This is a genomic window from Cupriavidus sp. H19C3, from assembly GCF_049393815.1.
Classification (GTDB): Bacteria; Pseudomonadota; Gammaproteobacteria; order Burkholderiales; family Burkholderiaceae; genus Cupriavidus.
The window spans coordinates 2,041,148-2,097,439 of record NZ_CP184986.1 but is presented as its reverse complement, the minus strand read 5'-3'; the positions used below and the strand labels follow the sequence as shown (position 1 = coordinate 2,097,439).

The window sequence follows — 56,292 nt, the reverse complement described above, 5'->3', positions numbered from 1 at the left end:
CCTTGCCCCAGAAAACGCGGTAAGCATACAGCGTATAGCCGAGGATGGTGGGCAGCACGATGACCGCCCCGATCAGGATTACCAGCAGCGATTCCGGCGCGCTCGCGGCCTGCCAGATATCGATCTGGTCCACCACGAGATACGGAAACAGGCTGTAGGCAAGACCGTTGAACGCCATCAGGAAGATCACCGCGGTCCCCGCGAACGGCACCCAGCACCAGCGATCGCTGCCTGCCGCCTGCGACTTGGCCAGGCGACGCAGCACGCGGTCGAGGATGATGAATACCGCTACCGTCGCCAGGGGAATCGGCGCGAGCAGGATGATGTTCGGCAGCGAGAACCACTTGTCGAAGATACGCGTGCTGACCAGCGGCGTCACCACCGAGATCGCGGTCACGCCCAGCCCCGTCAGCCACAGGCTGCGTCGCGCCCAGTAGATGGCCCGCGCCTGCAGGTTGCCGGTGGTCTTCATGATCAGCCAGCCGGCGCCCAGCGAGCAATAGCCGGCCACCAGGCAGAGCCCGACCACCACCGCGAACAGCAGGTGCGCCCAGTCGTAGCGGAAACCCGTGATATAGAGCCCCAGCATCAACCCCTGCGAGAACCCGGCCAGGAGCGAACCCGCATAAAAGGCGCGGTTCCACCACGGCTTGTGCGGATCGCGCGCCTTCACACGGAAGTCGAAGGCCACGCCACGCAGGATCAGTCCCGCCAGCATCAACGCCACCGGCAGGTACAGGTGCGTCAGGATCGCGCCGTGGGCAATTGGAAAGGCCGTCAGCAGCAGGCCCACGCCGAGTACGAGCCAGGTCTCGTTGGCATCCCAGAACGGACCGATGGAGGCGATCATGGTGTCCTTGTCGGCCTCGTCGGCGCGACGCAGCAGCACGCCGACGCCAAGGTCGTAACCGTCGAGAATCACGTAGATCAGCATCGAGAGCCCCATCAGGGCCAGGAAAACCAGCGGCATCCAGCCGGCGGGCTGGGTCAGATCGGGGGTGGCGGGGGTCATTGCGCGCTCCTGGCGGAAGACGTCAGCACGGGTTGCGGTGTTTCAATATCGGGTTCGGTGGTGCCGCCACCGGCCTTGCGGGCGAGGTGGAATACCACCGAGATATAGGCGGCCAGCAGGACCACGTAGAGGCTCAGGTACATCGCGAGAGTGGTGCCGATCATCGGCGCGGGCACCTTGGAGGCTGCCTCCGCGGTGGTCAGCACGCCGTAGACCAGGTACGGCTGGCGGCCAATCTCGGTCACATACCAGCCGGATACCAGTGCGATCCAGCCGGAGAACGTCATCGCCACCAGGACCCGCGCCATCCAGGGCGCGGGCGCGCCACGCCTGCGCAATTGCCACGTCGCGAGCCACGACACCGCCAGCATCAGCAGGCCGATGCCGACCATGATGCGGAAGGCGAAGAACAGCGGCGCCACGGGGGGGTGCTTGTCGCCGAAGGCATCGATGCCCTTGATCTCGCCGTCGACCTTGTGAGTCAGGTAGACCGAAGCCAGCTTGGGAATCGCAATCTCGAAGTCATTGGTGCGCGTGGTGGCATTGGGCAGACCGAACAACACGGCAGGCGCGCCCTTTTCGGTCTTCCAGATGCCTTCCATTGCCGCGATCTTGGCCGGCTGATGATGCAGCGTGTTGAGGCCATGCAGGTCGCCCGCGACGATCTGCAGCGGGATCAGGATGGCCGCCAGTACCACGCCGGTCCGCAGCGCCGCCAGCGTGTCGCGGCCACGATCGCCACGCAGCCACCGATAGGCCGAGAGCCCGGCCAGCAGGAATGCCACCGTCAGGCCCGAGGCCAGCAGCATATGCACCAGGCGATAGGGGAACGATGGATTGAAGATGATCTCGAACCAGCTGGTCGCGTGCGCCTTGCCATCGATCATGACGAAGCCGGCCGGGGTTTGCATCCACGAGTTCAGCGCGAGAATCCAGAACGCCGACAACGTGGTGCCGCCCGCCACCAGCAGGGTGGCGATGGTGTGCATGCGATTGCTGACGCGGCGCATGCCGAACAGCATCACGCCTAGGAAGGTGGCCTCCAGGAAGAATGCCGTCAGCACCTCGTACGCCAGCAGCGGACCGGCGATGTTGCCGACGGTCTCCATATAGCCAGGCCAGTTGGTGCCGAACTGGAAGCTCATGGTGATGCCGCTGACCACGCCCAGGGCAAAGGTCAGCGCAAACACCTTTACCCACAGGCGATAGGCGTCCATCCAGCTTTCGTCGCCGGTCTTGCCGTAGCGCAGCTTGAAGAACAGCAGCACCCAGCCCAGCGAGATGCTGATGGTGGGAAACAGGATGTGGAACGTGATATTGGCGGCAAACTGGATGCGCGCCAGCACCACGGGATCGAGGTCGGCAAACATGGCCATCATTCCTTCTTGGTACGCGTGGACTTGGGGGAGGCCTTCTTCGCTTCGGCCTTGGCGGTCTTGTCGCCGCCGCCAATGGCGGAAGCGAGGCGGTCCTTCACCTCGAGCAGCTTGGTCACGCGCGAACCAAGCCGCATCAGCTTTTCCAGGGTGGCCACGTCGAGCTTCTGCATGTCACCGAACCACGTGGTGACCAGCACGATCAGGCCGTACATTTCCTTCATGCGCGCCTGCGCATGCCGGTCTTCGGGAGACGACGGCGTTTCCAGCTGCACCTCGCGCAACATGGACAGCGTAGGATCAATTTCGCGCCGCCGCCGCTCTTCCGCCAGCGTGCGAAAAATTGCCCACACGTCGTCGGGCGCCGAGTAGTACTCCCGGCGGTCGCCTGGCTGGTGCGACAAACGCACGAGGTTCCATGACTCGAGCTCTTTCAGTCCGATGCTGACGTTGGAGCGTGAAAAGGAAAGTGCCTCGGCAATCTCATCCGCATTGAGCGGCCGCGAGGCGGTAAAGAGGAGGGCGTAGATCTGTCCGACGGTACGGTTGATGCCCCACCGGCTACCCATCTCGCCGAAATGAAGGACAAACCGTTGGACCAGGGGCGACAGCTGCATGGGGGCGTTCCGTTCTCAATTTTCAGTAATTTCTGAAAGTTTAGTACGAAACGGCAGGGCGCGGGTAGGGTTTTTACGGGTGCGGCGCTGTGTCGCGGCCGCTATGTTGTCACGTCTCCTACATAGTTCTTGGCTTCCGTCTCACAGTCAGTGGGCCGGATTCTCAAAGCTAATGGAGAAAAATAACAGGAGCGACGTCCGGCGCGCACTCCTTGGTGACGTAGCGACACGCGCATAGAGGGGCTACTACGGGTCGGGTTGGGCGTCGAGGTCTCCGCTGAACCAGGGTTGCGCCCTACGCGACGCTGGCGAAAGCAATCTCATGGGTAGGGTGAGTCCAACCAGCTTCGGGATCTAGATCGAGCGGGGCGTCGCGCGAAGTAAACCCTGGCTCACCAGAGGTGCGGTGGCATACGCAGGGTCGGAGTTTGGGAGGTGACAGTCTCGGAACGACCCTTCACGGCCGCTCGGCGTTGCATTGCTGACGACCGCTATTGGCCGCAGAACAGTCATTCGGAATCGCAACAACTACCACTGGTCATGCCAAACACCCATCGAGAGGGAAATCAGCGTTCCGCGATGAACGACGTGCCACTCCGTCAGGCGCTGCGCTCGCTGCGAAATTCACCCCCAGTGTCCGATTAGTTCAACAGCCTTACGCGCCTGAAAGCCGCCAGGATGGTCAAGTCATAGCCGATCTTCAGTACACCGCAGGCCACTAATGGGGCTCCAGCCCAACCCGATGCCATCAGCCCGCCGGCAAGCACCGGACTGATGGCGGCGGCGAGACTACGTGGCACGGCAGTCAGCCCTGCCGCGGCAGTTCGTTCGGCGGGGGTGACCACCGCCATCACGAATGCCGTCCGCGTTGGCACGTCCATTTGGGACAGAGCACTCCGCGCCAGCAGCAAAAGCAACGTCAGCGTCAACGACGGCGAAAATGCAGCGGCAATCAGGAACACGCTGGATGGGATGTGCGTGAACACCATTGTGTTCACTAGCCCGATCTTCCGGGCCAGCGGAACGGCGGCAAACTGGGACGCCGTAGTGAGTAGTCCGGCCCAGAAAAAGAATTGGCCCGCCGTGCCCGGAGACATCCCGAAACGCTGCATTAGCCAGAGCGACAGCAAGGCATTGACGACCAGCCCGCCGGCAAACGCATCCACACTGAAGAGCATCGCGAGGCGAATCACGATTCGGCGTGATGGGCCCAGCGGCGCGGCCGTCGATGTCGACTGCGGATGTGGTTCGGGCAACCTTGCGTAGAGCGCCCAGAGGGCAATGCCCGTCAATGCGTAGACGACGAACATCAAGCGCACGGCATCGAGAAAGGGCAAGCCCGTATGCTTGGCAAGCGAAGCCGGTACTGCTGCGGCCAGCGCCCCAAATGCCGCAGATAGCGAGCCCGCTATTCCGTAGCGTGCGAATAAAGCCGTGCGCGCGTTGGGTGTCGCGGCCTCGGCAAGTCGTGCCTGCTCCAGCGGCAGGAATACGCTGACATCTCCCGAGCTCGGGTTTAGCGTGCCGACAAAGGCAACGATCAACAGCGGCCAAAGCGATGATAGACCCGCAAAGGCTACTCCGGTCGCGCACATCAGGGCCGCCGCCAACATCAGCAGGCGACGTTGGGGAAAGCGGCTCCCGACAAGTCCGACCAGAATGGTTGCAACTGCGGTGCCGATCAGCGTGAGGCTGCTGATCAGTCCCACGGCGAGCTGGTCGAAGCCGAGTGCCAGCAGGTACGCGGGCAAAAGTACAGCCACGAATCCATCGCAGAAGCCCCGCAGTGCCCGCCCGGCGAGCAGCGTCATCGCGCTGGCTTCGATGCCGGACGGCAGCATGATGCCGGCAAGCATTGGGCGGATTACTGGTTGAGGCGCATCACGGCCGCGGGCTTGCTAGCCGAGGCCTCAAAACGGGCCGCCACCTGTTGCCAACGGATATTCTGCATGAATGCGTCGACATATGCGGCAGCTTTGGCGCCGAAGTCCATGTGGTACGAATGCTCGTACATATCGAGCGCAAGTATGGGAGTGCCGCATGCGAGCGTGTGCGCGTGATCAGGCGCCCATTGATTGATCAGTCGCTGATCACGCGCCGAATAGGAGAGTAATACCCAACCGGACCCTCCACCGAGCGCTTTCCCCATCGCACGGAACTCTGCCTGCCAACGCGCAACTGAGCCGAAATCGCGCTCGATGGCGGTCTTGATACTCTCGTCGGGCGGCCCACTATAGCCGAGGCTATCGAAGTAAACTTCGTGCAGACTCATGGAGTTCGTTGCAATCAATTCCTCGCGCTTCAGCCCATTGAGTACAAACACGGGGGCGCTCTCCACGTCCAATGTGGCGAGCTCGGCGGCAATAGCGTTGAGGCGTTTGACCGCGCCGCCATAGTTGTTCTCGTAGTGGCTAACGATTAGCGCCTCCGAAAAACCCGGCAAGCGCGCAGGGTCGCAAGCAAGGGGTCTCATTTGGTAGATCATGACGATCTCCTGTGGCATCACTGATGCAGCAATGGGTAGGCCGCGAGGCCGATCAGGGCCGCGCCCGCGACGATCATCGGTTCGGACAGCTTCTTGAACTTCAGGAGCAGCACTACGGTGACGAGTGCCAGCAGCGCGGTCGGAACATCGACGATCGAACGCTTGGCCAAAACGATCACCGCCCCGGTGATGGCGCCGATGGCGGCCGCGGTGACGCCATCGACGAACGCGAGGATGGCGGGCAGCTTGCCGTACTTCTTGAAGTACGGCGCCGGCAGGACGGTAAACAGGTAACAGGGCAGGAATGTCGCGGCTGCGGCCACACAGGCGCCGGGCAGCCCCGCCACAAGATAGCCAATGAAGCCGACGGTGATGACGACCGGGCCGGGCGTAATCATGGCGACCGCCACGGCATCGACAAACTGCTTGTCGTTCAGCCAGTGGTGTTCGGTCACTACCCCGCCGTACAGGAACGGCACGATGGCCAGCCCGGAGCCGAAGACAAAGGCCCCCGCCTTCGCAAAGAACACACCGATTTGCGAAAGCAGTGGCCAGTCCAAGGTACTCAGCATGCCACTCGCCGCCGGCAACGGAGCCGCTGCAATGGCGTTCAGCTTGCCTTGCCGAAACCATTTGGGCGGTGCACGCCAGAACCAGACCAGCACACCGGACGCAAGGAACAGCCAGGCCACCTCCGATTCGGTGATCACGGTGACCGCGACAAGCACCAGATAGATAAACCACAGCAGCCTATCCTTGCCGACACTCTTCCTGGTCAGCTTGTAGGCGCTGATCGTGATGATCCCAATCACCGCCGCGCCCACGCCGTAAAACACCGACTGCATCCAGGTCAATCCTCCGAAACGCACGTAGGCCCAGCCGAGTGCCAGCACCATCAGGAACGACGGCAGCACGAACGCGATGCCAACGAGCGTTGCACCGAGGATGCGGTAATGCACGTAACCGAGGTAGATCGCAAGTTGCGCGGCAAGCGGACCCGGCGCGAGCTGTGCGAGCGCGAGCCCTTCCTTGTAATCGGCATCGGTGATCCATTGCCGCGCATCGACCAGATCCCGGTGCATATAGCCGGCGAGCGCAACGGGTCCGCCGAAACCCAGCGTTCCAAGATGCAGGAAGTACATCACCAGTTGCCGCAACGTATAGCTGGGCGGTTGATGCGTCGGGGCGCTGAGAGCGGGTGGCTGGGGCGCGTTCATCTTGTCTTGAGTGGGGCGAAGGCCGGCATGCTCGAAACCACCGGCGACCTAGCGCTTGCGGGAGTTGGAGAAGTGCGTGTAGAGCGAGTCAAGCACATGCCCGACCTCGCCGAGTAGTGCGTCATCGTCGGGGAGGCGCTCGCGTGCGCCCGCCAGTACCGCTTCGAAGCCACTAGCTTCGGAGACCGGCGCGCCGCCGACGTCCAGTACGTGAATCATCTGGCCCAGGCGAGTCAGTCCCTTGTTTTCGTCCAGCCCGAAGCTGGCGAGCAACACCTCGAAGGAAACCCGGTCACCGATATGCGTGAACGTTGCACCATCGAAGTCGAAGCCCAGCGCGTCGTCCGGGCACTGACGTATGTCTTCCAGCCAGAGGAAGGTGGCGTGGGGATCGATGAAGCGCCGGATCAACCAGGCGCAGGCAACGCGGTCCACCCAAAGGTGGCGTCGTGTTGCCCAGTGTCGCCCCTGGTACTGCGTCGGGTCTCGCCGCGGAATGCTTCCCGCCATGCCTTGCGGCTCGTCGGGCGACAGCATTATGTCGATAGCCGCGTTGAAGTCGCGCCACTGTGCTTCCGCGCGGGACGAGGCCTCGTTGGGGAAGAAATCGATCTTGCGGATCGTCTCGTATCCGCGGCCGTACCGGCGCGCCATGCGCAGTAGTTCTGCTTCGTCCGAATTGGCCAACGTTGCACGCGCGCTGGAGATGTCCGCCAGCCACTCCGCATACTCGGAGGTCCGATCGAACAACGCGCGATATTCGCCATCCTGCCGTGCATCGGCGGCCTGGACGGACAGCGTCCAGACCTTGCCATCCTCATCTATGGCATCTGCGACGAGCGCCTGTAATGGCTCGCGCAAGGTGCTCAGATCTGGCAGCAAATAGACCCCGTCGCGCAGTGCGGTCGCACCGAGCGCCTTGATGCCGCGCCAGAATCGCATGCGGGCCGTGGCGGCCGAGGTGGGCAAGCTGACAACCACCAGCACCCATGCCGAAGATTGAAGAGAAGTCATGCGCCCAGCATAGTTGGTCGTAGGCTTCGCTTCAATCTTGTAGCGATCTCTACATCGTCATTTGATGGCGAATCGCACCGTGACGGTCTTGCCGTCGGCAAATTTGACGGTGGCGACCGCCTTTGCACCGGCGGGGAGCGCTAGACTGTCCGTGGCTACCAGCACATTTCCTGCGCCGGGCGTCAGGTCGGTCTCCTTCTTGTCCGAGCCGGAAAGTACGGTGAGCTTGCCCTGGGCCCCTGCGACGGACTTTTTCGAGTCATGGTCGTCGATGTAGAGGTTCGGCTTGCCGTCCTTGCTGACCAGTTCGAATTGCAGGTCGCTGGCCGTCTGCACCACGCCACCGTACTGTGCCGGCTTGACGCCGTGCGCATGGGCAAGGCCGGCGGTGCCGAGGCTGATTGCCGTCAGGGCAATGGCTAGCAGTGTCTTCATGTGTTTCTCCTCAGAAAGCGTTGCAGGGGCGACTTGAAGGGCGTCGCCAGAATGCCCGTTGATCAATACGCTTCGCGCCCGGTCTCCCGCACCATGCGTTCAATGGGTTCGCGCCCGAACAGCCAGACCACAACTGGCGTCAGCACCGCATCGAGCAGCGTGGAACTGAGCAGCCCGCCGAAGATCACCACGGCGACGGGATGGAGGATCTCCTTGCCCGGCGCGTCGGCGGCGATCAGCAACGGTACCAGTGCGAACGCCGCGACCAACGCGGTCATCAGTACCGGTGTCAAACGCTCCAGCGACCCGCGTACCAGCATCGGGATGCCGAACGGCTCGCCTTCCAGCCGGCACAGATTGATGTAGTGGCTGACCTTGAGAATGCCGTTGCGCGTGGCGATGCCCGTCAGCGTGATGAACCCCACCATCGACGCGACCGACAACGTCAGGCCGCCGGTCCACATGGCAATGACGCTGCCAATCAGGGCGAAAGGAATATTTGCCATGATGGCAAGCGTGAGCCGGTGCGAGCGATACCGCGAGAACAGCACCAGATAGATCATGGCGAGCGATCCCAGTGCCAGCAGCGAGATCAGTTGGGTCGCCTGCTCCTGCGCCTGGAATTGGCCTTCGATACTGGCAAAGTAGCCGCCCGGCAATCCGGTACGAGCGATGGCGTCGCGTACCCCGGCAATGATGCGCGACATGTCCGAGCCATCGGTATTCGCGTAGACCACAATCCGGCGCCGGCTGTTTTCGCGGCCGACCTGGTTAGGGCCGTCCGCCTCCTCCACCGTGGCGATTGCCGATAGCGGAACCGGTCCCCGTGGCGACTGAACCATGATGCGCGCCAGACCCTGTGGCGTACGGTTCGCATCCGGAAGCCGTACGAGCAGATCGAATCGCTTCACGCCATCGATAATCTGCGAGACACGTGAGCCTTCGGACAGCGTTTGCAATGCGGACAACGCATCGCCGGGCGTGATGCCGTATTGCGCGGCCTTCCGATAATCGAGCCTGACGTTGACCTGCGGGATCAACACCTGCTTCTCCACCGAGATATCGACGAGACCCGGCACGGCGGACAGTCTGCCGCGCAGACCTTCCGCCAGCCCGCGCAGCGTATCGAGATCGTCGCCATAGATCTTGAGTGCGATTTGCGCGCGCACGCCAGACAGCAGGTGATCGAGGCGGTGCGAGACCGGCTGCCCGATCGCCACGGAGGCCGGCAGCGTGGCAAGCTGCGCGCGGATGGCGGCCATGATCGCTTCCCGGCTACGCCCGTCACGGCGCAGATCGACGTCGATCTCGGAGGAATGCACGCCTTCCGCATGCTCGTCCAGCTCGGCGCGACCGGTACGGCGCCCCACCTGAACGACTTCGGGCACTTGCCGGATGAGGGTCTCGGCCAATGCCCCCATTCGATTGGCTTCCGCAAGCGAGGTGCCCGGATTGAACAACAGCGACATGACCAGCGAGCCTTCGTTGAACGCGGGCAGAAACGCGCGCGGCAGGAACGGCACGGTGGCGGCAGCGAGCACCACCAGCGCCACGGCGCCGGTCAGCACGTGGCGCGCGCGCGGGAAGGCCCAGTCGAGTACCCGCGTTTCCATCCGCTTGAGCCATGTGACTAGCGGGCTGTCCGGATGATCGAGACGCTTCATTCCCGGTAGCAGGTAATACGACAGCGCTGGCGTCACCGTCATCGAGACCAGCATCGAGGCAAGGATCGATACGATGTATGCAATGCCCAATGGCGCGAACAACCGCCCTTCGATACCCGGCAATGCGAACAACGGCACGAAGACCAGCACCACGATCAACGTGGCATAGACGATTCCGGAGCGCACTTCGACGGACGCGCGCCAGATGACCTCGAGCACCGATGGCGGGTCGGCCATACCTTGCCGCTGCTTGAGTCGGCGAAGGATATTCTCGACGTCCACGACCGCGTCGTCGACCAGCTCTCCGATGGCGATCGCCAGTCCTCCCAGCGTCATGACGTTGATGGACTGGCCGAGCAGATGAAAGGCCAGCGCGGTGACAGCCAGCGAGAGCGGAATCGCGATCAGCGAAATCGCCGTGGTGCGCGCGCTCAGCAGAAAGGCGAACAGAATGATCGTCACCATGATGGCGCCGTCTCGCAGTGCCTCGCTGACGTTGCCGATGGATGCCTCGATAAAGTCCGCCTGCCGGAACAGGATCTGCGGTGCAGCCAGGCCGGTCGGCAGGCCCCGCTTGAGTTCGCCTAACGCCTGTTCGAGGTCGCGCGTCAGCTTCACCGTATCGGCATCGGGTTGCTTCTGCACGCTGACGATCACCGCCGGCTGGCCATTGAAGCCAGCGTCACCGCGTTTCACGGCTGGCGCATAGCGCACGGCAGCCACCTGTTCGAGCAGCACCGGCGCGTTGTCGCGATAAGCGACCGCCAGGCCACGCAGGTCCTCCAGCTGGCGAGTACGGCCGAGGTTGCGGATCAGGTATTCGCGCCCATTCAAGTCGATGAAGCCGCCGCTCGTGTTGGCGGCAAAGTCGCGCAGCGCATCGGTGACGTTTGCCAGCGTGACGCCGAACTGCGCCATGCGGGCGGTGTCGGGTTCCACCCGCAATTGCCGTACTTCGCCGCCAATCGGGATGACCTGCGACACGCCGGGTACCGACAACAGCCGGGGCCGAAGGACGAAGTCCGCATACTCGCGGGCAATCATGGGACTGACTCTGGCGGGGTCGATCGGCAACGCCACCAGCATGATTTCGCCCATGATCGACGACACGGGGCCGAGGATGGGCGTCAATCCGCCAGGCAACTGCTCCTTGACCAGCGCCAGCCGCTCCGAGACCAGTTGGCGATTGCGATAGATATCGCTGCCCCAGTCGAACTCCGCATAAACGATCGACAGGCCGACGCCGGACACCGAGCGCACGCGTGTCACGCCTGGCATGCCATTGAGCGAGGTCTCGATGGGGAACGAGACCAGCAGTTCCACCTCCTGCGGTGCCATGCCGCCGGCTTCCGTGATCACCGTGACCAACGGCTTGTTGAGATCCGGGAACACATCGATGGGTGTACGCCACGCCGTATAGGCACCACAGACCATCAGGACGGCGGCCACGGCCAGCACCAGCAGCCGGTTGCCCAGGCTCGCGCGAACAATCCAGTTGAACATGGCGCGCCTCTATCGAATCTGGTTGATCAAGGCCGCCCCCGCGACGACCACGCGGTTCTCCGGTGACAGCCCCTTGGTGACAATCACGGTGTGTGCATCGAGCGTGCTGACTTCCACAGGTAGTGCGATAAAGCGCTGCGTGCCGGACTTGATCCAGACGATGGGCTCGTTGTTGGGATTGCGCACTACAGCCTCGCTTGGCAAGGCAATCCCTTGGGTCGTGTCGGAAAGCCGGGCCAGCACGGTCAACGGTTGACCGACCGCCAGCGGCGTGGCATGGTCGGTCACGCGGAACGTCAGCGGTACCGCACCGTTCTTGAGGCTTCTGCCCGCTCCGACGAACTGCAGCTTGTTGCTGGACTTGCCGTGGTCGACCAGTACACCATCGCGGATGCGGGCGACCAGCGTTGTGTCGGCGGTTTGCGCTTCGATCATGAGTCGCTGCGGGTCGACGATCTCGAACAGTACGTCCTGCGGCGCGACGACCTGACCTGCGATCGCGTTGGCGGACGCCACCAGACCGCTGGCGGGGGCGCGTAGCAGGTCCGTCGGATGAAGGCTGGTAGCCACCGCCTCGCGTTGTCCGCTCAGGCTCGCGACTTCGGCACGAGCGGCCTCGATATCCTTGCGCGGGATGCTGTCCTGCAGCGACTCCAGCCGCTCGAGCCGCTGTCGGGCGAGTTTGAGGTTGGCGGTCAGTGTTGCCAGCTGGGCCTGCTGATTACCGATATCGAACGGCTCGTTCTTGTGACGAAGTACAGCGAGGACTTGCCCCTTGGTCACGCGTTGCCCCAGCACCGGAAAGCCAGTGCCGGGGGCTTCGAGCCAGCCGGGGTGGCCAGACTGCACGCGCCCGCCGGCATTGGGATCCATCACCACCGTTGCGTTGAGGGGCACGGACTGTGGATGCTCACCAGTCGTCGGCATCAGCGTACGGATGCCCATGCGCCGCTGCGCAAGCTTGGGCACCTGCACGCTGCCATCTGGCAGCCGTGCAAGGCCACTGCCTGTACTCGCAGTGGAGGTGTCGAGGTGTTCTCCGCCGGGGCCGTGCGCGCCGGGTGCGGCAGCCGCGTGCATGGTGTGGCCTGCAATCAGCACGGAGACGGTAATCGCGATCGTAATGGTTTTCATGGCATCGAGGCTTTCAGCGTAGGGAGCGGCGACGGCGAATACGCCATGTGATGACAGCCAGCAGCATCGATGCGAGCACGCCCGCGCCGATCCATGCTGCACGGGGCAGGTGCCAGTGTCCCTGACCTTGGGCGCCGGAAGGGATCGTGAGCTTGCCCTCGATCAGATCGGCGTCGTTACCCGTTATCAGCGTGAAGACAAGCGCGTGATCGCCCGGCTGGCGCAACGCGGCAAGCAGCTTTGCGTCGGTGAACGAGAAGTCCCCGATGTCCTGATGGAGTGTGGATTGCGCCTTGATGGCACCCAGCTCGGCCTCGAGCGTGCCTGTGGTGACAGGCGCGTTGGTGTCGTAGCGGTCCACCAGCACCGACAACTCGTCATCGTGCAGCGTACCGACAAGTTCGAAGCCCTCGGTATTGGCCTCGATCGTGGGGCGCGTGGCAGCGCGGCCGGCATCGCTGGCGGGCGCATCGAGGTGTTCACCGCTGGGGCCGTGTGCCCCCGGTGCGGCATGTACAGTCAGCGCCGCGCATAGCAGCAGCGCCGTCGAGAGTTCTCGGATCATGGCAGGACTCCCATGGCCTGGTTCAGGTTTGCAATGGCAAGGCCGCGGCGCGCGCGCACGCGCGCGAGGTCCGTCTCGGCCTCCAATGCCTGGTTTTGGGCGCGTAGCACTTCTGGCAAGCCGATCTCTCCCGCGTTGAAGGTCTTGCGCAGTAACGCCGCGCGCTCCGCAAGCGTTTGGCTGCGCTGGCCAACGAGCGCGAGCTGCTGTTCGGCGAGCCCAAGCGACTGCCGTGCGGCGTCGATGTCGGACTGCACCACGCGCTCGGTCCGATCCCGTTGCGCGCGTGCCGTCATCAACTCGGTCTGTGCTGCGGTCTCGCGCGGTAGGTTGCGTGCATCGGTGGCGAATGGGATGCGTATGAAGACGCCGATCGTCTGGTCGCTCTGAAAGCCACCCCCAGCGGCATCGCGTCGGTAGGTGACGCCCACCTCGGGCGGGTCGCGCCTCGAAGCCTGCAGGTAGCCGACCTGCCGCTCGTTACGTTCCACGGCGCGCTGCGCGGCATCGAGCTGCGGATGCGGGGTGCCGGTGTTGCCGGAGACCGGCACTTCCTCATAGCGCGCGGGCAGGGCATCGGAGCCTGTTGTCTGCAGGAGGCGGGCACGTGCCTCGACCAGCCGCGCATCGCTTTCCGCCAGCAGCGTCTGGCTGGCGAGCAGGTCCTGCTCCGCGAACAGCAAATCTGTTCGCGCGAGGTCGCCAGCCGCAAGACGCCGCCTGACGTCATCGCGCAGCGACTGCGCAACGCCCACGCGGCGCTGCAGGACCTCGCGTTCCGATGTGGCGGCGGCAAGCTGCCACACGCGCTCGCGTACCTCGGCCGCCACCGCAAGCTGGCCCAGCGTGACCGCGGACTCCGCCTCGGCGGCCTGCGCATCGGCCAGTGCGCCACGCGCGCTGCGCTGGCCGGGCATCCAGATCGGGACGCCGACGGCAATTTCGCTCTCCCGCACGCCGCGGCGCTGCGTCAACTGATCACCACGATGCCGCAGATCGAGCGAGGGCGGGCCCGCAATCAATGAATCGGCCTGGACGCGACTCGCGGCCGCCTCCTGCCGTCGCCCGTTCGTTGCCTGCAGCGCGACCGAGCGGTCCCAGGCGGCATCGAACAGTGCACGCAGCTCGGTAGGCGGTGTTTGCGCGCAGACGCTGGCCAGCATCGCAAACGATGCTGCCATGCATAGCAGTGACTTCTGCATGAAATCCCCAAACGCAAAAAAGCTCGATCAAGCGTCGCGACGGGGCACCGTGTCATGAATGAACACGGCGAGCAGAAAAGGACAACGCCCCGCCGTCAGGCGGGCACGTGAGGAGGTCGTAAAGGGGGAGTGCAGGCAGGCGTGGGCATCGTACTGCCTGCGAAGGAAGGCGCAACCTGGCTGGTATTCAGCAGCAGGGGGACTGCCACCGACGTCAGCGTGCCGGGAAGATTCGACATCAGGTCGAAGTCGAGCTGGTGCGTCGCGGAGGCAAGCGAATCGTCTTCCTCCATCGCGCCATCATCATCATGGTGGTGCGGCACATGCTCCGCATGCGCGACCACATGGTCCATCTCGTCGCCCGACAAATGGGCGAGCTGCCGCTCCGCTGCGGCAAAGGCCTGCAGCGGGAGAATCAGTAGCATGAGAATGGCAACGATTCGCGACATGGGGCGAATTCTACATGAGTGACGCGACGCTCGACAGGTTCATGACAAGACTGTCATCGGGGTACACAATGGCGGCATCAGCACTCGGTCTCATCTCGCCATGTCGCTTCGCACCGCATCTCCCGCATTGTTCGCGGCCCTGCTATTTGGCGCCAGCACGCCGCTCGCTAAGCAATTGACCGGTGCCGTGTCGCCGCTGCTTCTCGCCGGTCTCCTGTACCTCGGCAGCGGACTGGGACTGGCGCTGGTGCTCGTATTGCGAAGATTCATGCGGACCGAGGCGACATCGCGCGACGCATCCAGCATACCGAGGGCCGAATGGCCATGGCTGCTGGGCGCGATCCTGGCCGGCGGTGTGGCGGGCCCCGCATTGCTGATGACTGGCCTGGTATCGACGAATGCCGCCTCGGCATCGCTGCTGCTGAACGTGGAAGCCGTGTTCACGGCACTGATCGCATGGATCGTGTTCAAGGAGAATGCCGACCATCAGATCGTGCTCGGCATGGTTGCCATTGTGGCTGGCGGATTGCTGCTGGCGTGGCAGCCTGGCAGTCTGCAGATGTCCGCCGGGGGCGTGTTGATCGTCGGCGCATGTCTCTGCTGGGCGATCGACAACAACCTCACGCGCAAGGTCTCGAGTAACGACGCGCTCCTCGTGGCCTGTCTCAAAGGCGTTGTCGCAGGCGTGTGCAACACGACGCTCGCGTTGGGGCAGGGCATCGCCATGCCACCACCGTCGGTCGCTGGCGGCGCGATGTTGGTTGGCTTCGCGGGCTACGGCGTTAGCCTTGCGCTGTTTGTCGTAGCGCTGCGTACGCTAGGCACTGCTCGCACGGGCGCGTATTTCTCCGTGGCGCCGCTATTTGGCGTGCTGATCTCGTTTGCAATCTGGCCGGAGATCCCTGGCGTGGCGTTCTGGTTAGCCGCGGCACTGATGGCTCTTGGCGTCTGGCTGCATTTGCGAGAGCGCCACGAACATGCGCATACGCACGACCCGCTGGATCATAGCCATACACACCGGCATGACGAGCACCATCAGCACGCTCACGATTTCCCGTGGGATGGCCGTGAACCACATAGACATTGGCACCATCACGACGTCCTCATGCACAAGCATCCTCATTACCCAGACGTGCACCATCGACACGCCCACTGCTACCTCTCGCAGTGACCGCTTTAAGATGGTCTTCAGCCCGTTGGAGGCGAAGGTATCAATGGCTGCAAATGGCCGAGAAGAGCCCTTCGATTCACCGCCCCGCGCCGCCCGGGGGCTTCCAATCGGAACCTGGCGTTCGACTTCGACGATAAGCCCAAACCACGTCCGCAGCTGGAGCTGACATCCGGCCCGCCCTCCGCTAGCCATTCTTTGTACCCACACACTGGGAGACGGGCGGCGCCTTTCACCCAGCCAACTGTGAGATTCCGGCACAGATAGTTGCGACGGCGCTCGGCAACGCCTCGACTGTCAAGGTCAACCTTCCCAGACTTTGAGATAGGACATCTCCCGCCGATTGTTGGCGGATTTCGAATGCTGTTACCAGCGTACGGGATTTATCGCGCGCATGGCTTCATCAATACTCCTGCCAACAACGTTGCAGCCAGACAGGAGCATTGCTATGCCATTTGCCAACTTCAAATTCCCGGAAGGGATCCTCGACCATGCCCGTAAGGAGGAAATCATCCACCGCACCACGGCGATGTTCGTCGAATACTTCGGCGAGGGCGTCCGCCCTTATTCGATGGTGCTTGTCGAGGAAGTCGCGGATGGCGGTTGGGGGCGCGCCGACGAGACGCTGACGCTGGAGAAGATGGGCCTTGGACGTCTGGCCGGCAAGGAAGGCGCGTAGGTCCAGTGATCGCCGTCGCCGGCGCGTGTGAGATGCCGGCAGACGTCTCCCGGAAATGTACGGCGAAGATCGTGGGCTCCAGGATGGGCGGTGTGGCCGACTTTGCTTGCCGGTTGACATGGCGTCACGCAAACGGACGGAACGTCATCTCCAGGCCAAGCAGAACCAGCAGGATGAGAAAGCAGCGGCGGAACGTGACCGGGCTGATTCTGTGGCGCACGATCGAGCCCAGCCACATCCCCGCGAGCGCGGGCAGCACGGCCACCAGCGACAGGCCGAGCTGGTCGAGCCGGTATGCGCCGTGGCTGACGAGACCGCCGGCGAGTGCGAAAGTGGAAACCGTGAATGAAAGGCCAAGGGCCTGTACGAGTTCGTCCTTCTGCAGGCCCAGCGATTGCACATACGGCACGGCAGGCAGCGTAAAGACGCCGGTGACGCCGGTTATCAATCCGGTCGCCGTGCCGACGACAGGCGAAAGCCACGCTTCGAGCCGTTGCGGCACCGAGAATGTCGGCGCGACCAGCGCGTAGACCGCATAGGCAATCAGAGCAAGACCCAGCGTACGTCCCGACCAGACCGGGTCCACCATCACCAGCAGTCTGGTTCCGAGCAGCGTGCCGATCACGATGCCGAGCATCATGGCCCATAGCCTGCGCATGAGGCGAAGCTTGTGCGGACCGGCCAGCAATTGCCAGACATTTGTCACGGCCGAGGGGACGATCAGGATCGCTGCCGCCGCTACCGGCGACATGACCGTGCCGAGCACGCCCATGGCAACCGTGGGCAGGCCCATTCCGGTTACCCCTTTGACAAGACCGGCTCCAAGAAAGGTGGCAAGGAGCAGGGAGATCAGTTCGATAGTTGACGGGTTCATGGCGCGTATTACGCCTGCAGTCGCCGACTTGCACAATGCGGAATTTCCGATCTATCCTTCGGCTGAACCGAAGGATACTTCACCGTGTTGATTGCATGAGATTCGATCTCGCAGATTTGCGCCTGTTTCTTTGTGTGGTCGATGCGGGCAGCATTACGGCCGGCGCCAGGCAGGCCAGTCTCGCCCTGGCATCGGCGAGCGAGCGCATCGCCAACCTCGAAGCGGATGCAGGGGTCGCGCTACTCGAACGGAGCCGCCGGGGCGTGGTGACTACCGAGGCCGGCGAGGCCCTCGCGCACCATGCGCGGGTTATCCTCAGGCAGCACAGCCTGCTGCAGGGCGAGCTGCGCGACTTCGGTGCCGGCGCGCGCGGCACGCTGCAGCTGTATGCGAACACCGCGGCATTGACCGGCTTTCTGCCACAGCGGCTCGCACCGTGGCTGGCGCAACGCCCACGCGTCAACCTCGACCTGCGAGAGCGCACGAGCACGGAGATCGTGAAGATGATCGGCGCAGGGCTGGCCGAGGCCGGTGTGGTTTCGGACGCGATCGACCCCGCTGGCCTCGTCATCCAGCCCGTGACGAGCGACCACCTCGTCCTGATCGTGCCGGTTGCGCACCGGCTTGCCGATGCGAGGACGGTTCGCTTTGCCGACGTGACCGGCGAGCCGTTCGTCGGGCTGGAAGCCGGCAGCGCGCTGCAGGACCATATCGACCAACACGCGCGCGATCTACGCCGTGCCCTGGCATTCCGCATCCGCATGAAGAGTTTCGAGGGGTGCTGCCAGATGGTGTCCGAAGGCGTGGGCGCGGCCATCATCCCGCAGGCCGCGGCACGGCGCTTCAGGAGCCGGTACCCGTTCCGGACGCTCGCGCTCGGCGATGACTGGGCGCGCCGGCAGCTATGCCTGTGTTTCCAGCATTGGCACACGCTGTCGGCGCCGATGCAAAGCCTGCTGACGCATCTCGGTGGCGTGCCCCCAGCCTCCTAGCCAGGCGGCAAGCGGCGACGCGTAGCGATAACGATTATCGCTACGCGAGACGATGCGTGAGGCGGTCGGGGCCGCGCTTCCTTTGTCCGCGCCAACCATGACAACTCTGTAATCGTTTTGACCGCGATGGGCACGGGGGGTGGTCCCTAGAATCCGCTGCATTCCTGTCGATGCGTCCCCCGGACGCGCGGAGCCATGCATGTGGATTGTCAGGCTCGCCCTGCGGCGCCCTTATACCTTCGTCGTCCTTGCCATCCTGCTGTTGCTCGGTGGGCCGGTGGCCATCCTGCGCATGCCCACCGATATCTTTCCGAAGATCGACATTCCGGTCGTCAGCGTGGTGTGGACCTACAACGGCCTGTCCGCGCAGGACATGGCGCAGCGGATCGTCACCGGCTATGAGCGTTCGCTGACGACCAACGTCGACAATATCGAGCACATCGAATCGCAGTCATTGGCCGGCGTCGCGGTCATCAAGGTGTTTTTCCACCCCGGCGCCGATATCAATCGCGCGATCGCCCAGGCCACGGCCGGCGCGCAGTCGCTGCTCAAGTCGATGCCACCCGGTGCCACGCCGCCGCTGGTGCTGAGCTACAACGCCTCGACCGTGCCGATCCTGCGCCTCGCACTGGGCAGCGACAAGCTGCCGGAGCAGGAGCTGTACGACCTCGGCAACAGCTTTATCCGCACGCAGCTGGCCACGGTGCAGGGCGCCTCGGTCCCGCTGCCCTACGGCGGCAAGGTGCGCCAGGTGTCGGTGGACCTCAACGTCCCCGCGCTGCAGGCGCGCGGCCTGGCGCCGCTCGATGTGGTTAATGCCATCAATGCGCAGAACCTCGTGCTGCCCGGCGGCACGGCCAAGATCGGCGCGCTCGAATATCGCGTGGACCTCAACGGCAGCACCGAGACCGTCGGCGCGCTCAACGACCTGCCCGTGCGCAGCGGTCCGGGCGGTACCGTCTACGTGCGCGATGTGGCGCAGGTGCGCGACGGCTATGCCCCGCAGACCAACGTGGTGCGGCACGATGGCAAACGGGCCGCCCTGCTTGAAATCGAAAAGACGGGCAGTGCGTCGACCCTGGCGGTGGTGTCGCACATCCGGGCCTTGCTGCCGCAAGTCACCGCCGGTCTGCCCAAGTCGCTCCAGGTGCAGCCGCTGTCCGACCAGTCGGTGTTCGTTACCTCCGCCATCGAGGGTGTCCTGCATGAGGCGCTGGTGGCGGCATGCCTCACCGCCACCATGATCCTGCTGTTTCTGGGCAGCTGGCGGGCCACGTTGATCATCGCGATCACGATTCCGCTGTCGGTGCTGGCGGCCCTGATCGCCCTCGCGGCCCTCGGCGAAACGCTGAACATCATGACGCTGGGCGGCCTCGCGCTGGCGGTCGGCGTGCTCGTGGACGATGCCACCGTGGCGATCGAGAACATCGCCCATCATCGCGAGATGGGCAAGTCGCTGGAGGATGCCATCCTCGACGGCTCGGCCCAGATTGCGCTGCCCACGCTGGTCTCCACCATGTGCATCTGCATCGTGTTCCTGCCGATGTTCCTGCTGAGCGGCGTGGCGCGCTATCTGTTCGTGCCGCTCGCGGAGGCGGTGGTGTTTGCGATGATGGCCTCTTACTTCCTGTCGCGTACGCTGATTCCCACGCTGGCCCACTACCTGTTGCGCGGCGAGCGCGGCGAGCGCGGCGCGGCGGGCGGTTACCCAGTCGCGCGGGGACATGCGGCACGCTGGTTCGGCGCCGCGCATGCACGCTTCGAGACCGCCTTCGAGCGGGTGCGGGCCGGATACGGTCGACTGCTGACCGACGCGCTGGCCATGCCGCGCCGCACCGTGCTGATCTTCGCGCTGGGCTGCGCCCTCTCGATGGGACTGGTGCCATTTCTCGGTCAGGACTTCTTCCCGGCCGTCGACGGCAGCGAAATTCGCCTGCATATGCGCGTGCGTACCGGTACGCGTATCGAGGAGACGGCGCGCATTGCCGATCAGGTGGAACAGGAGATTCGCCGCGTGGTGGGTGCCGACCATGTGGCCGGCATCGTCGACAACATCGGCCTGCCGGTCAGCGGCATCAACCTGACCTATGATTCGTCGTTGCCGATCGGTACCGGCGATGCCGAGATCCTGGTATCGCTGCGGCCCGATGCCGGGCGCTCCGGCATGCTGATCGACCAACTCGATACGGCCCTGCAACAGGCCTTTCCGGGCGTGAGCTTCTCGTTCCTGCCGGCCGATATGGTGAGCCAGATTCTCAACCTGGGCCTGCCGGCGCCGATCGATATCCAGATCGTCGGCAAGGACCTGCAAGGCAACCGTCGTGTCGCCGACCAGCTGTTGCGCAAGCTGGCCGGCATTCCGGGTCTGGCCGACCTGCACCTGCAGCAGCCCGCGGACCAGCCGGCGCTGACGGTCAAGGTGGATCGCACGCGTGCCCTGCAGGCGGGCCTGTCGCAACGCGAGGTCGCGCAGAACCTGCTGATCTCGCTGTCGGGCAGCGGCCAGACCGCACCCAACTTCTGGCTCAATCCGAAGAATGGCGTCAGCTATCCTTTGACGGTCTCGGTGCCGCAGTATGCGATGGATTCGCTGCAGACCGTCTCCAACATTCCGCTCGGCCTCGGTCTCGATACGGCAAGGCAGGGTGGGGCGGGCCAGCTCGGGCAGTTTGGCACGATCGTGCGCGGCAGCCAGGAAGGCGTGGTGTCGCATTACAACGTGCAGCCGGTTCTCGATCTCTTCGGTTCGGTGCGCGGGCGCGCGCTCGGTTCGGTGGCCGCGGATGTGCAGCGGATTGTCGACGGTGTGCGTGCATCGCTGCCCGCGGGCTCGGATATCGTCGTGCGCGGTCAGGTGCAGACCATGCATGCGTCGTTCGCGGGGCTGATGAGCGGCCTGGTCGCCGCGATCGTGCTGGTCTACCTGCTGATGGTCGTGAACTTCCAGTCGTGGCTCGATCCGCTCGCGATCGTCGGTGCGCTGCCCGTCGCGCTGTCCGGCATGGCGTGGATGCTGTTCGCGACCGATACCACCATCAGCGTACCGGCCCTCACCGGAGCCATCATGTGCGTGGGCATTGCCACGGCCAACAGCATCCTGGTCGTCAGTCGCGCCCGCGAAGTGCTGGCGGAAGGCAAGTCGCCGCGCGATGCCGCACATGAAGCAGGCTTTGGCCGCTTCCGCCCCGTGGCCATGACGGCGCTGGCGATGCTGTTCGGCATGGTGCCGATGGCGCTGGGAACGGCCGGCGCGGGCGCCCAGAACGCGCCCCTGGGCCGGACGGTGATCGGCGGCCTCGCGTTTGGCACGATGGCCACGCTGGTGCTGGTACCGGTGTTCTTTGCTGTCCTGCATACCTGGCTGGCGCGCCGGGCGCGCCCCGACCACTCTCCGACTCTCCAGCAAGGCCTGGCATGAAACCTCCCGCTCCCGCTCGCGATGCCGAGGCATCGCGCCCCGCGCGCTCCCACCTGGTGATCCGGTTTGCGATTCCCGCCGCGCTGGCGGCCGTCGCACTGACGGCCGGCATCGTGCCGCGCCTGCAGAGCCACGCGGTCCTGCAGCAGCGCGCCCAGGCCGCGCAGACACCGCTGGTCAGCGTGGTGCAGCCACGCCCCGCGGCGGCCGTGCAGGACATCGCGTTGCCGGCCGACGTACGTGCCTACGAGGATGCCGCGATCCATGCGCGCGTCAGCGGCTATCTGCGCCGCTGGTACGTGGATATCGGCACGCCGGTCAAGGCCGGCCAGTTGCTCGCCGAGATCGACGCGCCCGAGGTGTCCGACCAGTTGCGCCAGGCGCGCGCCGATGAAGCCACCGCCGCCGCCAACTACGCGCTGGCAAAGACCACGGCGCAACGCTGGCAGGACCTGCAGGCGTCGAACTCGGTGGCGCAGCAGGAGACCGACCAGAAGGTGGCCGACATGAACGCCAAGTCCGCGCTGCTGGCGGCTGCCCGCTCGAATACGTCGCGCCTGGCACAGCTCTCCTCCTATACCGCGATCCGCGCGCCCTTCGATGGCGTGATCACCGCGCGCAATGTCGACACCGGCGCATTGATCGACGCCGGCAGCGCACCGAACCAGGGCCGCGAGCTGTTCCATATTTCGGCCGGAACACGCCTGCGCGTCTATGCCCAGGTACCGCAGGACGTCAGTGCTTCCATCGGGCCCGGCACCCATGCGTGGCTGACGCTGCCGCAGGCACCGGCACAGCGCTACCCCGCCACGGTGACGCGCACCGCCGGCGCGATCGATCCGGTGACCCGCAGCCTGCGCGTCGAGCTCGATGTCGATAGCCAGGGGGGCCGCATCCTGCCCGGCGCGTACGCCGAAGTGCATCTGGACGTCGGCAGCGGGCGCGCGGGGCTGGACGTGCCTGCCAATACGCTGATGTTTCCCGCGGGCGGGCCGACCGTGGCCGTGGTCGGGGCCGACGGCCGGCTGGCGCTCCGCCAGGTCACGCTCGGGCGCGATTTCGGCTCGCATGTCGAGGTGCTTGGCGGCTTGACCGGCAATGAACGTGTCGTGGTCAATCCGGGCGATGGCCTGGTCGCCGGCACGCCGGTGCGTGTCAGCCCGCCGACCGGTGGAGCGCGCTCATGACGGCGCTCCTCAAGCATGCGGCGCTCGCCGTGGCCTGTGCCTGGCTGGCCGGGTGCGCCGCCGTGCCGTATGAACGGCCCGCCATGGCGCTGCCGGGCGCGTATCGGGAAGCGCAGGACGTGACTCCCGGGACGGCGCCCGATGCCGCCAATGCACCTCAACCCGACCATGTCGCGGCCGACTGGTGGCGCGCCTACGGGGACCCCACGCTCGACGAGCTGCTGGCGCGCATCGATGTCTCGAACCAGACGCTGCTGAAGTCGGCCGCGCTGTTGCGCGATGCGCGCGCCCAGGTCGCCGCGGCGCGGGCCGACTATTTCCCCACCATCGGTGTCGGGGCGAGCGTTGGCAGTACACACCTGTCCGGCAACGTGCTCGGACATTCGCGCGCGGGCAAGACTACGCCGGATCACCTGATCGGCGTCGCCGCCAGCTGGGAACCCGACCTGTTCGGGCGCGTGGGCAACAATGTCGACGCGGCCGGCGCGCGTGCGCAGGCGAGCGCCGACGATGTGGCAGCGGTACGGCTGAGCCTGCAGGCCGAGGCGGCGATCGACTACTTCGGCATTCGCTCGCTCGATCGCGAGGCTGCGCTGCTGGCGCAGACGGTTACGGCCTACACCTCGGTCCTGCAACTGGTGACCAACCGGTACAACGGTGGCATTGCCGCGGCAGGCGATGTCGCGCAGGCCCAGGCGCAGCTCGACAGCACGCGCGCGCAACTGGCCGACCTGCAACTGGCACGCCGGCAATTGCTGCACGCACTCGCCACGCTGATCGGCGAGCCGGCCAGCAGCTTCACGCTCCCGATGGCAGCGCACGACGACGCCTCCGGCGACACCATCCATCTGCCCGCCGTACCCGCCGCCGTGCCCGCCACGCTGCTGCAACGGCGCCCTGATATCGCCGCGGCCGAACGGCGCGTGGCCGCCGCCAATGCGCAGATCGGCGTTGCGCGCGCCGCGTTCTTTCCTACGCTGATGCTGAACTTCAGCGGCGGGCTGGAGAGTTCGGGCCTGGCCGGCTGGTTGACCGCGCCGAGCCGCTTCTGGGCGCTCGGTCCGGCGTTGGCGGCCACCATCTTCGATGGCGGCAAGCGTCAAGCCGGTGTGGACAGCGCGCGCGCCCGCTTCGATGCGAGCGCGGCCGACTACCGCGAGACCGTCCTCAGCGCGATCCAGGACGTGGAGGACAACTACGCCGCGTGCCATTTGCTCACGGAGGAAGCGGCCCACCAGCAGGCCGCGGTCGACGCGTCGCGCCGCGCGCTGCAACAGGCGACCGAGCGCTACCGCAAGGGCGCGTCGGCCTACCTCGATGTCAACGTGGTGGAAGCGACCACGCTCGCCAACGCGCGCGCGCTGGAAGCCGTGCACCGGCGGCAACTGGCGGCCAGCGTGGCGCTGTTCCGCGCGCTCGGCGGCGGATGGTCGCCAGCCGGCGCGAGCTGAGACGTTGCCCCGTGCGGGTCGCGTGCGGCTTCCCGTGTGGCTCGCCCGTGTGTGGCTCGCATGTGGCAGGCGGCCGGATGGCTGGCCGCCTGCTTGCGAGGTCGCCCAATCCTGCTATCGCCCGGCTACAGCCTCACCACGTCGAGCACGGCCTGCGCAAACGCCGTGGGCGCTTCCTGCGGCAAGTTATGACCCACCCCGCCCGTGATATCCCGATGCCGGTACTTGCCGGTGAACCGCTTTGCATAGGCAGCGGGAGGCTGGTGCGGTGCTCCGTTGGCGTCGCCTTCGAGGGTGATGGTCGGCACGGCGATGCCGGGCGCCTGCGCGAGCCGTTGTTCCAGATCGTCGTACCGCGCCTCGCCCTGGGCGAGGCCCAGGCGCCAGCGGTAGTTGTGAACGACGATGGCCACATGATCGGGATTGTCGAAGGCCCGGGCCGTTCTGAGGAAGGTGGCGTCGTCGAACTGAAACCGTGGCGATGCGTGCTGCCAGACCATTCTGTTGAACGCGTCGCGATGCTCGGCATAGCCGCGAGCGCCGCGTTCGGTGGCGAAGTAGTACTGGAACCACGCCTGTAGCTCCGTCTCGGGCGCGAGTGGCACGCGGCCGGCAGCCTGGCTGCCAATCAGGTATCCGCTCGCGCAGACCAGCGCGCGGCAGCGCTGGGGCCAGATTGCCGCCACGATCTCGGCCGCCCGTCCGCCCCAGTCGAAGCCGGCGAGGACCGCCCTGTCGATCTTGAGGGCGTCCATCAGGGCGATCAGATCTATCGCAAAGATCGACTGCTGGCCATTGCGTGGGGTGTCGGCGGAAAGAAAACGCGTAGAGCCATAGCCGCGCAGGTACGGCACGATGACACGGTAGCCGGCAGCGGCGAGCATGGGCGCAACTTCGGCGAAGCTGTGGACATCGTGCGGCCAGCCATGCAGCAGGATGACCACCGGTCCGCCAGCGGGGCCGCATTCGATATAGCCGATGTTCAGCGTGCCCGCTTCGATCTGGCGCAACGTCCCGAACGATGGTTGCAAGGGCCCCGCCGATGCCGCGGGGGCTGACGAGGGCGACATGAGCGGCGTGGCCAGGGGTGGCGACGAAGCTGGCGGAAGCGGCTGGTCGGCGCGCGCGGGGTCCGCCCAGTCGAATAGCAGAAGGCCGGCCAGTACCGAGGTACCGCTCAGCAGCCAGCGGCGGTGGGGATTGATCAGGTTCGACATGTCGAAGCGATGGTTCGAGATGGTTCGAGGGGATGCGCGGCAGCGCTCATGCGGCGGCAACGTTGGCCAGTGTGGACAGGTCGGGATGCAGTCCTCGGACCGGGCTGACGCGTTCCAGCAGCGCGGCGAGGTACAGCGCCGTGGACTCCGCAAGCCACGGCGCTACCAGCTGTACGCCGACGGGCAGGCCATCGCGGCTGGTACCGAACCGCATGGTCAGGCCCGGCAGCCCGGTCACGCTCAGCGGAGCCGTCGCGTCCATGACATGCAGGGAAGACACCGCCTCGCCGTGGATGACGAAGGTCACGGCGTCGTGCGCATGTGCGGGCACCGGCGTCACCGGGCACAGCAAGGCATCGTAGCGCTGGAAGTACTGGCTGAAGCCGTCGCGCAGCCGCTCGGCCTGTTGCTCGGCTTCGACAAAGTCCTCGATGGAAGTGTCCGGTGTATCGAAGACGGCCTGGGCGTGTTTGTAGATCTTGTCCTCATGGCCCGCGGTGGCCTGGCGAAAGACCGGTTTGGTTTCCATCGCCTGCAGTTTCCACAGGACGTCGAGCGCGTTGATCTGCTCCAGTACGGGAACGCGCACGGGCTCCACCAGCACGCCCGCATCCTGGAGCGCCTCGGCTGCCGCCTCCACGGTGGCGGCCACATCGGCGTCCACCAGACCAAAGCCCGGCTCGACCAGCCAGCCTACGCGCAGCGGGCGAGCGGGATTGGCGCCGACGCCGGCGTCGAGCGAGAGGGGGCTGACCGAAAAGCCGTCGGCGCCGTCCGGGCCGGCGAGCAGGGAGTAGGCCAGGGCAATGTCGCGCACCGAACGTGCCATCGGGCCGACATGCCAGAAGCGGCGGGGCTCGCGCGGCCAGATGCCGGTCATCGGAATGCGGCCGTGCGTCGCCTTGAAGCCGAGGATGCCGGTCAACGCGGCCGGACCGCGAACGGAGATGGCGACATCGGTGGCAAGACCGATCGGCGACATCCCGGCGGCGATGGCGGCGGACTCGCCACCGCTCGATCCGCCTGGCGTGCGCTCCAGGTTCCACGGGTTCAGCGTGCGTCCCGACAGCAGGTTGTCGGACTCGATCCAGTAGGAGAACTCGGGCAGGTTGGTCTTGGCGAGCAGGATGCCACCCGCCTGCTTCATGCGCGTGACGGTGGTCGCATCGGTGTCTGGAATGCGACCCGCGAAAATCGGCGAGCCGCGCTGCGTCTTCACGCCGGCGGTATCGATCGAGTCCTTGACCGAGAACGGCACGCCATGCAGCGGGCCTAGCTTGCTTCCCGCGAGCACGGCGGTTTCCGCGAGTTTCGCGGCGGCAAGGGCGTGCTCGGCGGTGGTGACGATCGCATTGATCGCCGGATCCACCGCGGCAATGCGATCGAGGTGGGCCTGTACCACCTCCACCGGCGATACCTCTTTGGTGCGGATCAGTTGGGCGAGGGCGGTGGCGTCTTGATAGAAAAGTTCGGAATGCATGGGTCGATGTGGAAAGACATTGGACGGGTGGACAAAGCCAGGCAAGTCATTCGCGTCATTCGCGTGATCCGCGCAGCGCGTTTATCTACCTAACGTTTGTTAGGCGAATGGTAGGCACTATAATCGGCGTCGTCAACATCTTTCGAGCGGGATCGGTGCAGTGAAAAAAACAGCAGGCGCAAACTCCGGCGACAAGATCCTGGTCGCCGCCACCCGGATTGCCCAGGCGCATGGCTACGGTGGCCTCAATGTCCGTACGCTGGCGGAGGAAGTCGGGATCAAGGCGGCCAGCCTCTACCACCATTTCCCGAGCAAGGCGGATCTTGCGGCAGCGGTGGCCAAACGCTATTGGGAGGACGCTGCCGCGGCGCTTGAAGTGATCACCGAGGAAATCGAGGATCCGCTGGAGTGCCTGCGCAGGTATCCCGCTACCTTCCGGCGCTCGCTGGAGAACGACAACCGCATGTGTATGGCCAGCTTTATGGCGGCCGAGTACGACGATCTGCCCGAGGTCGTGAAGACCGAGGTCCAGGCCTTTGCGGACGTCAACGTCGCCTGGCTGCGCAAGACCCTCGCGGCGGCAGGCGTGCGAGGGCCCAAGGAGGCCGAGCGACGCGCCTGCGCCATCTTCGCGGCGGTTTCCGGCGCCCAGCTGATGGCGCGCGGCCGCGGCGATATCGCGCTGTTCGATACGCTGATCGAGACTTATCGCGCGAGCGGATTGTTGCCGAAGTAAGCCACTGGCCGCCGAGCACTCGCCGCGCGTGTCCGGAAATCCCGCGACAACGTCACACACGTCGCGGCTGCTCTCCATATGCTTGGGATAGCCACCTGTCAGCCGGCAGGCATGCCAAGACCCATCCCCCTGGAGAGTAGTGATGCACCGATTTCTGTCGACCCTGACGCTGGCCGTCGCGTCCGCCATCTTTTCTCAAACGGCATCCGCCGCCCCGGACGTGCGCATGTACCGGCTCGACTGCGGCCAGATGCGCCTGGGCGACAAGTCCATGATGTCCGACCGGGGCCTCTACAAAGGCGAGCACTACGATATCGTGATGTCGTGCTATCTGATCAGGCACGGCGCCGACTGGATCCTTTGGGACGCGGGGCTGCCGAAACAGTACCTCAAGGGACCGCTCACCGAGGGGACGTTCACCACCAGCCTCCGCAAGACCGTGGTGGAACAGTTGCGCGAGCTCAAGCTGAGCCCCGGTGACATTACCTACGTGGCGGTCTCGCACGCGCATTTCGATCACGCCGGCCAGGTGAACGATTTTCCCAATGCGACGCTGATCCTGCAGCGTGCCGAGCTTGCGGCCATCGCCGATACCAGGGTGGCGGCGGAGCATTACATCCAGGCGGACCTGTTCAAGACGCATATCGACGGCACGACGCTGAAGCGGGTGAAGCTTGTCGATGGCGACGTCGACCTGTTCGGCGACGGTACCCTCAAGACCATCCAGACACCGGGTCACACGCCAGGCAGCATGGCGCTGCTGGTCCAGCTCAAGAACGCGGGGCCATACATCCTGTCGGGTGACCAATGGCACTTCACGGAAAACCGCGTGCGCAATCAGGTGCCGATCTGGAATTACTCGCACGACGAGACCATTGCCTCGTCGAAGAAACTGGAAGCGGTCATCCGCCAGACCGGCGCCACGCTGGTCATTCAGCACGAGCCCGTCGACAACCAGAAGCTGCCGAGGCCGCCGGCCTACCTCGACTGACAGTCGGGACGCCTGAGCGGGCCGCGTTACCTGCTCAGGCGTCCATCCGGAAGGTGCGCGGGTTCCGCATAACATCGCCCGACGTTATTGCTACAATGCGCACATGTCGCGTGCAATGTCGAGTGTTCTGCTCCGGGGCGCGGTGTTGGTACTCCTGGTACTGACGCAACTGCTGACTCCGCTTCTGCACGGCCATTTCGGGACTCCGATACAAACTGGCCTGCACGTGCACGCCGGCCTCCCTGCCGAAACTGATTCGCATTCCCAGTTCATTCCCTCAGCCAGCCGTGCTCACCCGGACGGGTCCGCCGCTAGCGGGGACGCGTTTGAAGTGGATGTCGAAGCGGGGCTTGGCCCCCTGGGCATGGCTATGCTGATGCCTCCGATGCTGCTGCCAGGCCTGTGGATCCTCACGCTGCTGCTACTGGCCGCGCTGGCGACCGGCACGGTGCGACGCGCGCCGCGTTATTTCCCGCCTGTCCCCCGACGACGATTCTGCTTTAGCCACCCGCCCCCGGCGCAGGCGCCTCCCCCCCTCTGCTGATGCCATCCCCGGCGCGATGCCGGGGTCTGCGCACGCGTTCGTTCGCGCATCGCGTGTTCCGTCCTGCATGTAGGAGTCAGCATGTCGTTCCGACATCTTTGCAAGGTCCGTGCGCTGGTCGCACTGACCTGCCTGCCGTTTTCATTTGTCTTTGCCGCACCCGCGGTGGCGCAAGCCAGCGCAGGTGCGGTCGCGTTATCCGCCGAACAGGCGCGCGCGCTGGGCGTACGCACGAGCGTGGTCGCCAGTGCCGAGACCGTCGACGTGGGCGCGCACGCGCGCGTCGTGTTCAAGCCAGGTGCCCAGTCTGTGGTGGCCGCGCCTTACGCGGGCATGGTGCCACGGGTGCTTGTGGCGGTCGGCGAGACCGTGCGCCCGGGCCAACCGCTCGCGACGTTCCTGAGTCCGCAACTGTTCGATGCGAGACGCGCGCTGGCGGAAGCCGACTCGCAGTCCCGGCTTGCGCAGCAGGCGCTCGCACGCGACCGGTCGCTTTACGAGGACGGCATCATCGCCGCCAGCCGCTGGCAGGCCACACAGGCACGCGCCGCGGAAGCCGCGGCCATGGCACGCGCGCGCCGCGCGGAAATGTCGTCTGCAGGTGTGGTCTTCTCCGCTGGGGGCGAGGAGGCGCAACTCGTAGCCAGCCATCGCGGCCTGATCTCGGAGGTCAACGCCGTGCCGGGCGCGCGCGTGGAAGGCGCGTCGCCCTTGTTCCGTATCGTCGACCCCGACGCACTCGAACTGGATCTGCTGCTGGGCCGCGATCTGCCGGTACCGTCTGCCGGCGAGCGCGTGGATATCGGCCAGCGCGGCGCGAGCGGCACCGTGGTGGGCGTGGCCCCGGCTGGCGATGGCGCCACCGGCACGCGCGTGCGGGCGTCGCTGGATCGACGCGGTGACCTGCGCGTGGGCGAGAGCGTCAGCGTCACGCTGAAGCTGCGCAGCCGCGAGCGGCCGGGCGCGCCCGCACGGGTGCGGGTGCCGGCGGCCGCGGTGGCCTACTGGCGCGGCGTGCCAGGCGTATTCATCGCCACCGACAAGGGCTTTCGCTTCCAGTCCGTGACGCTGGAGGGCGCGGACGAGGCCAACGCGGTAATCCGCGCCAACCTGCCGGCCGGCACACGCGTGGCCGTCGCCGGCATCGGCGCGCTCAAGGGCCTGCTGGCGGGAGATCAGTGATGCTGTCCTCCCTGATCGATGTTTCGCTGCGCCAGCGCATGCTGGTGCTGATTGCCGCGGGGGCGCTGGCGGCCGCGGGTCTGTGGGCCTACACCAACCTGCCGATCGATGCCTTTCCCGATATTTCGCCGAGCCAGGTCAAACTCGTGTTCAAGGTCCCGGGCATGACGCCGGAGGAAGTGGAGCAGCGGGTGTCCACGCCGATCGAGCAGGAGTTGCTCGGCATACCGCACAAGACCATCGTGCGTTCGGTCTCCAAGTACGGCATCAGCGACGTCACCGTGGACTTCGAGGATGGCGTCGATGTGTATTGGGCGCGACAGCAGGTGTCGGAGCGACTGGCCGGCCTGGCGCGCGATCTGCCCGCCACCGCCGAAGGGGGACTGGCCCCGATCACCACGCCGCTCGGCGAAATGTTCATGTTCACCATCGAGGGCGACGGCTATGCGCTGGCCGAGCGGCGCCGCGTGCTGGACTGGGTGATCCGGCCCGCGCTGCGTACCGTGCCGGGCGTTGCCGATGTCAATGCGCTCGGCGGCGAGGTGCGCAGCTACGAGGTGATCCCCGATCCGGCACGCCTGCGCGCGCGTGGCGTGACGCTGGACCGGTTGCGCCAGGCGCTGGATACGAACAACCGCAACGATGGCGCGGGCCGTATCGATCGCGGTGACGAGCACTGGGTCGTGCGTGTGGAAGGCGGTATTCGCGGCCTTGACGACCTGCGCGCGATCGTCGTCGACGCCGCGCGCGACCCTGCCGGCACGCCCGCCGTCACGGTGGGCGATGTGGCGACCGTACGGCTCGGCGAAGCGACGCGCAACGGCGCCGTCAGTCACGACGGACAGGGCGAGACGGTACAGGGCCTGGTGCTAGGCCTGCGCGGTGCCGATGCGCGCAAGCTGGTGCTCGCGGTACAGGCGCGGCTGGCGGAACTGGCGCCGACCCTGCCGGCGGGCATGACCACCAGGGTCTTCTACAACCGCGGCGAGCTGGTGACGCGCGCGGCCAACACCGTGATACGCGCGCTGGCGGAGGCGAGCGTGCTCGTGGTGATCACGCTGTACCTGTTTCTCGGTGGCGTGCGCGCCGCGGTGGTGGTGGCCGCCACCTTGCCGCTGTCGATGCTGTCGACCTTCCTGTTGATGCGCTATGCGGGACTCACGGCCAACCTGATGAGCCTGGGCGGCCTGGCGATTGCGCTCGGCATGCTCGTCGATGCGGCGGTGGTGGTGGTCGAGAATATCGAGACCGCGCTTGCCACCGCCCCCGCGCGCGAGGCCGACGCGGCACTACGCGGCGCGGCCATCCGGCATGCGGTGGCCAGCGTGGCCGTGCCGATCGTGGCCGGCGTGTCCATCATTGCCATCGTCTTCCTGCCGCTGCTCACACTCGAAGGACTCGAGGGCAAGCTGTTTGCGCCGGTGGCGCTCACCATCGTGCTGGCCCTCGCATCGTCCGTCGTGATTGCCTTTACGGTGGTACCGGCGCTGGCCTCGCTGCTGCTGCGCGCGCATGCGCACGAGGCGCCCTGGCTGATGCGCCGGGTGTCGGCAGGGTTCGCGCGGGTGCAAGGCTGGAGCACGGCGCACCCGCGCGCCATGTTTGGCGGCGCCATCGCGGCACTGGCCGGTGCCGTCTTGCTGTACCTGTCCGTGGGCAAGACCTTCATGCCGACGATGGACGAAGGCGACCTGATCGTGCAGCTCCAGAAAGCCCCCTCGGTATCGCTCGCGGCCTCGCTCGATCTGGACCAGCGGGTTCAGCAGGCGCTGCTCCGGCAGGTGCCGGAGATCCGTTCCGTCGTGGCCCGCTCGGGCTCCGACGACCTCGGCCTCGATCCGATGGGGCTCAACGAAACCGACACTTTCCTGGTGCTCAAGCCGAAGGACCAGTGGCGCGGCAGCAAGGCTGATATCGCCGAAGCGATCCGCCAGGTGATGGGGCGCTTTCCGGGCGTGATCTACGGCTTTACGCAACCGATCGAGATGCGGGTGTCGGAGATGCTGACCGGCACGCGTGGCGATGTTGCCATCAAGCTGTTCGGCAGCGATCTTGCCGCCATCGATGCGGCCGCGCAGATGATCGCCTCGACCGTGCGCGGCATCGACGGCGCTGCCGACGTCATCGCACCGGCCAATAGCGGCGTGCAATACCTGAAGGTGTCGATCGATCGCGCCGCCGCGGGACAGGCCGGCTTCAGCGGGGATGCCCTGCAGGCGCAGTTGCGCGCGCTGGTCGAGGGGGATCGCATCGGCGTGGTGCCGGAGGGAATCGTGCGGACCCCGCTGATCCTGCGCGGCGGCGCGGCCCTGCGCGCGGCGCCCGAGACCTTTGCGGGCCTGCTGGTGACCGCGCCGGATGGCCGGGCATGGCCGCTGACGTCCTTGGCCCGTCTGGAGCGCGTGGATGGTCCGGTGCGCATCCAGCACGAGAACGGCGCACGCTTCGCGGTGATCCAGGCCAACGTGGAAGGCCGCGATCTTGCCGGCTTCGTACAGGAGGCACAGGCGGCGGTTGCCAACCTCAAGACGTTGCCCAAGGGCCTCCGTATCGTCTGGGGCGGGCAGTTCGAGAACCAGCGGCGCGCCGCCGCACGTCTGGCGCTGGTGGTGCCGATGGCGCTGGCGGCCATCTTCTTCCTGCTGATGTTGACGTTTCGCTCATTGCGCCAGGCGGCTCTGGTGATCGCCAATATACCGTTCGCGCTGGTGGGCGGCATCGTCGCCTTGCGGCTGTCGGGCGAATATCTCTCGGTGCCGGCATCGGTGGGGTTTATCGCGTTGCTCGGCATCGCGGTACTCAACGGCGTGGTGCTGGTGTCCCACTTCAACACCTTGCTGGAGTCGGGGCTCGAGCTTGCGCAAGCCGTCCGCACGGGGGTGCGCGACCGGTTGCGCCCCGTGCTGATGACCGCCTGCATCACGGCGCTCGGCATGATCCCGTTGTTGCTGGCGAGCGGACCGGGATCGGAGATCCAGCGGCCGCTGGCCATCGTGGTGTCGGGTGGCCTGGTCTCATCGACGGCGCTCACGCTGCTCCTGCTGCCACTGCTGTTCGAGCGCTTTGGTGTGTCGCGGGCGCAGCCCGCGGTCCGGACGGGAGCACAGCAATGATGCGCAATCTGTACAGGAACGGTGCCGCCGCCTTCGGTGCGCTGGCATTCTGGAGCGCTGCCGTGCATGCGGCGGCAACCAGTGGGTATCTGCCCGACGATGCGGCGGTGCGGCAAGCGGTGACGGGCGCGCCCGACGTGATGGCGGCCGAGGCCAGACGCGATGCCACGCTTGCGCGCGCGGTCGGCATTCGCGCGGGCACGGCCGAAACGGTGGTACGTGCGGTCAGCCAGGGGCGCAGCGTGCGCGAGCCATCCGAGCGTTATGCGGAAGGGCAGATCGCGGTGGAACGGCCGTTGCGGCTATGGGGCAAGGCGGACGCCGACGCGCGCCTGGCCGATGCCACCGCCGAAGCCGGTCGGCTGATGGTCATGGACGCCAGGCACGAATCGACGCGTCAGATCCTGACGCTGTGGTTCACCGTGATGCGCACCCGGCAAGCCCGTATCGCCGCGGAAGAGAACGCCGCCGCCGCCAGCGAACTTGTCGCGATGACCACGCGCCGCATTCAGATGGGCGACGCGGCGCGGCTCGACGGCGAGCTCGCGGCGGCCGACCATGCGCGCGCGCGGGCCGCGGTGGCGACCGCCGGCGCCGCCGAGCAGGCCGCCGTGGCGGAACTGCGTGGACGCTATCCGATGCTGGGCGAACCGGACTCGCTCGCGGAGGCCGCGCCACCGTCGCCGCTGGCGGATCCGCCCGAGACGCTGCGCCGCCTCTATATCGAGGACAGTCACGAGTATCGGCTTGCCCTCGCGCAGGAAGCACAGTCGCTGCGGCAGGCGACGCGCGTGGATCTCGAGCGGAAGCCGGACCCGACCGTCGGCATGTTCGTCACCATCGAACGGGGTGGGGCGGAACGCATCCTCGGCGTGAGTGTTGCGATGCCGTTGGGCGGCACGCATCGCGCCGCGGCCGCGACGGCTGCGGCGGCCGATGCCGAGGCGGCGGCGCGTACCCGCATGGCGGTCGAGCGCAAACTCGGCGCTGAGTTCGACATGCAATACCGCAACCTGATTGGCAGGCGTGCCTCGGCGCAGGCGCAGGCCGAAGCAGCGCGCCTGCAGCGGACCGCGTCGGCACGCGCCACGCGTGCCTATCGTGCGGGCGAGTCGGGTCTGGCCGAACTGCTCGCGGTACGCCGCGGCCTGGCTGAAGCGCTGCTCGCCGAGCAACTGGCGCGCGTCGAGGCACTGGAGGCCGACAGCCGCCTGCGTCTGGACCTTCACCGCCTGTGGGATTTCGATGACTGACCTGGCGCGTGGCGGTGCCGCAGCGCCGCGCACCTGTGACCAATATTGACCGTAGGGACAACCAATATGAAAGACGAGATCAGATACAACGTTGCGGTGCGCGTCTTGCACTGGCTGGTGTTCCTGGCCGCATTGATCGCAGTGGTGGCCATCGAGCTCGATGACTCGCACGACGGGGGGCCGAGCGTGCTGTTCCGGATTCATCAGTCGGCGGGTCTTGCCGTGTTCGCGCTGATGTCGTTGCGCTTGCTGGTCCGGCTGGCGACGCCGGTGCCGGCCTCGTTGCCCGGACCGCGCCGGATCGCACAGCTTGCCACGTTGACCCATGCGGTGCTCTATCTGCTGATGCTGGCCATGCCGGTGCTCGGCGTGCTGGCGGTGGCGTGGTCGGGCGAGCCTGTCGATGCGTTCGGCATGACGTTATCGTTGCCGTTGACGCCATCGCGCTCGCTGGCGCACCTTGCGCGCGAGATCCACGAATCGGGGGCGACCTTCGTGTATATCTTCGTCGGCCTGCATGCCGTGGGGGCACTCTGGCACCAGTTTGTCGTCAGGGACGACGTCATGCGGCGGATCTGGTAGCGCGGGGCGCCACAGGTCGCCACAGGGCGTCCCAGTGCGCCTTCAGCGCAAATCCCGCAGCACGTCGAGCACATGCTGCGTGGAGCGCTCCATGTATCCAGCGCGATGGGCAATGCCGAGGCGGCGCCACAGCGCCGGGCGTAGCGGTCGCATGACGATGCGGTGGTCGGGCTGCGGCGTGGTGGCCTCGTGCGGCAGCAGCGCCGCGCCATAACCCGCCGCCACCAGGCTCTTGATCGCATCGTTGTAATTGAGCTGGATGCGGGGCGTGGGATGGTGGCCGGCCGCCGCGAACCACTCGGTGGTCACGCGCGACAGGCGCGTGGTGGTGTCGTTGAGAATCAGCGGCTGCGCCGCAAGCCAGTCGGGCGTGACGCGGGCGGGACAGCGCCAGTGCGCCGGGACGAAGGCCATCACCGGGTCGCGGCGCCAGGGCTTGATCACGAGTCCGGCAACGGGTGGCTGCGGCAGCGCGATCAGACCCACGTCGAGCGTGCCATCGGCGAGGCGGGACAGGGTTTCCTGCGAGGTGAGGATGGCGACCTGGACATCGATGGCCGGATGCTGCTGGCGCAGCAATTCCAGCGCTTGCGGCAGCAGGTGCGCAATCACGCCCGTCGATGCGCCCACGCGGGCACGCCCTTCCAGTCCCTGCACCTGACGTTGTATATCGTCGAGCGCCTGTTCCGCATCGGCCAGCAGGCGACGCGCACGCTCTACCAGCACTTCACCGATGGCCGATGGCCGGACCTGCCCGCGCTTGCGCGACAGCAGGGGCGCGCCGATGCGCGCTTCGAGATCGGCGATGTGCAGGCTCACGGTGGGCGGCGCCAGATGCAGGGCACGTGCGGCCTCGGCAAACGAGCCACGGTCGGCAATCGCGACCAGCGTACGCAGGCGGTCCAGGCTGATCTCTCGCATGGCGGTGTCCTGATATGGCGATGTCCGGATTCAGGAAATCTGAACATCAACGTTGGGAAATTCAACTTTCCCTATTCTAGCTTCGTGTGGAAGATAGGGGTTCGCCCAGTCGTTGCCGACCGTTGCCGACCGTTGCCGACCGGCCCGTTACCCCCATCGTCCCCGGAGTCATCCACCCATGAGCGCACCCATCGTTTTTATCGACGGCGACCAAGGCACCACCGGCCTGCAAATCCACGAGCGCCTGCGGCACCGGACCGACCTGCGCGTGCTGACGCTCGCGGGCGCGGAGCGCAAGGACCCGCAGCGCCGCGCCGAAGCGATCAACGCCTGCGATATTGCCATCCTGTGCCTGCCCGACGCCGCTGCGCGCGAAGCCGTGTCCGCCATCGTCAATCCTGCCGTCCGCGTGATCGACGCCAGCTCCGCACACCGCACGCAACCAGGGTGGACGTATGGCTTTCCGGAAATGACCGGGGGACAGGCCGAGCGGATCGCGGCCGCACCGCGCGTCACCAATCCCGGCTGCTATCCGACTGGCGCCATCGGCTTGTTGCGCCCCCTGCGTCAGGCCGGTCTGCTGCCCGATGACTATCCCCTCAGCATTCATGCGGTGTCGGGCTATTCCGGACGCGGACGCGCGGGTGTCGAACAATACGAGGCGGAAGGTGCCGTCAAGGCGCCGGCCTTCCAGATCTATGGGCTGGAGCTTGCTCACAAGCACACACCTGAAATACAGCAGCACGCCGGCCTGGGACAGCGCCCGCTCTTCGTGCCCGCCTACGGCGCGTTCCGCCAGGGCATCGTGCTGACAGTGCCCTTGCAGTTGCGGGCACTGGCTCCTGGCGTGGATGCGGCACGTATCCACGCTTGCCTGGCCAGTCACTATGCCGGGGCCGCGCACGTACAGGTCTCGCCGTGGCCGGCATCGGATGGGGCGAAGTTGCTGGACCCCGAGGTGTTGACCGGGACGAACGACATGCAACTGAGCGTGTTTGCCAATCCGGAGCATGGCCAGGTGCTGCTGGCCGCGGTCTTCGACAACCTGGGCAAGGGCGCCTCGGGTGCCGCGGTCCAGAATCTCGACCTGATGCTCGCGCACCGGTAGCCGGCCCGGCTGCCCGAAACGCCACGGATGGCGGCACGCTGTTGCGGCCGTCCGTAGATCACTGATTCAATCCGCACAACAATAACCGGCATCAAAGCGACGCGAGCGAGGTCTGCCAAGGCCCTTCCGCACGCTTCTAAGCCCCAGGCAGCGCCTCGACCGGCCGCGCGCCGGTACCGGTACGCGGCCCGCCAGGTCAGGTGGGATAACGGTTTGCGCCCCGCCGGAAGGATTCTTGGCATGGCGCGGGCGGCCATACAGCAAAACCGCTGCGCTTTCCAGCGTCGCCGTCGCGATCGCGCTCGGCGCGATTGAGTAACCGTCAAAAGCAAGATTGACAAGTTACGCAGAAAAACTAGGATGGAGCCTCCAAGACACAGTCGCTCAGGAGGCGGTATGAAAGCAATCGTTCTCAATGGATTCGGCGGGCTCGACGTTCTCGAGTACCGGGACATCCCCAAGCCGCAAGCCGTTGCCGGCACGGTGCTCATCAAGATCAAGGCTTTCGGCATCAACCACGCCGAGATGCACATGCGCCGCGGCGAGTGGGCGGAAGCGGCGCCGGTCAGCGGTATCGAATGCGTCGGCATTGTCGAAGCGTGTCCCGGCGGCGAATTCGCGGTCGGTACCAAGGTTGCCGCGTTCATGGGCGGACTGGGCCGGACCATCAATGGCAGCTACGCGGAATACACGCTGGCCTCGGTCAACAACGTCGCGGCCATCGAGTCCGACCTGCCGTGGGCCGAACTGGCCGCGATTCCCATTACCTATGCCACGGCGTGGACCTGCCTGTTCCGCAATCTCGATCTCCAGAAGGGACAGACGATTGTCATTCGCGGCGCGAGCTCGTCGTTCGGCCTGGCCGCCGTGAATATGGCGGTCAATGCGGGTGCCAAGGTGATTGCCACCACGCAGAAGGAAGCGCAGTTCGAGAAGTTGCAGGCGCTGGGCGTGATGCGATGCGAAGTGGACCGGCCCGGGCTATCCGAGCATCTGGCCGAGACGGGGCAGATCGATGCCGTACTGGACCTCGTGGGCAACAGCGTGGTGCTCGACTCGTTGCGCATCGTCCGTCGTGGCGGCAAGGTGTGCCTGGCCGGCTGGCTTGGCGGCCTCGACCCGATCGCCGATTTCAATCCGTTGTTGCAGATGGCCAGCGGCGTCTACCTGACCTTCTTCGGCAGCTTTGTATTTGGCTCGCCGCAGTTCCCGGTGTCGGACGTGCCGTTGCAGTCGATTGCCGCGGATATTGCGGCGGGACGCTATCAGGCCAGGCCGTCGCGCGTGTTTCGCTTCGACGAGGTACGCGAGGCGCATCGCCTGATGGAGGCCAACGAAGCCAACGGCAAGATGGTCGTGGTGCACGACGATGCGTAGCACCGGCGGCGCGCGCGTGATGCCGCGCCGCATCCGGCGCTACGCCTGCAGTTCAGGGGTTGCGAGCCATTCGCGCCCCTTGAGCATGCCCTGCCAGTAGAGCGGCGGCAGGATACGCTCCTTGAGCCACCAGGCCAGCCGGGAGGGCCGGGTGCCATCGATCAGCCAGCCCGGAAAGCTCGGCGCGACCTTGCCGCCGTAGGTGAACTCGGCCAGCACGATCTTGCCGCGTTCGACCGTCAGCGGGCACGAGCCATAGCCATCGTAGTGCGCTTCGCCACGGGTCTCGCCGCGCGCGGCCAGCACGTTATGCGCAACCACCGGCGCCTGCTTGCGTGCGGCCGCGGCGGTCTTGGCATTGGGCATATTGCCCGCATCGCCGAGCCCGAAGATATTGTCGAAGCGCTTGTGGCGCAGCGTGGCGGGATCGACATCGATCCAGCCGGCGGCATCGGCAAGCGGGCTCACACGAATGAAATCCGGTGCCTTCTGCGGCGGCACGGCGTGCAGCATGTCGAATTCACGCTCGACCAGTTGTGGCTCGCCGCCCGCGACGGCGCGGCGGAAAGTGGCCGTGCGCGTGGCACCGTCCACCTTGACCAGCGTTTCGCCGAAGTTCAGCGCGATGCCGTAGCGCTCGACGTATTGCATCAGCGCGGGCACATAGTCCGCCACGCCAAACAGCACATTGCCGGCATTGCAGAAGCCGATATCGACACCGTCGAGCATGCCGGCGCGGCGCCAGGCGTCGGCGGACAGGTACATCGCCTTCTGCGGCGCACCCGCGCACTTGATGGGCATGGGCGGCTGCGTAAATAGCGCCTTGCCGCCGCCCTTACGCGTCATTTGCTCGACGAGGTGCCAGGTGTAGGGCGCGAGGTCGTAGCGATAGTTGGAGGTGACGCCGTTGCGGCCGAGCGCTTCGGGCAGCCCTTCGATGGCATCCCAGTCGAGCTTGAGGCCCGGACACACCACGAGCTGTTCGTACTTCACCACGCGGCAGCCGTCCAGAATCACGGCGTTGTGCTCGGGCTCGAAGGCGGCTACCGCGGCCTTGATCCACGCCACGCCGTGCGGCAGTACCGACGCCATGGTGCGCGCCGTGTGGGCCGGCTCGAATACCCCGCCGCCCACCAGGGTCCAGCCGGGCTGGTAATAGTGGACATCGGCGGGGTCGATGATGGCGATGTCGAGGCCGGGCTTGCGCGCCAGCAGACTCGATGCCACCGCGATACCCGCTGCGCCGCCACCGATCACGACCACGGCATGCCTGGCGTCGGCCACGTCCACGGGCGTACGTCCGCCATTGGCAATGCGCCGGACCACGCCCGCCAGTTCGTAGCCCGCGGTCGATGCCCGCTCGATGATGTCCGGCAACGGCCGGCGCGCGGCTTGCGACAGCGCCCATAGCGTGGCCGAGCGCGTTCCGGTGCGGCAGTAGGCCAGTACCGGTTTGGGCAGGCTATCCAGCAACCGGCCAAAGGCTTGTGCTTCGTCGTCGCCGACCTTGCCCGATGCCACCGGCAGGTAATGCGCCTGCATGCCGAGTGCGGCCGCGCGGCTTTCGATTTCCTGGAAGCCGGGCTGGTCGGGACCTTCGCCATCGGGGCGGTTGCAGATCAACGAGCGAAAGCCGCTGTCCGCCAGGGTTTGCACGTCGTCGGCAAGAATCTGCGGGCTGACCGAGAGTTCATGGGTGAGGGCGCGGGGCTGCATGGCGTGTTCCTTCTGGGCGCGTGGCTCAGAGCATGTTGAGAGGGATCTTGAGGTAGCGCGTACCGTTGTCTTCCGGTGGCGGCAGTTCGCCCGCGCGCATGTTGACCTGCACCGAGGGCAGGATCAGCGTGGGCATCGACAGCGTGGCATCGCGCGCCTGGCGCATGGTGACGAACGCTTCCTCGCTGATGCCGTCGCGCACGTGGATATTCCGTTCGCGCTCGTCGGCGACGGTCGTCATGTATTGCAGCTCGCGCCCACCCGGCTGGTAGTCGTGGCACATGTACAGGCGCGTGGCCGGCGGCAGGCTCAGCACCTTGTTGATGGAGCGGTAGAGCGTACGCGCGTCGCCGCCGGGAAAGTCGCAGCGGGCGGTGCCGTAGTCGGGCATGAACAGCGTGTCGCCGACAAAGGCGGCCGTGTGTTCGCCATGCTCACCGCCCGCGTGTGCCCCGCTTTCCTCGCGTTCGCCAACCACATAGGTCATGCAGGCCGGCGTGTGGCCCGGCGTGTGCATCGCGCGGGCATGCAGCGTGCCGATGCGGAAGGTATCGCCGTCATGCAGCAGGCGGTCAAACTGGCGACCGTCGCGCGCAAAGTCGCTATCGCTGTTGAACAGTTGGCCGAACACCTTCTGCACCGTGGTGATGTGACTACCGATGGCGGTCTGCCCGCCGAGCGCGCGCTTGAGGTACGGCGCGGCCGACAGATGGTCGGCATGCACGTGGGTCTCGAGAATCCATTGCACGGTCGCGTCGAGCTCGCGCACGCGCGCGATGAGGCGGTCCGCGCTGGTGGTGCGTGTGCGGCCGGACTTGGGATCGTAGTCGAGCACGCTGTCGATCAGCGCGCAGCGCAGGCTGGCGCGGTCCAGCACGAGGTAGCTGAGCGTGGAGGTGTCGGGATCGAAGAACGCTTCGATCTCCATTTGGGAGGGGGCGGGCTGGGCGGGGGTCATGAATGTCAGTGAGCTGGAAATCGATGTCGGCGGACGTGTCAGGAATTTCGTGTGCTGAGGTCGGTTAAAAGATCTCAGCTGATGGCGGCGGTGAATCGCTCGCCGAACAGAATGGCGAACTGATTGACTGCTTGCCGCCAGGTGATAGGCGGCATCTTCCAATCCTTTTCGATGTTGCGCAAGGCCAGAAACAGCAGTTTGCTGGCGGCTTCGTCGCTCGGGAAGTGGCCGCGGTTCTTGACGATCTTGCGCAACTGCATGTGCATGCTCTCGATGGCGTTCGTCGTATATACGATTCGACGCACCTCGGGCGGATAGGCGAAGAAGGGGATCACCTGTTCCCATTGGCGCTGCCACATGGCCGCGACGGTAGGGAATTTGCGCCCCCACTCGCTCTGCGCAAAGGCGTCGAGCGCCGCTGCCGCCGCCTCGGCCGTGGCGGCCTGATAGATCGGCTTGATCGCGGCAGCCAGCGACTTGCGGTCCTTCCAGCTCGCCAGATTCAGCGAATTGCGGATCAGATGCACGATGCAGGTCTGGATTTGGGCGGCCGGATAGACCGCCTCGATCGCTTCGGGGAAGCCGCGCAAACCATCGACCACCGCGATCAGGATGTCGTGCAAGCCGCGGTTCTTCAACTCGTTGAAGACCTTCAGCCAGAACTTGGCGCCTTCCGTTTGCTCGATCCACAAACCCAGCACTTCCTTGCGGCCGTCGGCGCGGATGCCCAACGCCAGATAGACCGCCTTGTTCTTGACCGTGCCTTCGTCGCGGATCTTCAGCCGCAGCGCGTCAAAGTACACGATCGGATACATGGCCTCGAGCGGGCGTTGCTGCCATTGCTCGACGTCGGCCAGCACCTCGTCGGTGACCGTGGAAATCAGATCGGGCGACACCTGCAGCCCGTACAGTTCCAGCAGATGGCCCTGAATCTCGCGCACGCTCATGCCGCGCGCATACATGCTGATGACGTGGTCGTCGAAGCCCGGCAGCCGGCGTTGATACTTGCCGACCAACTGCGGCTCGAACGTCGCCTGCCGATCGCGTGGAATATCCAGCGTCAGTTCGCCGTTGGGCGTGAGGACCGTCTTGCGGCTTGTGCCGTTGCGGTGGTTGCCCGCCTTGCCTTGCTCGGCCTCGGTTTCCAGATGGTGGCTCAACTCGGCCGCGAGCATGCGCTCGGCCAGTTGCTTCTTGAGCTGGCCGGCCAAGCCCGATTCGCCCAGGATCGACTCGGCATCCTTGCTCTGCACCTGGGCAAGCAGTTGATCGATCAGCTCATCGGGGAACAGCTTCGGCGCCTTCGGGTTCTTGCTCTTCTTGGTCACGGTTGCATCGGTCATAGGACGTTATTTCCGTTATCGTCTCATGGCCTCGGCACACTAAAAATCTGACAGGCCCATGTCGGCGTTCGTGACTCAAGACTCGTGCCAGCCTGGCGGGCCTTGTAACGCGTTGATTTTGCAACGATTTTCTGATCGTCATGGACTTGCGCCCGTGGCCGGGTGCCGTCAGTCGCTGCCACTTGGCAGTGTTGGCAGAATTTGGCAGAATGACCTGCCGCCCGGCGCCGCCCCACCTTTCCGCCCCTCGTCCGTCGCCCTTCGCCCCTCGCCCCTCGCCCCTCGCCCCTCGCCCCTCGCCCCTCACTGCTCCGCTCGCCCCCCCGCACCGCCATGAACCGCCAAGCCACCCTCCAGGCGCTGCTCTCGTATCTGGAGCAGGAAAGCCAGCCGATGATCGTGCTCGATACCGACTACCGCATCCTGGCCGCCAATACCGCGTACCAGCGGCAGTTCGGTACGGCGCAGCGGCCTTATATCGGCCAGCATTGCTATCGCATATCCCATGGCTACGAGGTGCCGTGCGACCAGGCCGGCGAGCACTGCCCGATGCGCAAGGCGTTCGAGACGCGCGGTCCGGACCGCGTCCTGCATATCCATCACACGCCGCGCGGGCCCGAACATGTGAACGTGGAACTGCGCCCCATCCTGGACGAGGCCCAGCAGGTGGTGGCGTATGTCGAGCGGCTCAGTACCGTGCGCAGTGCCTCGGCGCGGGCCAGCGCGGAAGGGCTGGTCGGCCGGTCCGAGGCGTTCAATACGGCGCTGGAGGCCGTGCAGCGCGTGGCACCATCGTCGCTGCCGGTGCTGCTGCTGGGCGAATCCGGAACGGGCAAGGAGATGTTTGCGCGCGCGGTGCACGAGGCCAGCGCGCGCGCGAGCGGACCGTTCGTGGTGGTGGACTGCTCGGGCCTGACCGAGTCGCTGTTCGAAAGCGAGCTGTTCGGCTACGAGAAGGGCGCCTTCACGGGGGCGAACACACGCAAGCCGGGCCTCGTGGAAACCGCCGACGGCGGCACGCTGTTTCTCGACGAGATGGGCGATGTGCCACTGTCGATGCAGGTCAAGCTGTTGCGGCTGATCGAGTCGGGCACCTACCGGCGCGTGGGCAGCGTGGAGACGCGGCGCGCCGACTTCCGGCTGGTGGCAGCCACGCACAAGCCCCTCGAGCAGATGGTGGCGCAGGGACTGTTCCGGCAAGACCTGTATTTCCGCATTGCGGCCTTTCCGATCCATCTGCCGGCACTGCGCGAACGCCTCGACGACCTGCCGCTGCTGGCCGAATCGATTCTGCAACGCGGCGGTGGTGGCCCGTCCGACCAGCTCCACCTCAGCGCGGAGGCGCTGGCGCGCATGCGGGCTTACCGCTGGCCCGGCAATATCCGCGAACTGCGCAACGTGCTGGACCGTGCGCGTCTGTATGCCGATGACGGGGTCATTCGCGCGAAGGACCTGCCGCGCGGCCTGGGCGAGACGGCGCCGGTGCCCATTGCGCCGCGACTGGTGCCGGCCGTTCGCGAGACCGACGACGCGGCGCTGCGCGAACGCGTGCTCGCGTTCCGGGGCACGCGGCGCGAGTTGGCGCAATCGCTCGGCATGAGTGAGCGCACGTTGTACCGCCGGCTCAAGGAGCTGGGCCTCGGCTGATCCGCGCGCGCGGGTGGGGCGCTGGAGAGGCGTCGGAGGGGCGCGCGCGTGCCGCGACGTTCGCCGCAACGCATCCCGCAACGCCTCCGATGCCCCGCGCGGCCGGCGCCGCCAGAGCGCTGCCATCCTCTGCCACTGACTGCCAGGCCGGGCAGCGTGACACCTGTCTGGCAGTCGTCGCAGTTTGCGCTTCAGCCGTCGGCCGCGACGCAAGTCATTGATCCATCTCGGCTTTCCATTTTGCGAAGGGATTGGCACGGAACTTGTTCCGGCATTGCGATGAACCATGCCGAACGACACGTGCCGGGGGCGCCGTCGGCCTGGTTCGCCATGCGCCACGCATGGCGCCTTGACGCCTGACCCGGACCGGCCTTCACCTTGAATCGATGGAAAACATAGTTGCGATCAGCGCGGCACTGGGTGCCGTAGTGGGCTTGATCCTCGCGCTGACCGGCGCAGGTGGGGCCATTCTCGCCGTGCCGCTGCTGCTCTTTGTGCTGCACCTGAGCGTGGCGGCCGCTGCGCCGATTGCCTTGCTGGCGGTGGGTTTGTCCGCCGCGGTGGGCGCCTTGCTCGGGCTGCGCGCCGGCATCGTGCGCTACCGCGCCGCGCTGCTGATGGCGGTGTCGGGCACGGTGTTCTCGCCGATCGGCCTGTGGTTCGCGCATCGTCTGCCGAACGGACCGCTGACGCTGCTGTTTGCCGCCGTGCTGGCCTTCGTGGCATGGCGCATGTTCACGCAGGCAGCTGCCAACCAGCCGCAACAACCCGCGGCAACCCCGCCCGCCGCCGCCGGCCTGGCCGCCCAACCCTGCCAGCTCGACAATCGTTCGGGACGCTTTGTCTGGACTGCCTCGTGCACGCGTGCACTGGCGCTGTCCGGCGTGGGTGCCGGCTTTCTGTCCGGCCTGCTTGGCGTCGGCGGCGGCTTTGTCATCGTCCCTGCGCTGAAGCGCGCGACCAACGCACCGCTGCACACGATCGTGGCGACATCGCTGGCGGTCATTACGCTGGTGTCGGCGTCGGGTGTCGTCTCGACCGCGATGGCCGGACGCATGAACTGGCAGGTCGGCGTGCCATTCGCCGCAGGCGCCATGCTGGCCATGCTGGGCGGCCGGCTGGTCGCGAGCCGGTTGAGCGGCGCCAGGCTGCAGCAGGGTTTTGCCGTGGTCGCCGGGCTGATCGCCATCGGCATGCTGGCCAAGGTGGCGATGGCGGCCTGAGACAGGCACGCGCACCCTGGCACCTTTCACAACAATCCGACGAACCTCCAGGAGGAGACGCCCCGTGAATGCCTTCAGACGTCATGGCCAGAAGGCTGGCCTGTCAGCCATGCTCGGCACGCTTGCCATCGTGACCGCACCGGCGTGGTCGCAGCCACAGTCCGTGCCGATGCCGGTGCCCGACGAGGCGTCGGTGCCCAAAGGGCCGCTGGGGGATGCGATCCGCCGCGGCAAGGTGCTGCTCACCGATACCCACAAGCAGTTGCCCGCCAATGTCGGCAACGGTCTCAACTGCACGAGCTGCCACCTGAATGCCGGCACCGCGGCCTATGCGTCGCCATGGATCGGCCTGGCCGGTGCCTTTCCGGAATACCGGTCGCGCAGCGGCAAGATCATTTCGCTGCAGGAGCGCGTCAACGACTGCTTCCAGCGCTCGATGAACGGCAAGCCGCTGGCATTCGACTCGGCGGAGATGAATGCCATCATGGCCTACATGAAGTGGCTGTCCACCGGCGTTCCGGTGGGCACCAATGTGGTCGGCCGAGGGTTCGAGAAGATCGACACCTCGCTCACGCCGGACCCTGTCCGCGGCAAGGCTGTCTATGCGGCGCAATGCGCGTCCTGCCATGGCGCCGAGGGCCAGGGCACGCGCAATCCGCAAGGCGGCTATGTATTCCCGCCCGTGTGGGGCAAGGATTCGTTCAACGTTGGCGCCGGCATGGCACGCCTGTACACGGCCGCCGCCTTCGTCAAGCACAACATGCCGCTGGGGCAGGGCGGTACGCTCTCGGCGCAGGATGCCGTCAACGTTGCGGCGTACTTTACGCAGCAACCGAGACCGGAGTTTGCGGCGCGGGCAAAGGACTGGCCAAAGGGGGACCGGCCCAAAGACGCACGCTGAGGTCTCGCGGTGCGTGCGGGAAAACCGGTCAGCAAGCCGCCGCCAGTTGTTCGATCGCATCCGAGCCGGCTGCCCTGCCGGCGCGGATCGCCTCGCGTTCGGTCGCGAACGTGGCGGCCCGCATGGTGACGTTGGCGACGACCCGCTCCATGCCGGCAACGTAGCGGCGGATCAGATAGGTCGGGAACCAGACGCCGGGCTCCTGCTGGATCGGATAGACCGCAACGGTGTACGGGGAACGGGGCAGTTTCTGGGTGAGTGTGTGCATAGTGTCTCGATGGATGTCATCGGCGAACGAGCAGGGCGAACGCGTGTCGCGTACATGGGGTAGCCAGGACCACATGCGCTGTTCAAGCCGGGATTGGGAAGGAGCCGCCAGATATCGATGAACACATCGATGGGTTACATCGGCGGAAAAGGGGGCAACCGACGGTGCGGCAAGCAAAGGTGCCGCAAACCAAGCGCCGCAAACCAAGCGCCGCAAACCAAGCGCCGCAAACCAAGCGCTGCAAACAAAGTGCGGCAGACGCGTCGTTGCCGTGACGGCAAAGCGATTTTTCTCTATGAATTCTTTCGCTTCGCCATCGTTCCCGATGCGGGAAGGTTGCCACTATAACACAGGGGGATCTTCTCCTCTCGGGATACGCCGCACAGCAGCCTGAACCATTTCGTTGCGGTCACACCGCATAGACCGCGTGCAAATCGCGGAAGCCCTTTACCTCGATGGGGTTGCCGAACGGGTCGAGGAAGAACATCGTCCACTGCTCGCCGGGCTCGCCCTCGAAGCGCACCTGCGGCGCCAGCACGAAGCCGGTGCCCGCCTCGCGCAGGCGCGCGGCCATGGCGCGCCATGCGTCGAGCTGGAGGATCACGCCGAAATGCGGCATCGGGACCAGCTGGTTACCGACGTGGCCGGTGGCCGCGGTGGCGAAGGGCGTGCCCAGATGCAGCGAGATCTGGTGGCCGAAGAAGTCGAAGTCGACCCAGCTGTCGGTGCTGCGGCCCTCCTTGCAGCCGAGCACGGTGCCGTAGAAATGACGCGCGCGATTCAGGTCGGTGACGTTGAAAGCCAGATGGAAGATCGAGTTCATAGTGGTGTCGAGGATGAGGGTGGGAGCAGGGTGGAGAGCAGGGGCAGATCGACATTGCCGCCGGACAGCACGATCACGGCATCGCGCCCGCCAAGCTGCAGCCGCCCTGCCAGCAGCGCCGCCAGTGCCACGGCGCCGCCCGGTTCGACCAGCACCCGCAGTTCCTCGAGGGCGAAGCGCACGGCGCTGGCGACGTCCGCGTCGGATACCACCGCGGCGGCGTCGAGCCGTTCGCGGTTGATCGCATACGGCAGCTCGGCCGGCGTGACGGCCAGCAGCGCATCGCATAGCGATGACGCGCCCGGCGCGTTGCATTCGCGCCGGCCGCTGCGCAGGGAGCGGGCGGTATCGTCGAAGCCGCGCGGCTCGGCCGCCACCAGATGCGTGTCGAGCCGGAGGCCGTCGAGCACCAGCGCGCAGCCCGCCAGCAATCCGCCACCGCCGCACGGCGCGGCGAAGGTGCCAAGCTGGCGCCGCGCATCGGCGGGCAGATCGTCGAGCGCTTCGAGCGCGACCGTGCCTTGCGCGGCAATCACGTCCGGATGGTCCCCCGGAGGCACCAACGTGCCGCCGGTCTCCTCCAGCAGACGCATGCCGATGGCCTCGCGACTCTCGGTGTGGCGGTCGTAATGCACCACGCGCGCGCCGTGCGCCTGTGCGCGCGCCACCTTGTTACGCGGCGCATCGGCCGGCATCACGATGGTGGCCGGCATGCCCAGTTGCCGTGCGGCCCATGCAATGGCCTGGCCGTGATTGCCGGTGGAATAGGCCACCACGCCGCGCTTGCGCTGGGCGGCATCCATGGCCAGCAAGGCATTGAGCGCACCGCGCGCCTTGAACGATCCCGTAACCTGCAGGCATTCGGCCTTGAGCCATACCCGCGCGCGCGCTATCCCGTCCAGCGTGGCGGAGCGCAGCAGCGGCGTGCGCACGAGGTGGGGCGCAATGGCGGCCGCGGCATGACGGACATCGGCGTAGCCGGGCACGCGCATCGGACCGAGTGTGGCGTGATGCATGACGGAGTGGGTGGAAGCGATACGCATGGGACTCAGTGGGCCATCAGTCGGGAAAGGAAGTCGCGTGCGCGGGCCGTGGCGGGCGCGGAGAAGAATGCCTCGGTGGAGGTGTCCTCGATCACCTCGCCGTGGTCCATGAAGATCATGTGGCTGGCCGCGCGGCGTGCAAAACCCATCTCGTGCGTGACCACCGCCATGGTCATGCCGTCCTGTGCGAGCTCCAGCATGACGGCAAGCACTTCTCCGATCATCTCGGGGTCGAGCGCGGACGTGGGTTCGTCGAACAGCATGACGGCAGGGTCCATCGCCAGCGCACGCGCGATCGCAATGCGCTGCTGCTGGCCACCGGACAACTGCCCGGGATACGCATCGAGCTTGGTCGGCAAGCCCACCCGGTCGAGCAGGGCACGGGCACGGACCTCGGCTTCGGCGCGAGGCCGGCCGAGCACGCGCATCGGCGCCAGGCACAGGTTCTCGAGCACGCTCAGGTGGGGATACAGCTCGAAATGCTGGAACACCATGCCGACGCGCGCCCGCAGCCGGTGCAGGTCGGCGCGCGGGTGGCCAAGGTCGACGCCATCCACGCGGATGGTGCCGCCCTGGAACGGCTCGAGTCCGTTGAAGCATTTGATCAGCGTGCTCTTGCCCGAGCCCGACGGCCCGCATATCACCGCAACCTCGCCGCGCTCGATGGTGAGGCAACAACCCTTGAGTATGGGCGTGTCGCCAAAGGCCTTGCGTAGCTGGCGCACCTCGATCATGGAGTGGTCGGTGGGGGAGGGCGGCGCGGCAATGCCGGCAGGCGGCGCAGGCCGCAAGCCGGCGGCGTGTTCCATGTTCATGCATGACTCCAGCGGCGTTCGGCAAGATGCGCGAGCGCGGAAAATGACAGGCAAAGCGTGAAGTAGACGAGAGCGGCAAACACGTACATCTCGACCAGCCGGTTCTCGCGGGTGGCGACGATGCCGGCCGAGGTCATGAAGTCGCGCAGCGAAATCACGTAGACCAGCGAGGTGTCCTGGAACAGGACGACGGCCTGCGTAATCAGCAGTGGCAGCATGTTGCGCAATGCCTGCGGCAGCACCACGAAGCGCAGCGTCTGCGCGGGCCGCAGGCCGGACGCCGCTGCCGCCTGCCACTGGCCGGGCCGTACGCTTTGCAGCCCGGCACGCAGGATCTCCGCGTAGTACGCGGCCTCGAACAGCGAGAGCGCGATCAGTGCGGACGGCATGGCCCCGACCGGACGCCCCACCACCAGCGGCACCAGGAAGTAGAACCAGAAGATGACCAGGATCAGCGGCACCGCGCGAAAGCCGTTGACGTAGAACGCCGCGGGACGCGCCAGCCAGGGCGTGCCGGAGAGCCGCGCGAGCGCCAGCAGCAACCCCAGCACCAGCCCGGCGACCATGGCTACCAGCGTGAGCAGCAGGCTGATGCCGATACCGTCGAGCAGAAACGGCCACGTACGTGCGATCACGGAGACGTCGAAAGCATTGCTCATGGTCAGGCGCTCCGCATGCCGGGTATCACGAGGCGCCGCTCCAGCGTGCGCATGCCGGCGGTCACGGCCAGTGCCATCAGCAGGTACACGACGGTGGCCGCGGTAAAGGCCTCGAAGCCGTTGAAGGTGAAGCTCTCGATCTGCCGGCTCTGCGCCGTGAGTTCATACACGCCGATGGTCAACGCCAGCGCCGAGTTCTTGAACACGGTGAGGAATTCCGAGGTAAGCGGCGGCAGCACCGTGCGGATGGCCTGTGGCAGCAATACATGCCGGTAGGCCTGCGCCAGCGTCATGCCCGCGGCCAGTGCCGCCATGCGCTGGCCGCGCGCGATGGCGCGAATGCCGGCGCGCACCTGTACCGCGACCCGCGCCGCCGTGAACAGGCCCAGCGCCACGATCGCGGTCCACAACTCCGGATTGGGCAGATCGCGCTTGAGCCAGTGCCCGGCGGCGGCGGGCAGCATTTCCGGCAGGACAAAGAACCACAGAAACAGCTGCAGCAGCAATGGGACGTTGCGGAAGCCCGCCACATAGATCGGCATCAGGAGCCGGATGCGTCCGGGCAGCGAGCCCGCGACGCCGATCAAGGTGCCCAGTCCCAGGGCGATGCCCCACGCCGCCAGCGAAATGACGAGCGTCGTGCGCAGGCCGCCGAGCAGCCATTCCAGATAGGGATCCGCGACCAGCACGGACCAGTTCCACGCGTAGTTCATGATGGGGCCTCCGCGCGGCTCAGTCCGGCAACCCGGCCAGCTTGAACGCCGCCGCGAGGTCGGTGGACATCGGCACCTGCAGCGGCGTGAACCACTTGTCGTAGGAGGCCTTCAGCTCGCCATCGCGCACCGCGCGCGCGATGGTCGCGTTGACCAGGCTCAGGAAGACCGTGCTGTTCTTCTGGATCATGAGCCCATACGGATCGAACGAGAGCGGGCGGCCCACCACCTCGAAGTCGGCCGGATTGGGCGCGCTCTTGCGCAGGCCGTAGAGCAGGATGTCGTCGGTGGAAAAGGCATCGGCACGTCCCGTGGACAGCGCGAGAAAGCCTTCGGCGTTGTCGCGCACCGGCACCACGCGCACCTGCAGCTTCTTCGCCTCGATCAGCCCCTTGACCAGCCGCTCGGGCGTGGTGTTGATGGGCAATGCCACCACCTTGCCGTTGAGGTCCTCCACTTCCCGGATGCCGGCGTTCTTGCGCACCAGCAGGCGCGTGGTGGAGATGAAATGCGGCGCGCTGAAATCCACCTGTGCCTGCCGGCCCAGGGTGTTGACGGTCGAGCCGCATTCGATATCGACCGTGCCGTTGGCCACCAGCGCAATGCGGTTTTGCGGATTCACCGCGATGAAGTCGACTTTGAGCCCCGGCTGCCTGAGCCGTTGCCTTACGTCGGCGACCACCTTCATGCACAGGTCGATGGCGTAGCCGACCGGCTTCTTGTCGTCGTTCAGGTACGAGAACGGGATTGAAGTCTCGCGATAGCCGAGCGTGATCGAGCCCCTGGACTTGATGCGATCGAGCACCGTGTCGGAGCTTTGCGCGCTGGCGGCGCGCACATGCAAGCCGGCGAGCAGGGCGAGGGAGACCAGCGCGCAACTGGGCAGGGTGCGCGCGAACAGGCGGAGCGTCTTCATGGCAGTGGACTCCTGTGACGGGGCTTAGTGGGTGGTGGCGACTTCGGCCTGGCCCGTCAGTACCGCGACGAGTTCGGCAAGGCTCGACACCGTGAGGTCGGGGCGCGCTTCCGCGGCACCTTCGCCGGACAGGCCGAGCAGGCGGCCCGGCCGGTTGATCCAGGCGCAGCGCAGCCCGAGCTTGTTGGCCGGTGTGATATCCGCGCGCAGGCTCTGACCGACGTGCAGGATGCGTTCGCGCGGCACCCCCAGGCGCGAGAGTTCGCCAATGCCGGTATCGAAGTGCGGCCAGTCCGGCTTGTACGCGCCGACGCGCTGGGCGGTCACCACTACGTCGAACCGGAAATCGAGGATGCGGCACGAGGTATTGAGCGAGGCCACGTCGATATTGCTGAGCGCACCGATGCGTGCCGACTGCTGCAGACGCACCAGGCCATCGTGGCTGTCGGCAAAGGCCGGCCACGTATGAGGGCTGGCCGAGAACTGGCGGCGCAGGTCCGGATCCACGGGCACGCCGAAGTCCGCGCAGATGGCATCGAAGCATTTGTTCAGCACATCGGGATAGAGGTGGGCGGGGCGTTCCTTCTGGATACGCGCGCGGGCTCCGTCGAAGGCCATCACCAGGGTTTCGGCATCCGCCCCGATACCGTGCGAGGCCGCCCAGCGGCGCAGAAAGTCGGCGATGGACGGCTCCCAGTCGATCAAGGTGCCGTAGACGTCAAAGGTGATGGCGTCGAAGTCGGAAAGTCGGAGGGTCATGCTGGTTGCCTCGTGGGCGGGTTGGACATGCGACTAACGATAATCGATTATCGATAATCGGTAAAGAAGAGATTTTGCGCTACACTGCTCGTCAGTCAGGAGAAAAAATGAATCAGGCAGCACATCGCAATGCGGGCATGACGCTGGAGATGCCGGACCGCTCGGCCGCAGGCGTACTGGCCGATGCCTTGCGCGACGAAATCATCCAGGGGCAGCTCAAGCCCGGCGAACGGCTCAAGCAGGATGCCGTGGCCACGCGCTTCGGGGTCAGTCAGACGGTTGCGCGCGAGGCCTTCAAGGACCTGATCAGCGAATGCTTCCTGATCTCCGAGCCCCGACGCGGTGTCAGCGTGGCGCAGATGTCGGCGCAGGAGGCGGAAGAGATCACGGCGCTGCGCGTGCTGGTGGAAGGGCAGGCGCTCGCCTGGGCCATTCCGCAGATGTCGGCGCAGCACCTCGCGCAGGCCGAGGCGTGGCTGAACGAGCTGGACAAGGCCACCGAAGTGGGTCAACTGATCCAGCTCAACGCGCGTTTTCATCGCTCGCTGTATGCGGCCTCCGGCCGCGCCCGCACCATCGCGCTGGTGGAGACGTTGCGGCTCAGCTTCGAGCGGTATCTGCGCTATACGTGGGAAGCGACCTCCCATATGGGTCGATCGCAGCAGGAACACTGGGAATTGCTGGCGCTCTGCCGCCGGCACGAGGTCGAGGCCGCATGCCGGCTCCTGCGCAGCCATATCGAGGGGACCGGCAAGCTGCTGGTGGCCTGTCTGCAGGACAGCTAAAGACGGCTGACGGGCCGCTAAAGGGCAAGGGCCACAGAGGGCCACAGAGCGCCCCTAAAGGGCGGTACGCACGCGGTCAGGCACCTTTCTGCCGCTCGATCAGCCGCCGCACGGCCGCGACGATCTCCTTTGGCCAGCACGGCTTTTCAAAGACCACATCGAACAGATCGGGATGGCGGCGCCCGATCTCGGCTTGCGCCGCCGTCAGCAGGATCAGCGGAATATGCGCCAGCGCGGGGTCGGCCCGCAGCGCGCGCGCGAGTTCCAGCCCGGTCATGACGGGCATCATGAAATCGGTGATGACGACATCCGGCATAACCTCTCCGATCAGGCTCAGGCCGGCCGCGCCGTCGGCCGCCGTTCTGACGGTGAGCCCTTCGGCCGCGAGCATGAACGCCAGGGCATCGGCGTTCATGGTCTCGTCGTCGATGACCACTACTGTTGCCATGGCTCAGGTCCCGATGGTCGTTTGAGCGCCAGCCGCACCGACACCGGCGTCTCTCTCAACCGTGTCTCCTGGCACGATCAAACGATTGGCAACATGCAACCCGCCCTGCCCGATGACGATGTCGTGGAAGGCGGTGTCGAATGCGCTGTCGCGCATCTTGACGACGCCGATAAATCTCCTGAGTTCGCCTCGCAGTCCTGCCTGACGCAGCAGCACGAGGTTGTCCATGAGGCTGCTGTACTCCGGCAGCGGGTCGGTGCCGGCGAAGCCGTTGAGGTCGCGCATCTCCAGCGTCGCGATGGTCGATACGCCGAGGGTGCGCAACGTGTTGGCGAGCGCGCTATAGAACTCGATGAGCCGGGCCGGATAGACCGCGGCGCGCTGGAAGCCGGTAATGCCGTCGATAAAGAGGCGGTGCACGCCCCGTTGCCGCACGGCATCGAGCAGTTGATGGCCAAGCTGGTCGACCAGGTTTTCGGTCATCGGATTCCACAACATGATCAACGCCCCGGAACGCTCGAGCGCGTCGATGTCCATGCCGAGCGCGCGCGCCTTGATGCGCAGGCGCTGCGGCGACTCGTAGAAGCCGAAGTAGAGCCCCGGCCGCTCGGGCGTGGCCAGGCTCAGGAAATTGAGGCCAAAGGTGGTCTTGCCGCTGCCCGCCGGCCCCATCAGCAGCGTGACCGCCGCCGGCGACAGGCCGCCACCGATCAGCGACTCCAGGCCCGACACGCCGGTGGCGACGCGCTCCTGTTCCAGCGGTTCCTCGCGCACGGGCGCGTCGAGCAAGGCTTCCAGGCGCGGATACACATCGATGCCGCGCCCGGAAATCCGGTACTGATGCAGTCCGCCGAGCGCCGCGCTACCGCGCGATTTGGACACCCGCAGCTGGCGCACGGTACGAATGCCGACCAGTTCCTCCTTCAACTGGATCACCCCGTCGACCATGGTGTGCTCGGGGCTGACATCGTCGATGCGCGCGCTGGTCAGAAACAGCACCGTACAGCTGTTGAAGGCGGCATGGCTCTGCAGCTCCGCCACGAACGTCTTGACGTCGAGCGCCGACTCGGCCTTGTCCTTGGCGATCAGCAGGCCATCCAGGACCAGCGTGGTGCAGTGATGCCGTGCCAGCTCGCTGCGCAGCGCGGTGACGAGCGCGGGAAGCCCTTCTTCCTGGAGCACCTTGAACAGGCTGATATAGAAGACATCGCGCCCGACCGCGGCGGCATCGTAGAAATCGAACGTCGACAGGGCCTGGAACAGCCGGTCGTGCGACTCGGCCAGCAGCGTCACGTACAGCACGCGTCCGCCCGCGCCGACCTGGTTGAAGGCGATCTGGTTGGCAAGGATGGTCTTGCCGGCCCCGGGGCTGCCCTGGACGATGTAGGCCGCCCCTTGTACCAAGCCCCCGCAGAGAATGGCGTCCAGGCCTGGAACACCGCTTTGTACGCGAACGAGCTCTTTTGTCATGGTTGCATCGATAAGGTCAGGTGGCGTCGCACGCGACAGATGGGGGCCGGCATCCATTGCATACGCGCTTCGAATCCCGCGAATTCTAGACGACCTTGCCGCCGAACATCGAAGTTTCCGGTGGTCGGGTCATGGCAATCGCGCGAAAGGGTGCGATGCGGGTTGGCGGGTCCACGCTTGCTTTCGGTAAACGTTTTCCCGTAAGCCCTTGCAAGATGCGGGGAGCGGCGCTATCAGACGCGGTTGTGCGGATGCGGTTATTCCAATTTCGCGCGCGGAACGCGACGAAAACATAGGGTATTCCCCATCGCGACGCAGTTTGACATTCCGGGCGGTCTCGGTGAATATGAGAAAACGTTTTCTCAAACCGTCCTGACTCCCCATGCGCAACTGCCGTTTTCCTGCCGAGTACCTGCCTCCCGCCGGCAATCTGATCAATGGCCAATGGGTCGATTCCGACCACCGTTTCGACGTGGACGACAAGTTCACCGGCGAGGTCATCGCCACGCTCACCTCCGCCACGCGGGCGCAGGTAGCGCAGGCGGTACGCATCGCCAGCGACGCCGTCAATGCCGGCCCGCAACCGCCGCATGACCGCGCCGTGGTGCTGCGGCGCGCGGCCGACCTGCTCGAGGCATGGCGCGGCCGCTTTGTCGATGCGATGAGCACCGAAGCCGGCTTTACGCTGGCCGATGCCAACAATGAGGTCGACCGCGCCAAGGTCACGCTGACGCTGTGCGCCAATGAAGCCACGCAGCTGACCGGCGAGGTGGTGCCCTTTGCGGCAAGTCCCGGCGCGCATCGCCGCATCGGCTTTACGCAGCGCTTTCCGGTCGGCGTGGTGTGCGCGATCACGCCG

50 protein-coding genes (2 of these 50 only partly in view) are annotated in these 56,292 nt (G+C 66.0%); 20 read left to right on the top strand and 30 right to left on the bottom strand.

Annotated elements, in window-relative coordinates; translation table 11 throughout:
• From DFLDMN_RS28875 to DFLDMN_RS28815, 13 genes are all read right to left on the bottom strand, one after another.
• A protein-coding gene (locus tag DFLDMN_RS28875; RefSeq protein WP_423199167.1) for a cytochrome d ubiquinol oxidase subunit II crosses the window boundary here: on the bottom strand, positions 1–1,012 show its 5' portion. Its footprint begins 23 nt before the window's first position; the window shows 1,012 of its 1,035 coding nt (coding positions 1–1,012); the start codon lies at positions 1,010–1,012; the stop codon falls past the left edge of the window.
• The gene (locus DFLDMN_RS28870; RefSeq protein ID WP_423199166.1) at positions 1,009–2,382 is read right to left on the bottom strand and encodes a cytochrome ubiquinol oxidase subunit I; all 1,374 of its coding nucleotides are present in this window, start codon (positions 2,380–2,382) and stop codon (positions 1,009–1,011) included. Before DFLDMN_RS28870 ends, DFLDMN_RS28875 begins: the two co-directional genes overlap by 4 nt.
• A 5-nt stretch (positions 2,383–2,387) precedes the next feature.
• A complete protein-coding gene (locus tag DFLDMN_RS28865; RefSeq protein ID WP_423199165.1) occupies positions 2,388–3,005 on the bottom strand; it encodes a GbsR/MarR family transcriptional regulator in 618 nt (205 codons plus the stop codon).
• A 641-nt stretch (positions 3,006–3,646) separates the two neighbouring features.
• Positions 3,647–4,861, bottom strand: a complete 1,215-nt coding sequence (locus DFLDMN_RS28860) for an MFS transporter (protein WP_423199164.1) — start codon at positions 4,859–4,861, stop codon at positions 3,647–3,649.
• Between the two features lie 8 nt (positions 4,862–4,869).
• Positions 4,870–5,490 carry a superoxide dismutase gene (locus DFLDMN_RS28855; protein WP_423199163.1) on the bottom strand — a complete coding sequence of 207 codons (621 nt, stop codon included), beginning with the start codon at positions 5,488–5,490 and terminating at the stop codon, positions 4,870–4,872.
• 17 nt (positions 5,491–5,507) lie between these two features.
• Positions 5,508–6,707, bottom strand: a complete 1,200-nt coding sequence (locus DFLDMN_RS28850; RefSeq protein ID WP_423199162.1) for a chromate transporter — start codon at positions 6,705–6,707, stop codon at positions 5,508–5,510.
• Positions 6,708–6,755: 48 nt separating this feature from the next.
• On the bottom strand, positions 6,756–7,721 hold the full coding sequence (locus DFLDMN_RS28845) for a chromate resistance protein ChrB domain-containing protein (protein ID WP_423199161.1): 966 nt from the start codon (positions 7,719–7,721) through the stop codon (positions 6,756–6,758).
• Positions 7,722–7,778: 57 nt separating this feature from the next.
• Complete coding sequence (locus tag DFLDMN_RS28840; RefSeq protein WP_423199160.1) at positions 7,779–8,156, bottom strand: hypothetical protein; 378 nt, start codon at positions 8,154–8,156, stop codon at positions 7,779–7,781.
• Between the two features lie 62 nt (positions 8,157–8,218).
• Positions 8,219–11,323, bottom strand: a complete 3,105-nt coding sequence (locus DFLDMN_RS28835; protein WP_423199159.1) for an efflux RND transporter permease subunit — start codon at positions 11,321–11,323, stop codon at positions 8,219–8,221.
• Positions 11,324–11,332: 9 nt separating this feature from the next.
• Positions 11,333–12,457, bottom strand: a complete 1,125-nt coding sequence (locus DFLDMN_RS28830; RefSeq protein ID WP_423199158.1) for an efflux RND transporter periplasmic adaptor subunit — start codon at positions 12,455–12,457, stop codon at positions 11,333–11,335.
• 13 nt (positions 12,458–12,470) lie between these two features.
• Positions 12,471–13,022, bottom strand: coding sequence for a hypothetical protein (locus tag DFLDMN_RS28825; protein WP_423199157.1), 552 nt, complete (start codon positions 13,020–13,022; stop codon positions 12,471–12,473).
• On the bottom strand, positions 13,019–14,185 hold the full coding sequence (locus DFLDMN_RS28820) for a TolC family protein (protein ID WP_423199156.1): 1,167 nt from the start codon (positions 14,183–14,185) through the stop codon (positions 13,019–13,021). The genes DFLDMN_RS28825 and DFLDMN_RS28820 overlap by 4 nt, the downstream gene beginning before the upstream one ends.
• A gap of 134 nt (positions 14,186–14,319) precedes the next feature.
• Positions 14,320–14,673, bottom strand: coding sequence for a hypothetical protein (locus tag DFLDMN_RS28815; protein WP_423199155.1), 354 nt, complete (start codon positions 14,671–14,673; stop codon positions 14,320–14,322).
• Between the two features lie 100 nt (positions 14,674–14,773).
• Between DFLDMN_RS28815 and DFLDMN_RS28810 the strand changes: the two genes are divergently transcribed.
• The gene (locus DFLDMN_RS28810; protein WP_423199154.1) at positions 14,774–15,844 is read left to right on the top strand and encodes a DMT family transporter; all 1,071 of its coding nucleotides are present in this window, start codon (positions 14,774–14,776) and stop codon (positions 15,842–15,844) included.
• A gap of 445 nt (positions 15,845–16,289) precedes the next feature.
• On the top strand, positions 16,290–16,520 hold the full coding sequence (locus tag DFLDMN_RS28805) for a tautomerase family protein (RefSeq protein ID WP_423199153.1): 231 nt from the start codon (positions 16,290–16,292) through the stop codon (positions 16,518–16,520).
• 124 nt (positions 16,521–16,644) lie between these two features.
• Here the strand turns inward: DFLDMN_RS28805 and DFLDMN_RS28800 are convergent, their stop codons facing one another.
• Positions 16,645–17,394 (bottom strand): sulfite exporter TauE/SafE family protein, encoded by a 750-nt coding sequence (locus DFLDMN_RS28800; protein WP_423199152.1) that lies wholly within the window; start codon positions 17,392–17,394, stop codon positions 16,645–16,647.
• 95 nt (positions 17,395–17,489) lie between these two features.
• Between DFLDMN_RS28800 and DFLDMN_RS28795 the strand changes: the two genes are divergently transcribed.
• The 4 genes from DFLDMN_RS28795 to DFLDMN_RS28780 all read left to right on the top strand — a co-directional run bounded on the left by DFLDMN_RS28795 (position 17,490) and on the right by DFLDMN_RS28780 (position 24,442).
• Entirely contained in the window at positions 17,490–18,386 is an 897-nt protein-coding gene (locus DFLDMN_RS28795; RefSeq protein WP_423199151.1) for a LysR family transcriptional regulator, read from the top strand.
• Positions 18,387–18,585: 199 nt separating this feature from the next.
• Positions 18,586–21,804 carry an efflux RND transporter permease subunit gene (locus DFLDMN_RS28790; RefSeq protein WP_423199150.1) on the top strand — a complete coding sequence of 1,073 codons (3,219 nt, stop codon included), beginning with the start codon at positions 18,586–18,588 and terminating at the stop codon, positions 21,802–21,804.
• Complete coding sequence (locus DFLDMN_RS28785) at positions 21,801–22,991, top strand: efflux RND transporter periplasmic adaptor subunit (RefSeq protein WP_423199149.1); 1,191 nt, start codon at positions 21,801–21,803, stop codon at positions 22,989–22,991. Before DFLDMN_RS28790 ends, DFLDMN_RS28785 begins: the two co-directional genes overlap by 4 nt.
• Positions 22,988–24,442 carry an efflux transporter outer membrane subunit gene (locus DFLDMN_RS28780; protein WP_423199148.1) on the top strand — a complete coding sequence of 485 codons (1,455 nt, stop codon included), beginning with the start codon at positions 22,988–22,990 and terminating at the stop codon, positions 24,440–24,442. Before DFLDMN_RS28785 ends, DFLDMN_RS28780 begins: the two co-directional genes overlap by 4 nt.
• A gap of 125 nt (positions 24,443–24,567) precedes the next feature.
• Here the strand turns inward: DFLDMN_RS28780 and DFLDMN_RS28775 are convergent, their stop codons facing one another.
• Both DFLDMN_RS28775 and DFLDMN_RS28770 read right to left on the bottom strand, forming a co-directional pair.
• Entirely contained in the window at positions 24,568–25,659 is a 1,092-nt protein-coding gene (locus DFLDMN_RS28775) for an alpha/beta fold hydrolase (RefSeq protein WP_423199147.1), read from the bottom strand.
• Positions 25,660–25,705: 46 nt separating this feature from the next.
• Positions 25,706–27,139: an amidase gene (locus tag DFLDMN_RS28770; RefSeq protein ID WP_423199146.1), complete on the bottom strand. Its 1,434-nt coding sequence runs from the start codon at positions 27,137–27,139 to the stop codon at positions 25,706–25,708.
• A gap of 160 nt (positions 27,140–27,299) precedes the next feature.
• Here DFLDMN_RS28770 and DFLDMN_RS28765 point away from each other — a divergent pair, with 160 nt between their 5' ends.
• The 6 genes from DFLDMN_RS28765 to DFLDMN_RS28740 all read left to right on the top strand — a co-directional run bounded on the left by DFLDMN_RS28765 (position 27,300) and on the right by DFLDMN_RS28740 (position 35,540).
• Positions 27,300–27,875: a TetR/AcrR family transcriptional regulator gene (locus DFLDMN_RS28765; RefSeq protein ID WP_423199145.1), complete on the top strand. Its 576-nt coding sequence runs from the start codon at positions 27,300–27,302 to the stop codon at positions 27,873–27,875.
• A gap of 142 nt (positions 27,876–28,017) precedes the next feature.
• A complete protein-coding gene (locus DFLDMN_RS28760; protein ID WP_423199144.1) occupies positions 28,018–28,866 on the top strand; it encodes an N-acyl homoserine lactonase family protein in 849 nt (282 codons plus the stop codon).
• A 625-nt stretch (positions 28,867–29,491) separates the two neighbouring features.
• Positions 29,492–30,592 carry an efflux RND transporter periplasmic adaptor subunit gene (locus tag DFLDMN_RS28755; protein ID WP_423199143.1) on the top strand — a complete coding sequence of 367 codons (1,101 nt, stop codon included), beginning with the start codon at positions 29,492–29,494 and terminating at the stop codon, positions 30,590–30,592.
• On the top strand, positions 30,592–33,705 hold the full coding sequence (locus tag DFLDMN_RS28750) for an efflux RND transporter permease subunit (RefSeq protein ID WP_423199142.1): 3,114 nt from the start codon (positions 30,592–30,594) through the stop codon (positions 33,703–33,705). The genes DFLDMN_RS28755 and DFLDMN_RS28750 overlap by 1 nt, the downstream gene beginning before the upstream one ends.
• Positions 33,702–34,958, top strand: a complete 1,257-nt coding sequence (locus DFLDMN_RS28745) for a TolC family protein (RefSeq protein ID WP_423199141.1) — start codon at positions 33,702–33,704, stop codon at positions 34,956–34,958. The genes DFLDMN_RS28750 and DFLDMN_RS28745 overlap by 4 nt, the downstream gene beginning before the upstream one ends.
• A gap of 66 nt (positions 34,959–35,024) precedes the next feature.
• Positions 35,025–35,540 carry a cytochrome b gene (locus DFLDMN_RS28740; protein ID WP_423199140.1) on the top strand — a complete coding sequence of 172 codons (516 nt, stop codon included), beginning with the start codon at positions 35,025–35,027 and terminating at the stop codon, positions 35,538–35,540.
• A 42-nt stretch (positions 35,541–35,582) separates the two neighbouring features.
• Here DFLDMN_RS28740 and DFLDMN_RS28735 read toward each other — a convergent pair whose 3' ends face one another.
• On the bottom strand, positions 35,583–36,461 hold the full coding sequence (locus DFLDMN_RS28735; RefSeq protein WP_423199139.1) for a LysR family transcriptional regulator: 879 nt from the start codon (positions 36,459–36,461) through the stop codon (positions 35,583–35,585).
• Positions 36,462–36,639: 178 nt separating this feature from the next.
• Here DFLDMN_RS28735 and argC point away from each other — a divergent pair, with 178 nt between their 5' ends.
• On the top strand, positions 36,640–37,569 hold the full coding sequence (gene argC, locus DFLDMN_RS28730) for an N-acetyl-gamma-glutamyl-phosphate reductase (RefSeq protein ID WP_423199138.1): 930 nt from the start codon (positions 36,640–36,642) through the stop codon (positions 37,567–37,569).
• Positions 37,570–37,965: 396 nt separating this feature from the next.
• The gene (locus DFLDMN_RS28725) at positions 37,966–38,946 is read left to right on the top strand and encodes a zinc-binding alcohol dehydrogenase family protein (protein WP_423199137.1); all 981 of its coding nucleotides are present in this window, start codon (positions 37,966–37,968) and stop codon (positions 38,944–38,946) included.
• A 39-nt stretch (positions 38,947–38,985) separates the two neighbouring features.
• On the opposite strand, the gene DFLDMN_RS28720 is transcribed toward DFLDMN_RS28725, so the two are convergent.
• The 3 genes from DFLDMN_RS28720 to DFLDMN_RS28710 all read right to left on the bottom strand — a co-directional run bounded on the left by DFLDMN_RS28720 (position 38,986) and on the right by DFLDMN_RS28710 (position 42,963).
• On the bottom strand, positions 38,986–40,662 hold the full coding sequence (locus DFLDMN_RS28720) for a TIGR01244 family sulfur transferase (protein WP_423199136.1): 1,677 nt from the start codon (positions 40,660–40,662) through the stop codon (positions 38,986–38,988).
• A 25-nt stretch (positions 40,663–40,687) separates the two neighbouring features.
• Positions 40,688–41,590, bottom strand: coding sequence for an MBL fold metallo-hydrolase (locus DFLDMN_RS28715; RefSeq protein WP_423200604.1), 903 nt, complete (start codon positions 41,588–41,590; stop codon positions 40,688–40,690).
• A 104-nt stretch (positions 41,591–41,694) separates the two neighbouring features.
• Positions 41,695–42,963: an IS256 family transposase gene (locus DFLDMN_RS28710; protein WP_025647994.1), complete on the bottom strand. Its 1,269-nt coding sequence runs from the start codon at positions 42,961–42,963 to the stop codon at positions 41,695–41,697.
• A 333-nt stretch (positions 42,964–43,296) separates the two neighbouring features.
• Here DFLDMN_RS28710 and fisR point away from each other — a divergent pair, with 333 nt between their 5' ends.
• The 3 genes from fisR (at position 43,297) to DFLDMN_RS28695 (ending at position 46,734) form a co-directional block, all read left to right on the top strand.
• Positions 43,297–44,610 (top strand): sigma 54-dependent transcription regulator FisR, encoded by a 1,314-nt coding sequence (gene fisR / locus DFLDMN_RS28705; RefSeq protein WP_423199135.1) that lies wholly within the window; start codon positions 43,297–43,299, stop codon positions 44,608–44,610.
• Between the two features lie 386 nt (positions 44,611–44,996).
• A complete protein-coding gene (locus DFLDMN_RS28700; protein WP_423199134.1) occupies positions 44,997–45,833 on the top strand; it encodes a sulfite exporter TauE/SafE family protein in 837 nt (278 codons plus the stop codon).
• Between the two features lie 64 nt (positions 45,834–45,897).
• Positions 45,898–46,734: a c-type cytochrome gene (locus DFLDMN_RS28695; protein WP_423199133.1), complete on the top strand. Its 837-nt coding sequence runs from the start codon at positions 45,898–45,900 to the stop codon at positions 46,732–46,734.
• Positions 46,735–46,762: 28 nt separating this feature from the next.
• Here DFLDMN_RS28695 and DFLDMN_RS28690 read toward each other — a convergent pair whose 3' ends face one another.
• On the bottom strand, positions 46,763–47,002 hold the full coding sequence (locus DFLDMN_RS28690; protein ID WP_423199132.1) for an isochorismatase: 240 nt from the start codon (positions 47,000–47,002) through the stop codon (positions 46,763–46,765).
• A gap of 117 nt (positions 47,003–47,119) precedes the next feature.
• Between DFLDMN_RS28690 and DFLDMN_RS28685 the strand changes: the two genes are divergently transcribed.
• The gene (locus tag DFLDMN_RS28685) at positions 47,120–47,350 is read left to right on the top strand and encodes a hypothetical protein (protein WP_423199131.1); all 231 of its coding nucleotides are present in this window, start codon (positions 47,120–47,122) and stop codon (positions 47,348–47,350) included.
• Positions 47,351–47,411: 61 nt separating this feature from the next.
• On the opposite strand, the gene DFLDMN_RS28680 is transcribed toward DFLDMN_RS28685, so the two are convergent.
• The 7 genes from DFLDMN_RS28680 to DFLDMN_RS28650 all read right to left on the bottom strand — a co-directional run bounded on the left by DFLDMN_RS28680 (position 47,412) and on the right by DFLDMN_RS28650 (position 52,730).
• The gene (locus tag DFLDMN_RS28680; RefSeq protein WP_423199130.1) at positions 47,412–47,825 is read right to left on the bottom strand and encodes a VOC family protein; all 414 of its coding nucleotides are present in this window, start codon (positions 47,823–47,825) and stop codon (positions 47,412–47,414) included.
• Positions 47,822–48,868, bottom strand: a complete 1,047-nt coding sequence (locus DFLDMN_RS28675) for a threonine ammonia-lyase (protein ID WP_423199129.1) — start codon at positions 48,866–48,868, stop codon at positions 47,822–47,824. Before DFLDMN_RS28675 ends, DFLDMN_RS28680 begins: the two co-directional genes overlap by 4 nt.
• Positions 48,869–48,873: 5 nt before the next feature.
• Entirely contained in the window at positions 48,874–49,602 is a 729-nt protein-coding gene (locus DFLDMN_RS28670) for an amino acid ABC transporter ATP-binding protein (protein WP_423200603.1), read from the bottom strand.
• Between the two features lie 77 nt (positions 49,603–49,679).
• On the bottom strand, positions 49,680–50,342 hold the full coding sequence (locus DFLDMN_RS28665) for an amino acid ABC transporter permease (protein ID WP_423199128.1): 663 nt from the start codon (positions 50,340–50,342) through the stop codon (positions 49,680–49,682).
• 2 nt (positions 50,343–50,344) lie between these two features.
• Positions 50,345–51,055: an amino acid ABC transporter permease gene (locus tag DFLDMN_RS28660; protein WP_423199127.1), complete on the bottom strand. Its 711-nt coding sequence runs from the start codon at positions 51,053–51,055 to the stop codon at positions 50,345–50,347.
• Positions 51,056–51,074: 19 nt separating this feature from the next.
• Positions 51,075–51,971 (bottom strand): amino acid ABC transporter substrate-binding protein, encoded by an 897-nt coding sequence (locus DFLDMN_RS28655; protein ID WP_423199126.1) that lies wholly within the window; start codon positions 51,969–51,971, stop codon positions 51,075–51,077.
• Between the two features lie 24 nt (positions 51,972–51,995).
• Positions 51,996–52,730, bottom strand: coding sequence for an HAD family hydrolase (locus DFLDMN_RS28650; protein WP_423199125.1), 735 nt, complete (start codon positions 52,728–52,730; stop codon positions 51,996–51,998).
• A gap of 107 nt (positions 52,731–52,837) precedes the next feature.
• On the opposite strand from DFLDMN_RS28650, the gene DFLDMN_RS28645 reads away from it, so the two are divergent.
• Positions 52,838–53,515 (top strand): GntR family transcriptional regulator, encoded by a 678-nt coding sequence (locus DFLDMN_RS28645; RefSeq protein WP_423199124.1) that lies wholly within the window; start codon positions 52,838–52,840, stop codon positions 53,513–53,515.
• Positions 53,516–53,591: 76 nt separating this feature from the next.
• Here the strand turns inward: DFLDMN_RS28645 and DFLDMN_RS28640 are convergent, their stop codons facing one another.
• Together DFLDMN_RS28640 and DFLDMN_RS28635 are read right to left on the bottom strand one after the other, a co-directional pair.
• Entirely contained in the window at positions 53,592–53,951 is a 360-nt protein-coding gene (locus DFLDMN_RS28640) for a response regulator (protein WP_423199123.1), read from the bottom strand.
• Between the two features lie 15 nt (positions 53,952–53,966).
• Entirely contained in the window at positions 53,967–55,433 is a 1,467-nt protein-coding gene (locus DFLDMN_RS28635) for an ATPase domain-containing protein (protein ID WP_423199122.1), read from the bottom strand.
• A gap of 382 nt (positions 55,434–55,815) precedes the next feature.
• Here DFLDMN_RS28635 and DFLDMN_RS28630 point away from each other — a divergent pair, with 382 nt between their 5' ends.
• Positions 55,816–56,292 carry the 5' end (the start) of an aldehyde dehydrogenase family protein gene (locus DFLDMN_RS28630; RefSeq protein WP_423199121.1) on the top strand. The gene runs 972 nt beyond the window's last position, so only the first 477 of its 1,449 coding nucleotides appear in the window; it begins with the start codon at positions 55,816–55,818; the stop codon falls past the right edge of the window.

Excerpts from the sequence above, each read along its gene's own strand:
- DFLDMN_RS28870 (WP_423199166.1), bottom strand. The coding sequence starts at position 2,382 with ATGTTTGCCGACCTCGATCCCGTGGTGCTGGCGCGCATCCAGTTTGCC.
- DFLDMN_RS28865 (WP_423199165.1), bottom strand. The coding sequence starts at position 3,005 with ATGCAGCTGTCGCCCCTGGTCCAACGGTTTGTCCTTCATTTCGGCGAG.
- DFLDMN_RS28860 (WP_423199164.1), bottom strand. The coding sequence starts at position 4,861 with ATGCTTGCCGGCATCATGCTGCCGTCCGGCATCGAAGCCAGCGCGATG.
- DFLDMN_RS28855 (WP_423199163.1), bottom strand. The coding sequence starts at position 5,490 with ATGATCTACCAAATGAGACCCCTTGCTTGCGACCCTGCGCGCTTGCCG.
- DFLDMN_RS28850 (WP_423199162.1), bottom strand. The coding sequence starts at position 6,707 with ATGAACGCGCCCCAGCCACCCGCTCTCAGCGCCCCGACGCATCAACCG.
- DFLDMN_RS28845 (WP_423199161.1), bottom strand. The coding sequence starts at position 7,721 with ATGACTTCTCTTCAATCTTCGGCATGGGTGCTGGTGGTTGTCAGCTTG.
- DFLDMN_RS28840 (WP_423199160.1), bottom strand. The coding sequence starts at position 8,156 with ATGAAGACACTGCTAGCCATTGCCCTGACGGCAATCAGCCTCGGCACC.
- DFLDMN_RS28835 (WP_423199159.1), bottom strand. The coding sequence starts at position 11,323 with ATGTTCAACTGGATTGTTCGCGCGAGCCTGGGCAACCGGCTGCTGGTG.
- DFLDMN_RS28830 (WP_423199158.1), bottom strand. The coding sequence starts at position 12,457 with ATGAAAACCATTACGATCGCGATTACCGTCTCCGTGCTGATTGCAGGC.
- DFLDMN_RS28825 (WP_423199157.1), bottom strand. The coding sequence starts at position 13,022 with ATGATCCGAGAACTCTCGACGGCGCTGCTGCTATGCGCGGCGCTGACT.
- DFLDMN_RS28820 (WP_423199156.1), bottom strand. The coding sequence starts at position 14,185 with ATGCTGGCCAGCGTCTGCGCGCAAACACCGCCTACCGAGCTGCGTGCA.
- DFLDMN_RS28815 (WP_423199155.1), bottom strand. The coding sequence starts at position 14,673 with ATGTCGCGAATCGTTGCCATTCTCATGCTACTGATTCTCCCGCTGCAG.
- DFLDMN_RS28810 (WP_423199154.1), top strand. The coding sequence starts at position 14,774 with ATGTCGCTTCGCACCGCATCTCCCGCATTGTTCGCGGCCCTGCTATTT.
- DFLDMN_RS28805 (WP_423199153.1), top strand. The coding sequence starts at position 16,290 with ATGCCATTTGCCAACTTCAAATTCCCGGAAGGGATCCTCGACCATGCC.
- DFLDMN_RS28800 (WP_423199152.1), bottom strand. The coding sequence starts at position 17,394 with ATGAACCCGTCAACTATCGAACTGATCTCCCTGCTCCTTGCCACCTTT.
- DFLDMN_RS28795 (WP_423199151.1), top strand. The coding sequence starts at position 17,490 with ATGAGATTCGATCTCGCAGATTTGCGCCTGTTTCTTTGTGTGGTCGAT.
- DFLDMN_RS28790 (WP_423199150.1), top strand. The coding sequence starts at position 18,586 with ATGTGGATTGTCAGGCTCGCCCTGCGGCGCCCTTATACCTTCGTCGTC.
- DFLDMN_RS28785 (WP_423199149.1), top strand. The coding sequence starts at position 21,801 with ATGAAACCTCCCGCTCCCGCTCGCGATGCCGAGGCATCGCGCCCCGCG.
- DFLDMN_RS28780 (WP_423199148.1), top strand. The coding sequence starts at position 22,988 with ATGACGGCGCTCCTCAAGCATGCGGCGCTCGCCGTGGCCTGTGCCTGG.
- DFLDMN_RS28775 (WP_423199147.1), bottom strand. The coding sequence starts at position 25,659 with ATGTCGAACCTGATCAATCCCCACCGCCGCTGGCTGCTGAGCGGTACC.
- DFLDMN_RS28770 (WP_423199146.1), bottom strand. The coding sequence starts at position 27,139 with ATGCATTCCGAACTTTTCTATCAAGACGCCACCGCCCTCGCCCAACTG.
- DFLDMN_RS28760 (WP_423199144.1), top strand. The coding sequence starts at position 28,018 with ATGCACCGATTTCTGTCGACCCTGACGCTGGCCGTCGCGTCCGCCATC.
- DFLDMN_RS28755 (WP_423199143.1), top strand. The coding sequence starts at position 29,492 with ATGTCGTTCCGACATCTTTGCAAGGTCCGTGCGCTGGTCGCACTGACC.
- DFLDMN_RS28750 (WP_423199142.1), top strand. The coding sequence starts at position 30,592 with ATGCTGTCCTCCCTGATCGATGTTTCGCTGCGCCAGCGCATGCTGGTG.
- DFLDMN_RS28745 (WP_423199141.1), top strand. The coding sequence starts at position 33,702 with ATGATGCGCAATCTGTACAGGAACGGTGCCGCCGCCTTCGGTGCGCTG.
- DFLDMN_RS28740 (WP_423199140.1), top strand. The coding sequence starts at position 35,025 with ATGAAAGACGAGATCAGATACAACGTTGCGGTGCGCGTCTTGCACTGG.
- DFLDMN_RS28735 (WP_423199139.1), bottom strand. The coding sequence starts at position 36,461 with ATGCGAGAGATCAGCCTGGACCGCCTGCGTACGCTGGTCGCGATTGCC.
- argC (WP_423199138.1), top strand. The coding sequence starts at position 36,640 with ATGAGCGCACCCATCGTTTTTATCGACGGCGACCAAGGCACCACCGGC.
- DFLDMN_RS28725 (WP_423199137.1), top strand. The coding sequence starts at position 37,966 with ATGAAAGCAATCGTTCTCAATGGATTCGGCGGGCTCGACGTTCTCGAG.
- DFLDMN_RS28720 (WP_423199136.1), bottom strand. The coding sequence starts at position 40,662 with ATGCAGCCCCGCGCCCTCACCCATGAACTCTCGGTCAGCCCGCAGATT.
- DFLDMN_RS28715 (WP_423200604.1), bottom strand. The coding sequence starts at position 41,590 with ATGGAGATCGAAGCGTTCTTCGATCCCGACACCTCCACGCTCAGCTAC.
- DFLDMN_RS28710 (WP_025647994.1), bottom strand. The coding sequence starts at position 42,963 with ATGACCGATGCAACCGTGACCAAGAAGAGCAAGAACCCGAAGGCGCCG.
- fisR (WP_423199135.1), top strand. The coding sequence starts at position 43,297 with ATGAACCGCCAAGCCACCCTCCAGGCGCTGCTCTCGTATCTGGAGCAG.
- DFLDMN_RS28700 (WP_423199134.1), top strand. The coding sequence starts at position 44,997 with ATGGAAAACATAGTTGCGATCAGCGCGGCACTGGGTGCCGTAGTGGGC.
- DFLDMN_RS28690 (WP_423199132.1), bottom strand. The coding sequence starts at position 47,002 with ATGCACACACTCACCCAGAAACTGCCCCGTTCCCCGTACACCGTTGCG.
- DFLDMN_RS28685 (WP_423199131.1), top strand. The coding sequence starts at position 47,120 with ATGAACACATCGATGGGTTACATCGGCGGAAAAGGGGGCAACCGACGG.
- DFLDMN_RS28680 (WP_423199130.1), bottom strand. The coding sequence starts at position 47,825 with ATGAACTCGATCTTCCATCTGGCTTTCAACGTCACCGACCTGAATCGC.
- DFLDMN_RS28675 (WP_423199129.1), bottom strand. The coding sequence starts at position 48,868 with ATGCGTATCGCTTCCACCCACTCCGTCATGCATCACGCCACACTCGGT.
- DFLDMN_RS28670 (WP_423200603.1), bottom strand. The coding sequence starts at position 49,602 with ATGATCGAGGTGCGCCAGCTACGCAAGGCCTTTGGCGACACGCCCATA.
- DFLDMN_RS28665 (WP_423199128.1), bottom strand. The coding sequence starts at position 50,342 with ATGAGCAATGCTTTCGACGTCTCCGTGATCGCACGTACGTGGCCGTTT.
- DFLDMN_RS28660 (WP_423199127.1), bottom strand. The coding sequence starts at position 51,055 with ATGAACTACGCGTGGAACTGGTCCGTGCTGGTCGCGGATCCCTATCTG.
- DFLDMN_RS28655 (WP_423199126.1), bottom strand. The coding sequence starts at position 51,971 with ATGAAGACGCTCCGCCTGTTCGCGCGCACCCTGCCCAGTTGCGCGCTG.
- DFLDMN_RS28650 (WP_423199125.1), bottom strand. The coding sequence starts at position 52,730 with ATGACCCTCCGACTTTCCGACTTCGACGCCATCACCTTTGACGTCTAC.
- DFLDMN_RS28645 (WP_423199124.1), top strand. The coding sequence starts at position 52,838 with ATGAATCAGGCAGCACATCGCAATGCGGGCATGACGCTGGAGATGCCG.
- DFLDMN_RS28635 (WP_423199122.1), bottom strand. The coding sequence starts at position 55,433 with ATGACAAAAGAGCTCGTTCGCGTACAAAGCGGTGTTCCAGGCCTGGAC.